We start from the raw sequence: 57,671 nt of genomic DNA, 5'->3' as shown, positions 1-57,671 counted from the left end.
CGACCACCTCATCGCCGTAGGACAGTTCACGTCTGGAACGCAGACCTACTACTCCTACGCGAAGATCCTGGTCTCGCCGGGCCGCGACATGAGCGTTGCCATCAGCCCGTCCGCATCGGTTGCGGGCGAGTCGACCGTCTACACGGTCAACACGACGAGGACCATCAGCGGGGTCGCTACTGCGACGGCCGCGGATGTGTACTTCCTCAACGCGACCGCGTACGCGAGCTTGACGAACAACAACACGTTGCCGTCTGCCGCCATTGTCTCGACGCCATCGTCGAGCAACATCGGCAACACGACGACGACCGCGACGCTCGCCTGGGGCACCTACAAGGTCTACACGCGCACGAGCGACGGTAAGCACGACAACCTCGGCAGCGAACCGACCGTGACCGTTGCCAACGCGACGATCTCGTGCTCCCCGAATGTGCTCGACAAGGGCGTAGATAGGAACGCGACGATCACTTGCACAGTGACGAACCCGAACGGCACCCTGCCGAACGGGACGATCGCAGTGGTGACCGGTAACACGACCGAATACTACGCGAGCTGGACGAACACCAGCCAGACCGGTGGATCCTTGAGCCCGACCACCTACACGACGGGCTTCTCGATTACGCCGACGACGGCGAACATCACCCTCCCGGTGGTGAACGGCGTCTTCAGGATGGATAGGATGAACGCAAGCGGTTCCCTCGGGACCATCTACTTCGCGTTCAAGTCCGGTGTGTCCGGTAGCTCCTACCACAACGTGACGGGTAACCTCCCGGTCAAAGCACCGACGGTGACGATCACGCCGACGAACATCTTCGTCGGTGAATCGAACATCATAACGGTGACCGTGACGAGGTCGGTCGCGGGAACGCCTATCGAGGGCGCGAACGTGACCCTCACGGGCGGGTTCGGTTCCGCGATCACGGACGCGGCTGGCCAGGCGACATTCACGGTGCTACCCACGGGTAGCACGAGGATCGACGTTCTGGTGAACGGCGACTCCGCCGGTTCGTTCACGCCCGTAGGTGGCTTGACGCTGTCCTTCGACAAAGCGACTTACAGCCCGGGCGACACGGTCAAGGTGACCGTCATCCAGAGGGGAACCACCGCTGGATTCGTGTCGGGCGCGACCGTGACGGTCGATGGCGTCGTAGCCGGAACAACCGGAAACGACGGCACGCTGACCTTCACGGCACTCGCGGCTGGGAACTACACGGTGAACGCGTCGAAGGCGACCTTCGTGGGCGCCTCGAAGACGCTCACGGTCGTGACCCCGGTCGGGCCCGCCGCCTTCACGGTGACGACACTCGAAGTGCCGGCCACCGCGAACCTCGGTGACACGGTCCTCGTATCGGCGATCGTGACCAACACTGGTGGCCAAGCCGGAACCTTCACGTGCGACCTCAAAGTCGACGGGACGACCGTCGACAGCAAGGACGTGACGGTGAACGCCGGTAGCTCCAAGCAGTGCACCTTCCAGTTCATCACGACCAAGGAAGGCGCACTCGTGGTGACCATCAGCACGGCGTCGGCGAAGACCATGACGGTCTCGAAGCCCACGGCGACCTTCACCTACAGCGGCTTGACGCTCTCGAAGACGGAAGTCGACGCGGGCGCCATTGTGGCAGTATCGGCCAAGGTCAAGAACACCGGCACGGCGAGCGGCACCTCAAGTGTCGCGCTCAAGGTGAACGGTGTCACCAAGCAGACCCAGTCGGTGACGCTCGGCGCAGGCGAAGAGACCACGGTCGGCTTCGACCTGCAGATCGCCGAGAAAGGAACCTACTCCGTGACCGTCGGCGACCAAGCGGCCACGACGCTCAAGGTGAATGAGGTCAAGAAACCCTCGACGCCTGGCTTCGAAGCGCTCGCCGCGATCGCAGCCATTGGGGCCGCGATGCTCGTCATCAGGCGCCGCAGGAACTAAAGCTAAAAACGCTCGGGAGTCGGGCGCGAGCAAGGGTTCGCGCCCCTCTTCCTCCATTTTTTCTTATACTTTGATGGGTTAGCGGAGCAAGTGCGAGGAGATCCTGACGTCGACCAATGACCCCGTGACCGTCGAGGCCCGCTCGCAAGGCGCCTTCGACTCACATTGGAAGGACGTGGAGAGGGCAGGCGCCGGCGATTGGACGCCGGATGCGGCGGACGGTGTCAGGAGGTTCTTCAAGGAGCACCTGCAGCCCGGAATGAGCGTCCTTGAGATCGGTTGCGGTAGCGGCACCGGCCTTGCGGACCTAGTCAAGGAACGTCGCGTCCGGGGCTTCGGTATCGATATCTCGGCCGCGGCATCACGGTTATCGGTGAGATCGGCCGGGGCGAAAGGCGTAGACGCCACGATCGCGACGATGTCCGCCCTTCAACTCGGATACAAGGACGGCACCTTTGACGCACTTTATTCGGTCGGTGTCTTGGAGCATTTTCGCGACCCGGCGCCATTCCTCGCGGAGACAGGGCGCGTCATCAAGGTCGGAGGCCTCATGATGGTCGACGTCCCGCAGCGGTGGAACCTCTACACATTGTACAAGAAAGGGCTGATGGCGTTGAACAGGTGGCCGCCGGGATGGGAGACGGAATTCTCCGGACCCGAACTTCGCGGTCTATTATCGGGCGCAGGATTTACCCATCTGGCGACCATGTACCACGGCCCGTTCCTCTATCCCCATCTTCGCCACCTCATCAGGAAGAGAGCGAGGCCGCTAATAAGCGCGTACGACGCCATCGGGAAGGCGGTATCTAGTCCTCGAAACCAGTTCGTGACGGTCGTAGGAAGGAAGCGAACCGGCTAGCCGACTCACTTTTTCCGCGCAGCGTCCAGCTTGGATTGCTCGCGCTCGGCTTGTTGGATCACGCGGATCTTTTCGGCAATCTGTTGTATGATTGCGCTCTTCGCGCCCACGGCCTTCACGAGGACCCGACCGGCCTGCCTTTCCCAGGTCGCGGGGTGGCCAGTCCCTTTCTCTATCGTGGGCGACAAGTGCATCTCGAGGGCGGCCTTAGCGATCAAGTCGGCGGTCGGGTTGTCGAGGGCGGCGGCCACGGCGACGCGCCTTACAGGCCGCTTCGCTCGTCTATCAAAGTATTCCGGGTACAACACGTAGACGCCGTCGTCTTTGGACACCATCTTGACCCCGGGAGGCCCGCTGTCCCAGATAAACCCTATTTCCCGAGAAGGACGGCGCTAATGACACCGCGCTGGCCCGGCCGGCTGGTCACTCGCGCCTTGCCAAGGCCTGTCACGATGATGGCGCCCTTCGTGAGGATGTTTCGCCTCACGTAGTTCGGGTTCGCCGCGTTCTCGGCCACCGTCTTTATCTCGCTTTTCTTGGTGGTCCCGGTCTTGGGATCCGTCACGTAAGCGACGTTCCCTTGGAGAAGGCGGGTCTTCGTCGAAGCCGCGCGCACGCGCACGGTCTTGCGCTTGGTCTCGCCGAGGCCAGTCGGGTGGGGCTCGCGCCCGATCTCGAAGCGGCGCTTCTTGTGGCTTCGTATCCTTCGTCCGCCGCTGTTCATCCGGACCGATTCGGCCTGCCAGATTGCCATGTGAGAGTCTCCTTATCTTTAGAAGGGAAGGTGCCATCAGAGTCTTTGTATTTAACGTTGATTAGGTGGCATGAGGCGATTTCGCGCGATTCCATGCTGAGACGCTGGAGGAAAAGCCATCATTCGCGAAATCCGATCGTCGCGCGGTAAGGCGGACCCCTAATTCGGGGGGCGTCGCGGTCGGCAATGGACCGTAGAAACTCCGATGGATTCGCCAATTCTTGTCGGTCCGCCAGCGAATCCGTCGCGGGTCGTCCCCGAGCCCGAAATCAACGCCGGTCCATGGATTCCCGTCCCTCATACAATCTCACGAAGTTTCCGGCGTAGGCGCCTTCTGGAGCGCGAATTTCGCAGCCTCATCTGTACAGCGCCAAAATAAGCTATAAATACGGGCAGTCACACACTATCGTCCGATGTCGAGGCAGGAGATTCGGGAGGCAGACACCGAGATCATTACAGTCGAGGACCTTTCCCAGGCCGTCCAGGACCGTATCGGCCTGGTACCTGAGGAAGCCGATCGCGACGCCGAGTTCGTGATGGACATATTCGGTTTCAACGACCGCATCATCGACAACGTGCTTGAACCCGAAGACCGTCAACTTTTCTACATACTCGAAGAGGAAGGCCTTTTGACGACCGAACGTGAGGAGACGACCCTCTACGACGGCCGCGAGTGGCGCACGCACTACTGGCTCTTTAGGAAGGACAAGATCCTCGGCGCGGCGGAGGAGCTCCGCAAGAAGATGCGCGACAAAGACACGGAATTCCAGATATACTCGGAACTTCCCGAGGACGTCTGGGCTGCGCGCATCCGCATGTGAGCGTCTGCGCTTTGCCTCGGCCGCTGAGGCGGCCTGCGGCTGCCCGGATTCGGATGTAGGCATCCTCATCCGCTAGCCTCGCCGCCTGCGCGCGGCTTCGGCCGCTCGGATCCGCATGTAAGGATTCGAAACGCAGACTTCGGACGTTTTGACGGCGAGGTCGTCTCGCCGCCTGTTCCTGTTTTCTTAGCGTCAGCCCTTCGACTTGTTGGGCCGTCCATCATCGAACGCGGCATGGCCCGTTGCGTCGATGGCTTTCCGACGCTTCCACGGCCCGTCGCTTCCTATAGGCGAAGCCTCCACTGGCCGTCGCTACTTTCGGCCCACTCTTCAAACCCCTTTTATGAGCCGCCACCTTCTCCGGCGTGTGCGTCTTTTCCCCTACGTGCCCCGGCCCGGGCAAGAAGAGATGATGACGCTCTTCCAACGAGCGGTCGAAAGCGAAGCCCACGTGGTCGTCGAGGCGGGCACCGGCATGGGAAAGACCGTCTGTGCGCTCACGGGCGTTTTCGAAGCGGCGCTTCCGAAGGCGAAGCGCATCCTCTACCTCACGCGGACGAACAGCCAAGCCGTACAGGTAATACGAGAATTCCGGGCGATCCGCGAGCGGGCAGGGCTCCCGATCCACGCAGTCGCACTGCAAGGACGCCGCAACCTCTGCCTTCTCGCCGACGAGGAGCGTGAGTTCGATGGCGCCGATGCGGAAGAGCTTGCGAAGATGTGCCGCGACCGGAAACGTGGCGTCGAGGAAGCACACCGCGTGGGCGACGTCACGTGGAACGCGGGGCCGGGAAGCGCAAGGCAGTCCCCGGGCAGTCGGGATCAGTGGAGGACGGCGCGATCGACAGGTGGCAACGATGCGAGGCGCCCCTTCCGAAGCGCTGGGTCTCGGCTGGGCGATTCGTCCAGTTCCGCCGCCCGCCTCACATGCCGCTTTTATGGCAACATGTGGGGCCGGTCATTGGACGGCCTTGAAGATTGGGCGCGCTCCGCGAATCCGACGGGCGAGGAGGTCGTTGCGGCGGCGCGTCGCGAAGGCGTCTGCCCCTACGAGTTCACGAAACTTCTTCTAAAGGACGCTAGCCTAGTCGTAGCGCCCTATGCCTACTTTTTCCACCCGGAGCTGCGACGCTCACTTCTCTCATGGACCGGCGGACAGATCACCGATTTCGTCGTGGTCGTCGACGAAGCCCACAACCTTCCTGATTACGCCCGCGACATCCTGACTTACAGGCTTTCACGCGGTTCGATCGATCACGCCATGTCCGAGACGCGTTCATTCGGAGACCTGGAGGTGCTGGAAGGTGTTCCTTTGACAAGGCTCCTTGCGGAACTGCGCTCCGCCATCGAGGAACTCGCCGACGGGTCGCTCGTCGAGGAGGATGCCCCAGTCGCTGACGGCGATTTCGAGGCGATGCTCCTGAGCCGACTGCGCACCACGACGGTGCGGCTACGGGAGGCCATCAAGCGGATGTTGGACTTCGGCGAGAGCATCCGGGAGAGAAAAAGGAAGCAGGGCAAGCTCCCGCGTAGCTACATCCACTCCGCTGGGAGCTTCCTTGAGAGTTGGCTATCGCTCGCCGATGAAGCGCACGTCAAACTCATCACCCGTTCGTCGGGCGGTCCGGAGCTTACCGCGGCGTGCCTGGACCCGAGCCTCGTCACGCGTTCGCTCCTGGAGGCGCACGCGAGCATCCACATGTCGGGGACATTGCGCCCTCTGGAAGAGTACCGGGACTCCATTGGGCTCCCGCCGAACACGCCCCTGCTTTCCATTCCGTCCCCTTTCCCGGCCGTTAACCGTTTGGCGATATTCGCAAGAGACGTCTCCACAAAGCACGAGGAGGTCGCTCGGGACCCCCAGGCCGCTTCGAAACTCGCGAACCGCATCAACGGCGCATTGCGGGCCGCGGGCCGAAGTTGTGCCGTCTTCTTCCCGAGCTACGACCTGCTCGAGCGCGTCGCCCCCAGTCTCGACCTCACGGTGAGTCTCGCCGAACGCAGGGCGATGACCCAAGGGGAGCTCATGGGGCTTGTGACGGAGTTCCGGTCGAAACGCGGCAGGGCGCTTCTCGGCGTCATCGGCGGGCGCCTCTCCGAAGGGATGGACTTTCCCGCCGACGAACTGGAAATGGTCGTCGTCGTGGGCCTTCCGTATCCAAAGCCGAGTTTTCGCCTAAAGGCATTGGAGAACTATTACGATGCAAAGTTCGGCAGAGGCTTCGAGTACGCTGTGGAAGCACCGATGAAGCGGCGGCTGCTGCAGGCTGCGGGGCGGCTCATAAGGAGCGAAACGGATCGTGGCGTCCTGCTCATACTCGATCGGCGCGCCGAGAGGCTTGCAGGCGATATCCAGGGACTCCACGCGTCGCTCGACCCAGACGCGGAGGTACGGGGCTTTTTCGAGTCAAGGCACGCCAATCGCTCCGCCTGACGCCGTGTTGGATGGGTTTCGAGGGATCCCGGCGTCGCGGCGGGCTTCCCGGCCCTTCCTAAGGAACGGCTTTATACCCTCGACCGCTTTCAAGGCGGGATTATCATGGCTATGCCCCTCGATGTCCTCGAGAAACACATGAACAAACGTCTGTCCCTCATGCTCAAGGACGGCCGGACTTTGGAGGGGAAATTGGTCGGGTACGACCAATACATGAACCTCGTCTTGGAAGAGACAGAGGAGCGGGCCAACGAGAATAATCGCCGCCTCGGCACCGTGGTGCTTCGCGGCAACAACGTGGTCACGATCAATCCGCAATAGTTTAATAAGAATTCATCGAATATTGGTCGCGCGATAAGTGGGCATGGAAGGCGGCGGGCTTGAAATGTAAGCGCCGTTGTTCACAAGTTCGGGAAATTCTACATTTATATATCCCGCTTGAATAATTTCGTAAGTTATTTATAGTTAGCAAGGGTAATAACACATGGAAGGGCCCGGCTGGTAGTTGTTAAGTGCATCCCATCCCCTCCTAGTGAGGCCAGCACCCCTTCCAACTTTTCTCCCCGAGCTTTCGCCCTATTACGTCGAATTGTTTTCGCGACGACGCCCGATGCACGTTCGCACGCATTCCCCGCCAGCTTCGGCAAGTCACTACGCCGTCGTCACGATCGCGCCATCGCCTGACACGATGATCGTATGCTCCGCTTGGCTCACCATGCCGTCGGCCTCCTCCCGCAAGACCGGGTAAGACAACACGGCGCGGGACCGGACGAGCGTCATGAGGTTGAATTCGAACCGATCGTCGCCGGGCCGTTTCATCCAGCGTGAGGCGAAAGGAAGCTTGGGCCGCGCCTTCTCAATGTCGGAGAGGAGGGCCTTGGCGCCGGGCACTCGTTGCGGCCGGGCATCGAGGAAGAGGCAGATGTTCCCGTCGTTCGACTCCTTGATTCGACCCACGCCATCCGTTGCGAACGGTTCGATCGCGATGACCATGCCCTCCTCTAAGACGCCCGCGCCCCGGCCGACGTTCGGGATGGAGACGCCCGCGTGGAGCAGGTAGGGCTCGATGGAATGGCCTGTAAGGTTCACGATGGGCTTGAAGCCGAATCCTCGGATGGTGGCCTCGATGCTGCCGCCGATCTCAGCGATCTTACGGCCTGGCTTGACCAACGCGATCGCGTTCTTCAGCGCCTCCTGGCTTGCCGAAATGAGTTTGGCGTGGTGGTCCGTTCCCACCTCGACGGTCACTGCCGTGTCGCCGATGTAGCCGTCCACATGGGCTCCAAGGTCCAACTTCACGACGTCCCCCTTCTTGAGGACGGTCTCGTCGCCGGGCTTTGGCGTGTAATGGGCCGCGTCGCGGTTCAAAGTCAGGCAGCATGGGAACGCCGGTTCCGCGCCCTCCTTTCGCATGAGGTTCTCGAGCTCTTCCGCGATCTCGATAAGTTTCGCGCCTTCCTTGAGAAGTTTGGCGCCGTGCCGCCGCGCGTTGGCGGAGATCGCCCCTGCCTTCTTGATCTTCTCGACCTCCTCAGCCGTGAGCGTCATTTTTCTTGGCCTCCTTTTCCAAGTTGGCGTTTGATGAGGTCGCCGAGCGTGATGTTCGGGTTCCCGCTGCCTTTGCCAGTAGGCAAGTTCGCCTCGACCTTCTCGAAGAGGGTTATCCCCAACGATTTCTCGAGCTTGCGGGCCAGGTCGTCGCTCGGCGGCTGTAACCCATGCTCCACCTTTGCGAGCACGCCCTTCTTCTCAAGGATCCTCAACGCCAGATCCTCCACCGACCAGCCCTTCGCCATGCGGGCCGTGCGTATCCGCTCACCGTAATCGGGCGCGAGCTCCATGACCATCTCCTTGTAGACGTCGCGGCTCGTCCCCCGCTGGGCGCGCTTGCGCAGAGCTTCTACGACCGCGCTTCTTCTGGTCACTTCCATCGCGGGCCCCACGTGCTCCACACCGAAGCGGGCGCAATCACCGCAGACGTTGAGGATGGTCCCCTCGATGGTGGCTTTTCTTACGTTTGGGACCGTTTTCCCACAGATCTCGCACTCCAGCATTCCACGCTCGCCCCACAATCTGGAGCGGGCCTTTAAAGGTCACGCGTGCGGCGGCCGAAAGGAGGCCGCCCGACGTCGCGCTTCGGAGCCCCCTTTTGGGGCGGGCCACGGGGCATGTCGGTGTCGATTCCGATGGTCCCCACGCCCGACCATCCGATGTAACACAATCAATATATACGGCCTAAGAGGACTTATGAGCCGGTCGGCTTTAGGCGGTATTTAGTCCATGGCAGAGGAGCGTGACGTGGGGGACGAGGCGGAGGGAAAGGAACAGGTCGAGTCGGACGACCCACTGAAATCCCTCGAGGATCGTAACGCGCAACTCCGGGAGCAGAAACGCCGTCTCGAAAGCCAATACCGTCTCGCAGAGATGGACCGCCAAAGGCTTCTTCGCGAGGTAAAAGCACTCCGCGCGGAGATCGAGAAACTCAAGACACCGCCGCTACTCGTCGGTTACGTCAAAGACACGCTCGAGAATGGACGCATCGTCTTGAAAAGCTCCACCGGACCCCACTTCGTGGTCCAAGCGGCGGAATTCATCGACCGCAAATCGCTTGTCCCGGGAACTCGCGTCGCTCTCAATCAACAATCACTCTCTGTGGTTGGTGTGCTCCCGCCATCGATGGATCCACTAGTCTACGGCGCGGAGGTCATCGACGCGCCGACGACCACCTACGACGAGATAGGTGGGATGACGACCCAGGTGCGAGAGATCCGCGAGACCGTCGAGCTTCCGATGAAACGCCCGGAACTCTTCGAACGCGTCGGGATAGACCCGCCGAAAGGGGTTCTCCTCTATGGCCCGCCCGGGACGGGAAAGACGCTTCTTGCAAAGGCCGTCGCCCACCACACGGAAGCGACGTTCATCAAACTCGCCGGTAGCGAACTCGTGCAGAAGTACATCGGGGAAGGCGCTCGCCTGGTGCGCGAACTCTTCCAGATGGCACGCGAAAAGGGTCCGACCATCCTCTTCATCGACGAACTCGACGCCATCGGGGCGTCGCGCTACGAAGCGTCGACGAGCGGGGATCGCGAAGTGCAAAGGACCCTTATGCAGCTTCTTTCCGAGATGGACGGCTTCAACGCCCGCGGCGACGTGAAGATCATCGCGGCGACGAACCGCCCGGACATGCTCGACCAGGCGCTTCTACGCCCAGGCCGCTTCGACCGAATGATCGAGGTGAAACTCCCCGACGAGACCGGTCGGTTGGAGATATTCAAGATCCACACGCGAAGGATGAGTGTCGCCGAAGGCGTCGACCTCGCTGGCCTCGCAAGCGAATGCCCGGTCACGGCAAGCGGCGCCGACATCAAGGCGGTCTGCACCGAGGCCGGCATGTTCGCCATACGCGAAGAGCGCGAGACGATCAGCATGAACGACTTCGAGCGCGCCATCGAAAAGATCCTCGGGCACAGGATGCGCGAGACCGACAAAGTGGTCAAGGACGCGGCGTTCGCCTAGGGAAGAATCGCTGCTCTGGGCCGGTTCCCGCCCGGCCGCCGACAGGTCAATCCTGCCCCATTCCCAATATTCTTAAGTAGGGTTCCGGCCTAGCAAAGGGCGTCGATGTCCCAGCGCATACTTCTTGTTATCCTCATTTTGATGCCATTCGCGGCCGTCGCGCTACCGGGCGTTCACGCACAGTCGATGACAAGTTGCAACGTGCGGCTAGGTGACCTCGGCGCAGGGCTCGTGCCAAATCGGGTGCAGGCGATGAAGGTGGCCGTCGACTACATCTTCAGCCCGGGATCAGCTCCTGGCGTCGACCAAGGCCGGCAGGCGCCGGCTCGAAGCATCGCGCGCCTTGAGGTCGTCTCCCAGCCCGAGTGGCTAAATTACACAATCCACAACGTCACGCTGGCCTTCGATGTCGAGGCACGAAACGTCTTCGGGAACTCAAAGACGAACGAGACGGATATGTTCCTGAATGCAAGTCTTCGTGCGCCGGCGTTGGTTCGAGGCGCGATCACGGTCAGGGCGTCCTTCGAAGCGAACGGGAACATGCCCACGACGCAATGCGAGGCCACCAAGGAAGACGTCATTCCTCTTTTCATCTCCAAACTCGCCTTCCAAGGCCCCCAAGGCCAATCCATCCCGTCTCGCGGCGGTCTGCCCATCATCGTCCCGTTCACGCTCATGAACCTTGGGAACTCGCCCGTCGAAGTCCGGTTCCGGCTCACCACGTCCCCCGAGTTCAGCATCATCACGCTGCCACCCCGACTGACCCTCGAAAGCCTCGCGGACGGCGCGACGAACACGCGCGACCTCCAGGTCGAGATCAGGACACCTTGGTCGACCGACGAAGGCGGGACGGTGGAGATCCAGGCCGAAAGCCTCCACCCTACGCGCCCCGACCTCATCGGGGACAAGCCCAAGTTCAGTTTCCAACTTGCGGGAAAGAACGTCGTGCCTGGGCTTGAGCCGTGGTTTCTCGCGGTCCTCGCGTGCGCGGCACTGGTCGCAAGACGTCGGACGCGTTGAAGCCCTTCGCGTGTTCTGGAACGAGGGCGGCGACGCGGCGAGCCACATGACCGCACGGGGGAGGGAAGCGTGCGTCATGCGACGGCTTGAAAACTGAGCCGTATCGCGTATCACGCGCGGCTTGCGGTCGACGGCGCAAGGGACGTGAAACGCCTTTTCCTCCTTAGCGCGCGTTAAAAAACAAAGACTTTATACGCGGGTCCGCTCCTTGGACGACCGGGATGGGAAAAGCCCCCGGAGGGACGTCTACGACTTCCATTACATCGGCGCCGATCGCCACGGAACTTGCGAAGAAACAGAAGGACATCAGCGTCGCGGAGTTCTTCGAACGCAACAAGCACGTCCTCGGCTTCGATTCGTCGACGCGCTCGCTCATCACGGCCGTCAAGGAAGCGGTCGACAATGCCCTTGACGCCTGTGAGGAAGCCTCCATCCTTCCCGAGGTCAACGTCGCGATATCGAAGGGCGGGACGGATGAGTTGATCCTCACAGTCGAGGACAATGGACCGGGTATCGTCAAGGCGCAGATCCCGAATGTCTTCGGGCGCCTCCTTTACGGGTCGCGCTTCCACCAGATACGGCAATCGCGGGGCCAACAGGGGATAGGGATCTCCGCGGTCGTGATGTATGCGAATCTCACCACGGGTAAACACGCGGTCGTGACGAGCAAGATCGGCCCCGATTACCCCGCGTACAGGCTCGAGATCCGCCTCGACACGCAAAAAAACCGTGCGGAGGTCCTCAAAGAGGACCAGGTCCGTTGGGACAAGCCCCACGGGACGAGTATCGCAGTACACCTCGAGGCCAAGTACCAACGCGGCGCGCAATCCGTCTACGAGTACCTACGCTCGACGGCGATCGTCAACCCGCATGCTAAGATCACTTTCAAGGAACCGGACGGCGAGACCGTGATATTCGAGCGCGCAACGGACCAGCTTCCCGCGCCGACGGCGGAGATCAAGCCGCATCCGGAGGGGATAGAGCTCGGGACACTCCTCAAGATGTTGAAGGCCACGGAGACCAACAAACTCACTTCTTTTCTCACGACGGAATTCAGCCGTGTCGGATACCGCACGGCCCGCGACATCATCGAGGCGGCGAAACTCGAGGAGAACGCGAAACCGAAGTCACTCGAACTCGACGACGCCAAGCGGCTCGTCGACGCTTTCAGGAAAGTCAAGGTGATGGCGCCGCCCACGGATTGCCTCTCGCCCATCGGGGAACTCCTGGTGAAGAAGGGGCTTAAGAAGGAGATCACGGAGGCCGAGTTCTTCGTGACGGCGACGAGGCCGGCGGCCGTCTACTCCGGGAATCCTTTCCAGGTGGAGGCCGGCATCGCCTACGGCGGCAAGCTCAACGGCGAGGAACAGGTCCGCATCTTCCGCTTCGCCAACCGCGTGCCGCTCATGTACAACAAGGGCGGTTGCGCCGTGACGCACGCCGTGGAGGAGATCGATTGGCGTAGGTATGACCTCGACCAGCGTGGCGGGAAGGGCATCCCGTTCGGCCCGGCCGTGATCTTGGTCCACGTCGCGTCCACCAACGTGCCGTTCACGTCGGAAGCGAAGGAGGCGGTCGCCGACATCGAGGTGATGAAGAACGAGGTGCAGTTGGCGCTACGCGAATGCGCCCGCCGCATGAAGAGCCACATCAGCAAACGCAAGAAGTACGATTACCTCAAGGCGAAGATGGAGTTGATACGGAAGATCCTCCCCATGATCGCTGCGAAATCGGCGAAGATCGTCGGCAAGCCCGTCCCGGACATCGAGGGGGTCGTCGCGAAGATCATGAACAACATGATGATCACCGATTCGATACTCCACGACAAGGCGAAGAGGACGACGCGTGTGAAGCTAACGCTCACCAACTACACGCACCACGGGAAGACGTTCTCGCTGATCTCCGTCGTGCCGCACGGGGCGAAACTGGCGGACGTCGAGCCGAAGGCGGCCGAGCTCCGTGACGGCCTGGTCCTCTGGGAAGTGAAGCGGATACCGACGGGCGAATCGCGCGATTTCGCGTTCGAGTTGCAGGAGGTCGATGCCGACGACTTCGACGAGACGGAGCTCTACGTGAAGGGCATCGATGAAGAATTGGTCATAGGGGCCGAAGCATACAAGGAGGTCGAGGCGTGAGCCGAGGCCGACGCGATATGCGAGGCCGGATGGACGAGCAAGGCGAGTCCATCGCGGCCGAGGGTCACAAGGAGACTGATGCCTGATGCCCCCCCGCAAGACCCGCAAGCCAAGCGAGCAGAAGGAGTCGATGGACAACGTCGCGGCGGGACGGCAGCAGGTCGCTCTCAAAGAACTCTACAAGATCGCCGAGAGCGTCTACAATCAGTTCGATGACCTGAAGGTCCCCGAGCTTACGATTCCTGTCCGCACGAAGTCCAACATAGTCCTGTCCGACGAACATGGCGTGTGGAAGTACGGTGAATCGGAAAGCGCCCGATCGGCGAAGACGACCGATGGCGCCTACATGCTCCTTCGCACGATGTACATGGTGGACTTCATCAAGGAGATGATCGACACCAGGAAGTCCTCGACCCTTAGAGAGATGTACTACATCTCGGAAGGGTGGGACCTCGCGAAGTTCGGAGAGCAGGCGGAAAGCGACAAGCTCGCCGAGGACCTTGAGATAATCTCGGGGGCGCTACGGGAGGACTTCAAGCTCAGGCCCGAAGAGGACGGAGCGAGGGTCATGGGGAACCTCACGATCGAGGAGACGGTGCGCTCTGGCGAACGCAGGCGCATCAATTGCCGCGACGATGTGGGCGACGCCGGGTACAACATACCCTACAACGTCGAGAAAGGAAAGCTCGATTTCAAGGAGATCGACGCGAAGCTCGTCGTCGCGATCGAGACCGGTGGTATGTTCGACAGGTTGGTAGAGAACCGTTTCGACGAGACGAACGATGCCATCCTCGTCCACCTCAAGGGCCAACCCGCGCGTTCGACGAGGCGTTTCATCAAGAGGCTCAACGAGGAGTCGGATCTTCCCGTGGTCGTCTTCACCGATGGCGACCCGTGGTCGTTCCGCATCTACGCGTCGGTGGCCTACGGGGCGATAAAGACGGCGCACATCAGCGAGTACTTGGCGACCCCCGCTGCGCAGTACCTCGGGATCACGCCGTCCGACATCGTGAACTATGAGTTGCCGACGGACAAGTTGACGGAGCAGGATGTGAAGGCGCTCGAGGCCGAACTCACGGACCCGCGCTTTGCGAACGAGGATTGGCGCGGTGAGATCAATCTCCAGTTGCAGCTTGGGAAGAAGTCCGAACAGCAGGCCCTCGCGAAGTACGGTCTTGATTACGTGACCGACACGTATCTTCCGGAGAAGTTGACCGCGATGGGCGTCCTTCGGTAAAGCTGGCTCATAGTACCGAAAAAAGCCTAATCTGTACGTTGTTTACCTTATTTCCGGACTAATTGGTATTCGTCCGTCATATTATCGTAATCCGCTCGTGCATATGTCATTTTGTTCGAAACGTTCGTACCATAATCGTTAAATAGACACCTGTGCATCTCATTTCTGGAAGCAGAACTCAACCTTTTGGTTGACTCCTGCGGACCCTTTCCGGGTGGAAAGAGAGGGGAAAAACCATGAACGCGCGACTGAAACAGAGACGGACGCTGTTGAACCTCAACTACGACGACCTCATCCCGAAGGCCACCCTCCTGGCCCTCGAGACGAAGGCGCGTGACTGCGGGCTCGACCTCGAGACCCTTGAGCTTCTCGGCCAAGACGAGAGCGTCGCCCTCGGCTTCATCCTTGAAGCGAACATCAGCCCCGCCAACGGCATGGAGTACATCAAACTCATGGACTTCGCGCACCTCGCGAGCCTACGCGCGCAAAGGGAAAAGCCCCTCGCGCAAGGAAGCCCGGTCTCCCGCGGGGAAGCCGCAGCCTGATCGAGACGATCGACATCTTCGCCTCCCGAAAAAGAGCCCCGGCGAGCTCAACTCGCCGGGCCACTCTACCTTCTTGGAAATCGACAAAACCCTAGAATCGGCCTTTGCAAGACGATGAGTTACGAACCCCTAGGTCGGCCTCGCGGCCTCTTCGGCTTTGGCTTGTAATGCTTCTCCCGCCAGTGCGCCTTCGCTTCGCCCCCGGCAGGGAACGTACGAAAGCAGGTGCAACAGATGTACGTCAAGACTTTTCGGATCTTTCGCATGGGCCGCCTACGCGTCGGAAAATCATGCGGATAGATATCGTTTTCGAAAACCCCGGGAAACCCGCCCCACCGCGGGAAACGTGCCGAACCGGGGAATTAAAAGCGCATGATTGGCCGGCCCCTCGGCGACGCCTTCAGGCCGGCGCCGGAGCGGTCGACGCGTCCTTCCTCGCGGGCCTTACGGCCGCGCGGCCCGGAAAGGTCGCTAGTATCACGATCATCCCCACGTCGATGAGGGCCACACCGGCCCAGACGCACCCTACGAGCGGCAATGTGCGTACCGAGAGCGCGATTGCCTCGACGTCGGCTTCCGTGAACTGGCGTGGCCCCGCCGCCGTAAGGCTCGAAGTGGACTGCCACCCGTCGGCCGCCGTCTTGAACACCGGGGGATTGAAGGGATCCGCGTTGAGATAGACGTCGAAAACGCCGTCCCGCGTGACGTACTCCCTCGAAAAATGACGTGCCTGGTCCTTTTCCCAGTAGAGCGTCATGGGAGAATCCTCGACGAATCGCCCGCTCTTGGTCTCGACGCGGATGACCGCCGTCACCTCCTCGTAGCGCCCATCACCGTCCGTGTCGATACCGTTCGAGTCCACGAAAGTGAGCGCGTAGTCTCCGATCTCTTTCGTGCTTCCCCGTTCCCACGACGAGATCGTGTTGAATCCCACGGTCTCCTGGTAGAAGGTGCTCGCCCCGTAGCCGATGATGATGAGAACGGCACCCACGTGCATCGCGTAGCGGCCGGTCTTCATGAACTGTGACCGCAGAGGGCGAATATCCCATGGTCGCAAAGTAGTGTCCTTGGCGACCGCCTTGGCCATGACGAAAAGTCCAAGGAGGAAAGACGCACCGTATCCGAACGCCACAAAGGCGGCGATGGCGCCAAAGACATGCGCTCTACGGCCGCGCCCCGAGAGGACCGGCACGGCAAGAAGAAGCGATGAAGCGGCCGCGGCAAGGCCGATAGGGACAAGGAACAGGGGCACGGCCACAGAGAGGCCGAGTATCCCGACGCGGGCCGGCGGCGACGCCCAGAAAACGAAACCCAACACCCCGGCAGCCACTAGCGCGTAGCCTGCGACGCGTGTTCCTGCGTGGGCGCCGTCCGATGGTTCGGCCGCTTTCATCGTCCGGTGGAGCGTGGAAGCGAATCCGAAGCCCAGGACGGGGACGCCGAGCGCAAGCCAACCCCAGTTCCCAAGCGCAAGATACCCGATCGCCCCGACGCCCAACGCGGCCAACGCCATCGCGACCGACCGCGACGCCCCGATGAACCTGCAAGAGAGGGTCACGCCCATGACGAGAACGAGGGGGATGACGACGTAGGCAAGGCGGGTATCGTAGATCTCCTTCGGCAGGAAATTCACGGCAAGAAGAAGGAGCAGAAGCGTCAAGGCGAACCCGACGGCAAACAGCGCGATGCCAGCGGCCATGAGCGTGTCGATGTTCACGAGTTCGAGCGGCGACTTGTACGCCTTCTCTTCACCTTCCGGCATGGACCAGATGAGCGCAACGAGCGGTACCCCGATCAAGACGAGGAAAAGAAGCGCCCACCCGAATAGTGTGTTCCCGGCGCCCACGAGATGCACCGCGGCCGCGCCTTGTTGCGCAAGGGTGCGCACATCGACGAGGGCGATGATGATTAGCGCGGCGTAGAGACCGATGTAGGTGACGGCCACTAAGGGCCTGCGCTCGCCCCCACCCTCCCTGTGGCGCACGTAGCGAAAGAGGAAGAGGATACCCGTCCCGAGGACGATGACGATGAGAAGGCGGGAAAGGTACGCGACCGACTCCGACACCGCCATGACGCTCATGAGGCGGACCAACGGGTCGGGGTCGTTGCTTCCACCGGGAAGGAACGCGTGGGCGCTCGCGGCCCAGAGGTTGCTCCTAGTGATGAACGTCGCGAGGATCGTCGCCGCGAAGGCCGTGATCGCCGCGAAGGGGGCGAAATGTTCGTACCCTTTCTTCTTCCGTTCCTGCGGGAGGGCGTGCTGGAGAAGGGTCAAAGCGATCCATGGGAGGAGGTTCCCCGTCTCGACGGGGTCCCAGGCCCAGTAGCCGCCGAACGAAAGGACGTAGTAGGCCCAGAGGGCGCCGAGGGCGACCCCGGTCGTGAGGAAGAGCCACGAAAGCCGCGTCCAGAGAAGGCAGGTCTCGTTCCAGATGCGGCTCCCTGTCGCCACGTAGGCCGCGCCGGCGGCACCCGCGAGTATGATGAGGCCGTACGACGTGAATTCGACGGGCGGGTGGATCACCATGAAAGGCGACATGAGCAGCGGGTTCAAGCCGTTGCCTTGCGGCCGCACGACAAGCGGGGTGAACGCGGAATTGCAGCCCGGGGCGTAGACGAAGTCGCCGGTGCCGGCGTTCGCGAGGAAACAATAGTCGGCCGTCAACGAGAAGAGGCCCAAGTCGACGACCATGTAGAGGAGGCTGATGGCCGCCCCTACGGCGAAGAGTTTCATCGCGTCGAAGAAGCGGGTGTCGTTCTCCTCGAGGCTCCGCGCGCGTTTTAGCGCGCCTTGGATGCGTAGTTCCATGACGAGCGCGGCAAGGGCGACGGTCGCCCACAGGAGGAGGGTGCCCGCCTGACCGCCCCAGACGCCGGCCAGCCGGTACGGCGCCTCGTAGTCGACCTTCGTGTAGTTCCAGACATAATAGTAGGAGAGGTCGCCGCGGAGGAAATAGGAGATGAGCGTCGCGAGGGCACCCGCCACCGACGCGGCGGTTACGAGAAGGAGGCGGTCGGCGACGCGTCGGAAGCGCTGTTCGTGGCGGGCGAGGCCGAAAGCGTATAGGAGGATGGCCCCGGTGCCGGCGGCCAACCCGGCGTAAAGAAGGACCTCGCCGACGTCCATCGTTGGCCTCCATGTGACGGCCCGCTAAAGATGTTTTGTGGCGACGATGGGGAAGCGAGGCGCGACCCGAGGCGTCGGATCGCGGGCGTGGAAAGAAAAAGCAAGGGCTTTATACGCCGACCAATCTAAGGCGGGTTGGGTGCACTATTGGAAGAGATAACGCGTTTCGTCAACCTCCCCGTCTACACGAAGAACGGCACGTTCGTCGGTAACGTGAAGAACCTCATCCTTGACCTTCCCGGGCGGAAACTCGACTCGATACTTGTCGGGAAGACGAACCCCATCCTCGTGGACGGAGGGCGAGACGTCTCCATCCCCTATCGTTGGGTCTCGTCCTTCGACGATGTCATGATCCTGCGCTTCTTCCCCGAGGAGTTGACGAAGAAGAAGGAGGCGACGACGGGCGAGAAGACCGGCGAGAACGGCGCCAAAGAGATTGGGGCCTGAGACAGGATCGTTTCTAGAAAGCGTTCCGGTCATTTTCTTGAGTTGGCCTTGCAGACCGCGCGGGATAGCTCTTTGAGGGTGGCGACGGTGCAGGCGTCATACGACCTGGGGCGGTTCAAGACTATCCATGCCGCCTGCCCCTTGTGTTCATATACGATTTCGCTTAGCGCCATTCCTTGGGCTCGGTGGGTTCGAACGGGCGCCTCACGCCGTCCGTCGCTGTTTCTCGAAGGTCATGCATCAACTGCGGCACCGACGAAAAACGGGCTGCCCCCTCGACGAAGATTTGACCGGACTGGTAAGGTGGCTGACCAGAGGGAGGGCCGCGTCCGCCCAACAGGTCGTGGACGCCGCATGGACAGCGCCCTTCGGACTTGGAATTCACGACCCGCACGAAAGCGCTGTGCGGGGCCGTCGATGCGCTCCAAGCGGACCCGACCAAGCTTGGCCACGCTATCGGAATCGATGAGTAATTCGACCTCTCCGGAGACCACAACAATTTCGCGCGGATCCGCGCGTTCCGCGACGCTCAATGCGCTGGAGTGACCGCGATCCCACATGCATCCCGACGGGACGACGGCGAGCACATCAACGTGACCGTCGCAGCCCACGCGACGGCAGCGACTATCAAGGTGCCGACGACAGCTGCTGCGAGCACGAGTGGGCCGAGTTTCTTTGGCAGGATGATTTAGATGTCATCTCTGAGTAGCTGAGGAAAAGGAGTCGGGCGGGGACGCAGCCCCGCCCGTCTGGCGCGGACGTCTTCCGCACGCTTCACGACGCGCCGCCAGGAGATCCCGATTCCATTGTCGTCTCCGGGATCAAATCTCGCGCGTCCTGCTTGCGCTCGATGTGCGGTCGCGATGGCCACGTGGTTCGCGCGCAGGCAAGGCACTCGTGTTTTGGACCTGGAGTTACCGGGGGAGGCGTGCCGGTCAAAGTCAACGAGCCGCCGCTCAAGACCTCCGTAAAGAACTTGAGGGACGCATGCTGGGTATCTCTTCGGTTAAGCGCCTTCGGGCCACCCCCCCGCGCGTAAGAAGCGCTGCGCCGAGGAGGAGCACGAGTCCCGCGACTCCCGCGAAAACCGCGGGGACCGTGAGGTTCGCGCCCGCAGGCCCTGGCGTTGTCTCGGAGGCATCCACGACTTCGGAGACTTTGCCCGCGCTCGCAGGCTCGTATCCGTCCTTCGTGGCGATCGCTTGCACATGGAGCGACCCTCCTGCGTGTGGCGTGAGGCTTGCACAAGCAGACCCCACGTCGTTCGTCAGGGCGTTCGTGGGCTCGATCGCGGCTTGTCCGTGGGCGACGAACGCGACGTGTGCGCCTTCTACGGGTGCGCCGTGCGCGTCGACGACCTCCGCACAGATGGAGGTCGACGTGCCCATGCGAACGTAGCCAAGCTCCGTCCCGAATTGGCGGATGACGAGCCTCGCGGCGCCGGATTCGTTCTCTTTGGTCGTCCATGCGGAATCGTCGTCGAGCGGGACCGCCGTGAAGGGCAGTGCCTGGGGTGTTGCGGTTGCTGCCGCCTGCGGCGTCTGAACAGATTCCCCCCAAACGTCGACAATTGCCAACACGGCGGCGAACGCGAGGAGCGAGATGCCCAACCCGGATCCTACAGCAACGACAAGGCCGCGAGGCGCCATGACCTATGCCTCCACGATGAGTTTTCCATCTTGGAGGTTCTTGTGGGGCCCGCAATCTCCGTTCGTGCAGAAGAAGGCGCAGGTGCCCGCCTTCTTCGCGACGAAAGCCATCGTGGCCGTCCCGCTTGTCGCGGTCACGGTCGCGGCACGGTCCGTGCATGTGAAGTAGATCGGGTGATCGTCGCCGAAGGGTTCCGCGTGGTGGAACACGATACTGACGTTGTCGCCCTGCTTGACTCGAAGCTCTTTCCCATCGTGCACCCTGAATCCCTTTTCGGTGATGTTAACGTCAAACCGTTTTACGCCATCGGTGGACGAGGACGATGCCATGCCCGATGATGGTACCACGCTCTGGCTTTCCGCCGGGTCGTTATTGACGCACCCCGCGAGCGCCAAGGCTGCGGCGCCAAGAGCGATGACGAACCCGAAGTTCCGGAAGCTCGCTGTCTTGGTCATGGCGATCGCACCTTCACCGGAAGACCGTCACCGGGGTCGTCGTCGCCCCGTAGACGATCTCCTTCACGCCGAGCATGTCTTCCTTCAGCACGCGTGCGGAGCCGTGGAGTCCGGACTGGTCGGAGAGGACTTCGCCGGTCCACGAGCCGTCCAGGACGACTGCGTACTTGACGAATGCGCCGTTGTGCGAGCTTCCTGTGTGGTTGATCGTCGTCTTGATCTCGAGTTTTTCCATGTCGAAGACGACATCTCGGAAGTTGCTGTTGTAACTGATCCACAGCTCGTTCCTCGCAGGGTCTGGGTGGATGAGGCCGTGATCGCCGCGGAGGCAGTGCATCTCGTGGTTGTCCACCGGCTTCATGCCCACGACGTCCACTTCACCCAGCGTCTTGCCACGGTTGTGGGAGGCTTCGCCCTTCTCGACGGTGAAGAGCTTCGTCTCGTCCCAGTTGAGGTGGCCGCCGTAGGCGCCGTGGACGGAGGAACGGCTCGTGCCGACCTCCCTCTGCTCCACATTGTCGATCTTGAAGATCTCGTCGGAGCCGCCGTCCGTGACGTAGGCGAACTGCCCATCGGCAGTAAATGCCGTCCAGATGGGGTCGAAGCCCGCCATGTAGAAGTCAACGGGCTTCCAGGTCGTCATGTCAATCACGGCCACCCATCCCTCGGCGTGGTGTTTGATGTCAGGGTCGCCGATCGGGCCCGGAGGCAGACCCACAAAGAGGTGGCGGCCATCTGGGTGGGGGAACGCGAGATACGGGTTAGCTTGGACGTCTTCGCTGCGGAACCCGCCGGCGACGCGGTTGTCGTCCATCGGGTCCAGAACGAAGATGCCGGAACCCGGCCCGCCGCCCGGGTTGTTCCAGTTGAATATCTCGACGAGGACGAGGTTCTTGACCGCCTTCCCGTCGTAGTAATCGACTGTCTTGATGTGGTGGGGGTTCCCGGCGGGCTGGATCACCTTGTCGACCTTCAGCGTCTTCGCGTCGATGATGAGGAGACGCCCGCGTTCCGAGACGGTCTTGTTCATGTCGGCCGTTGGGAGGTAGATCCACTTGCCGTCGGGCGAGACGCCCACGCCGTGGTCCTCGAAGTGCTTCTTGGGTTCCACGCCGTCAAGCTTGAACTGCTTCTCGAGGATTACCTCGTACGTGTCTGCGTCGATGATGGCGATGCCGGGGAGGTCGAGGCCAGAGAAGAACCCGGCGTAGCCCGCGCCGTTCGTCGTGACGTACACGAGCGGGTGCTTGGCCGCGTCCCACGCGGCGGGACCGCGGGAGTCATATTGGCCAAGCAGCTTGACGTCGAGACGGACGGCGAAGGACGTGTCCCATCCAGTGGGGGGCGTCGCCAGACGACTCTGCACGTTCCCCGCAGGGACCGTTTCGGTCGGGAGCTTGGAAACGCTCATCGTGCGAAAGGTGGTCCCGCTTCCCGACGATGCTCCCGTTGCCGCGGACGGGGCGGCCACTATCTCGTCCTCTGTAGTCACTCTGACATAGCCGTAGGCCGCGACGGCGCCCAAGAGGATGCCGGCGACGGCGATTGCGAAGTGCGTCTTCTGGAGGCTAAACATGGGATCTCCGAAGGGAACAGGCGGGTGTCACCTATTTCGGTCGTCCGTGCGACGGATTTGACTCAGCACCCGCACTATAGCGACTAGTCGCTACCCGCCCCCACTTTCGCTCTCTCATGCAAGCAAAACGACTACTGGTTTTAAGGCATTGTGGGGCGAGTGAAGGGGGTATGGACGTCCGTCGGGTGCACAAAGTGGGCACGAATAGTCTCGCCGTCACCCTCCCCCGCAGGTGGGCCAAGCGCATCGGTCTCAACGCGGGCGACGCGGTGAACTTCCGCGACGAGGAGGACGCCTCCCTAATCCTCTTTCGCGCGGACGGCTGTAGTGTCGCTCCCGTTCGCGCCACGTTCACCACAGAACCAGGGACCTCGCCACGCGAGCTGGAGCGCGTGCTGATCGGCTACTACGTGTCCGCCTACGATACGGTCGACGTCTTCGCGCAGAGCACCTTCACGCGCGAGCAACTCGACGCACTTCGCTTGACGGCCCAACGGCTCACCGGCTTCGCGGTGGTCGAGAGCGGGCCAGCCGTTTTCCGGGTCCAGAGCTACCTCGACCCTTCATGGAGCGGGCTCAGTGAGCACGTCCATCGTCTCCTCAAAGTCACAGATGACATGGTGGCGCTCGCGATACCCATCCTCGCCGACCGGGATGCGCACGCGGCCCGCGAGATCCTCGCCTTGGGCGACCAGACGGACCGGCTCTACTATCTCACGGTGCGCTTCCTGACGCTGGCGACGAACGACCGTGCCGTCGCGCATCACATGGGGCTCGACTCTGTGCAGGAGGCCATGGGATGCAGAGTCCTGGCCAAGGCGCTCGAAGAGATCGGCGACAGCATGGAGACAGTCGCCGATGTCGTGCTCCGCTTCCAGGATCAAGACATCAAGATCGCGGACGATATCCGCGTCGGACTTGACCAGTTCGTCAACCGCATCTGCAGCCACATGGCCGTAGGAGTCGACGCCTTCTTTTCGGGCTCCGCGGAGCGCGCCAGCGCCCTCCTCGAGAGCATCTACGAGATGGAGCACGAGAAGGTCCATTTCACCGAAAGTGTGCTTGCTCGCGTCTGCGACCCCGCCGGCGCCACGATGCTCACGGCGTGCGCCATGGCGCTGCGCGACGTTTGTCGCTTCACCCGGGTCATCGGGGAGACCGCGATGAACAACGCGCTGCGCCGACGCGTGGAGGCTGCGGGCGAGGACCCGCCGGGGGATCATCCGGTGTTCGACCCGAACAGCATGAACGAGAACGGCTCGCGCGTCGCGGCCTCTTCCAGGCGATGAAGCACACCCACTGCCTGCGCGCCTTTGGGTGTAAGCCGGTAGTCCGCCCCCGCTTGGCCCAACAAGCCGACGTCGACGAGGCGACGGATATGGAACGACAGCTTGGGCGATTCAGTGATACCGCTCGCCTCGAGAAGCTGTGTGAAGGATGCTTGCCCCGCTTCGAGACGACGGAGTACGCGTCGGCGGATGGGCGAGCCGATGGCTTCGACAAGGCCGTGAAGTTCGGGGGCGGCGAGTGCCGCGCGTAGCGCCGCGATGGCGTCGCGTCGCAAGGCCGCCGGGTTGAATCCGATCGCGATGGGGCCCCGGCCGTGCGCCTCGTCGCGGAGCCTTCGAAGGATTTCCACGCAGTCGCTCACAGGGTGGACGGCCAGCACGCGATCCATGTTCCCGACGACGAGCCCTGCCCGCGGCTTTCCCTCGGCGAAGCGGACGAAGGCTTCCTTGATCTTGTACGGCTGCATGGGTTCAAGAGGTGTGTGCTGGACGCGCGGCGGAAGCGGCGTGGGCAGCTCCGGCGAGACAAGAAGCACGTCGATGTCTTCGCGGCGGGCGATCTCCGCCGCAAGGGCCACGGGGTCATGGTCGACGAGCGAAAGCTGCTCGAACGCGATCTCCTGTTCGACGAGCGCGAGTGACTTGCGGACGGCGTCGATGCGGAACGGCTTCTGGACGTAGTCGAACGCTCCCAGCCGCATCGCTTCTACGGCTGTGTCGATGGCGGCGAAGCCCGTGACGACCATGATGAGGACTGACGGCCAGCGCCGTTTGACTTGGCGAATGAGATCGAGCCCGCCCTTGCGCGGCATGCGGAGGTCCGTGAACACGACGTCGAAGGGCCGCTTTTGGAGGGCGGCGACCCCGTCGGCGACATCGGGTGCCGCGGAAACGTCGTGACCCTCCGCCTTGAGTGCGTCGGAGAACTCGGCACGGAAGACCGCGTCGTCATCGACGATAAGTATCCGCAGTTTCACGCGGACACCTCCGCGCGGGGGAGCCTGATTGTGAACGTCGCGCCCGATCCAGGAAGCGACGTCGCTTCTATCACGCCGCCGTGCGATTGGACGATGCCATAGCAGATTGCAAGACCGAGGCCGGTCCCTTTTCCCTCGGGTTTGGTGGTGAAGAACGGCTCGAAGATGCGCGGCAGCACGTCGGGCGGGATGCCAGGCCCCGTGTCAGCGATGGCGAGGATCGCATGGTTCTCGTCGCCGCCCACGCGAACAGTGACGACGCCATTGCCACCGATCGCGTAAATCGCGTTATGGACGATATTGACGACGATCTGAGTGAGTTGGTCGCGATCCCCGAGGACAAGGAACGTCCCCTCTTCACGCACCTCGCGGATGACGACGCCGGGCGGGCTCTTCCCGCGCACGAACGCCAGCGCGTCGCGCACGAGCGGCACGAGGTCGAGCTCGCGGAATTGTATCTCGTGTTGGCGTGAGAAGTCGAGGAGGCTCCCCACGATCCGCGAGGCCGCCTCGGTTTGGGCCATGAGCGTCTCGAGTCGGACGTGCGCCTCGGGGTCGGTCGTACGCCGGCGCAGGTTCTCGGCCAGGAGTAGGATGTTCGCGAGCGGCGTGTTGAGTTCGTGCGCGACGCCGGCCGCGAGGCTTCCCAGCGCGGCGAGCTTCTCTGCGTGCGCCGCACGCCGCTCCAAGGCGCGACGCGTGCTCACGTCGGTCGCGACGCCCATGAAGTGCGTGATGGTGCCAGTCTCGTCCCGGACCGCGTCGATGTTCAACAGAACACGGTGTTCATTTCCGGCCTTGTCGACATTCGTCAGCTCCCCCGACCATCGACCGATGGCCGGGTCGAGGATGTCGCGCCACATGCGAATGTAAATGGCGCGAGGCGTCGTGGGACTCTTGACGATGCGGGGCGTCTTGCCCACGCAATCCTCCCGCGCGAATTCGTAGATCCGTTCGAACGCGGGGTTGACATCGACGATGACGCCGGCTCGATTCGTGATCAGGATTGCATCCGTGCTGTGGATGAATGCCTGATACGAGAGCTCCCCTCGGGCAGGCGACTCCGCGAGCGTGATCACGACCTCAATGACGCGGTTTGTCTTCGGATCGGTGCGCGCGACGATCTCCCAATCGAGTAGGCCGCGCGCGGGGGCGCGGACGGCGCGCAGCGAGGCGTCGCGGCCGCGAAGAACGGCGTCGTCGATGGCACTCCGGACTTGCGCCGGGAGATGCGAAGCCGCTTGAGTCAGCGGCATTCCGGGGTTGAGTATCGCGAGGCCAAGAAGGCTTGGGACCTCGTTGCTCGCGAGCAAGACGCATCCCTCTGCGTCGAGGACGACGATGCCAACACCGACGGATGCGCCCACGGAACGCCGCAACGCGCGGTGCGTGCTATCTATGTTTGGATGATTAGTCACATGAACTACAGGGCACGGAGGTGTAACGTTTCAGCATGAGTGAGACAATCGGGTCTCCTCGTTTCTTTGCGATTCCGGTTCCCGCGTGAATGTCATTCCCTGTTCGAGATATAAGCGTGACTGGCGCCGACGAAGGTTGAGTTCCCTTCGCCTGTGACGCGCGGCGGCGAGTTTGACTCGCCGCCGTTCGAGGACCTCTTGGGGATTACCACGGTACATAACCCACGGTGGGAGAAAGTCGATTGACGAGTGTAGTCGTTCGTGGTTGTACCAGCGGATGATCCCTTCGATGATGAGTCGGGCAGCGTCGGGTGTTTCCGGCTCATGATTTTGGAGCTCGGCCTTGATTGTCTTCTCGACGCGTTCGACGATTGCGTTGTCCGTCGGCGTATGCGGCCTGATCCGGTGATGCGTGATGCCTCTCCGATTGAGGACGATCTTGAAGTCTCGACTGATGTACCCGCTCCCATTGTCGGTCTGGATGATCGGCATCTTCCCGCCAGCGAGGCGGCCAAGGGCCGCCTCCGCGGCCAGGCTCACCGAGTCGCCGTCCATCCTGGTCAAGAGGTCCCAGTACGTGATGTACCGCGAGTACGCATCGATGAACGTGATGAGGTAATAATTCCGTCCACCGAGTTTGATGTACGTGATGTCCGACTGCCACTTCACATCGGGCGCCTCCGCCCGGATGAATAACCTCTTCTCTCGCCGGTACTGTTGCCACTCCGCGATGAGGCCTTCCTCGTTCAAGATCCGGTAGACGATGCTTTTCGAGACGTACGCGACGTCCTCGTCCACCATCCGCCACGCGAGTTCGCGGTGGCGGATTTTCGGGTGCTCTCGGCCGTAGCAGAGGACCGCCTCGCGTTCCTCGGGGAGGATCTCGAACGGTTGAGGCGGTCGCTCCTCTCGTACCAACGGGCTCGTCTTTCGCCACCTGTAGTACGACGCCTTCGGGACTCCGAGTCGGGCGAGGATGAGCCGCGTGGGCCATCGGACGCGCCGTCTCGTGTCCCGGATCGTTTCCTCGATTAGGGGCATGAGTCGCTCTATCTCACGCGGCCCGTCTTCCAGCGCCCAGGAGTTTTTTTAAACTCCAGGTTCTCGCTCGTGATCTCCGCGATGACGTTCTTCGGCCGTTGGAGTTCGGCTTGGAGTTCTTCGACCTCATGGTCCGGCTTGTCCCGACTGGCGTGTTCGAAGACCTTGCCAGCGTTCTTGAACAACCGGTCCCGCCAAAGATGGTACGTGGTCGTACTGACCCCGTGCTTGCGGCAGACGTCGGCGATGCCGGTCTCGTTCTTCATGCCTTCGAGGACGATCTCGAGTTTTGCCCGAGGCGTCCATTTCTTCCTGTTTCCGTTCTCCATTATTGATTCCCCTTCCTCCATCATGCGGGAGGGGGAATCGTTCAGAAATGGAAGACCTGACCTGTCTCACTTTGGCTGAAACATCTCATAAGGCTTGAGCGTTTTCCCTCCGAGCGTTCCCGTGATTCTGGCATGATGGCGCAAGATACGCGTTCATCGAAACGAGTCAGGAAACCGCGAACGATTCCCGAGCAGGCTCCTTGGCTTACGTTATCCGCTTCTGCGTTGGCAAGTCCAGAGTAGTCGTTTCAAGCGTTTGTTAGTTTTCGGACCTTCAACGGTCACCGATCGCCCCAAACGCCGACGCGCCCCGAGCCGATGAGTTCCTCGACGGCCTTGTCAAAGCTCCGAGTCCAGTAGATCGTCCACAACGCCTTGCCAGCCAAGGCGCCCACGAGTAGACCATCGATGCCCGCGAACGCCGTCGCCAGGCCGCCTAGCTCGACGCCGAGCCACATGGCGATGAAGAAGGCCGCGTTTCCTACGATGAAGATGGAGGCCGCTACGGCCCGCCTCCAGGCGGAGGGCGGTTCACGGTCGTTGACCTTGGCCGCGAGCTCTCCCAAGGTTGCCGACCCGACGGAATCGCGCATCCAATGGTCCCACTTCGCCCTGAGGCTTTTCGCGTAAGCGTCGAACGTCCTGTACGCGTAGAGGGCGCCGAGGGCCGCCCCGAGCCCCAGCGCGGCGGCGAACGTCTTGACGTTCGCTCCGTACGCGTCGGGGTCGGAGAGTTCAGCGAGAAAGTAGGTCGCCGCCCCCAACCCTGCGAAGGCGACCAGTCCCCGGCTCGCGGAGCGTCCCTCGCCGTCCATTATCTTCACGAAATGTTCGGAGACACCTTTCGCCATGACGGACACCTAGTTCGTGGAGCTACGACCGGTCGGGTAGAAACGGGCCGGTCGGACCAGTAGGTGGCAGCGCTTCCCCACGTACATCCGGCTTTCCAGTATCCCGTCTATGGCCTTGAGTGTGCTGGCGGCCTGTTCGAGACTCACGCCCGCGAAGTCGACCCTCGCGGCGATCTGCTCCCCGAAAAGGATCTCGTGGTCTTTGACGCCAGGCACCCCATCCAGCCTGCGAAGGACTTCGCCGACGCGGCCTGGTTTCGCGCAAACGAGCATGTATGCTGTCGACATCGTGCATCCCGCATTTTAATCCACGACTTTCGTATAATAATGCGTCGGTTTCTTCGCCCGGTGGCGGGCTTTGCGCCTCCGCTGTAAGGGCCTCGCCTCCTGTGGGGCGCCCTGCGGGGCGGCGTTTCGCATCCGTTTACAGCATCGGCTGTGCGACGTGTTGACGACCCTTTCGCCCCAGCGGGCCCCGACCCTTTCGCCCAAGCGGGCCCATCAAAGCCTTTAAGGGCGACGAGTCGTTCTGCCGCCCGATTATGTTGGCAAAGGTCGGACGGCGGGTCAAATCTGGCGGCGCAGGCCTAGGAGCCGGGGGGAACCGGACGCAGTCGCTCATCCTCGCGCTCGTCGCCATCCTCATCGTGGTCGGCATCGGCTACGCCTTGACGTCGGGCATCCTGAAAGCGCCACGCTCCGCGGACCGTGATTATGAGATTCGGGTCTCCCAGGGGCTCGGACTCGTCGGAAGCGCCCACGTGCACACAGACTTCGCCGTCTTCGTAGACCGTCTCGAACCTGTGAACTTCGGTGCGTCCCAGTACCAGGTCAGGGACTCGCACGTCCACGTCGAAGGCGGGGTCGGCGACGTGACCCACCTCCATGCGACCAACGTCTCCATCGGTTTCTTCCTGCATACGATGGGAATGAGGCTCACGACCGATACCTTGGTCATCGACCAGTCCAGGTCATACAAGAACGGCGGCGGCAAGGAGGTCCAGATGTGGGTCCAACATTTCGACTTCTCAGAGGGCGGATCGTGCTCGGCGCGACCCAGATCCGATTCACCGCTTGTAAACCTCCTGGGGAACGCGACCTGGGAAAGGATCACGGTCGACCCCGATCTCTACCGACCCAGCTCGCGCGACCGCTTGCTCATCACGTACATCGACACCACTGATCCCCAAGAGTACGAGAAGGAACTCTGGCGCGAGATGTCCCAAGTCACCTACGAAGCCTGCAGGCCCTCGGCCCAGAACTTCGACGGCGACACCGGCCCGCCCGGCACGGCGTGACGGCGTCATCCGGCTTTCCAAGACCACGAGTCGTACGTGAGCCCCGTCGCGCGCTCTAGTCGTAATTTTTAAAGGCCGCTGACTTAGGGCCATAGCGTGGGTGTCAACGCAAGGGCCTTCGCGGCCGCGGTGAAGGGCAAGGCGACCTTCGCCGACATCCGTTACGAGAAGGACGAACGCTTTGTTCTCGATGTGAAGGACGGGGAGATCCGGCGCTGCGTGTCGGGAAGCGAGAGTGGGGTGGGCGTACGCGTCCTCTATGGTGGGCTCTGGGGCCTATCGTCGACGACCGATGTGACAAGGACCGGCGTGGCCAAGGCCGTGGAGAAGGCGTTACGCGTCGCTCGTTCGGCCGCGCCGCATGCAAAGGAGAAGATCACGCTCGCGCCCGTGTCCACCGCACCCGCCCGACGGTTTTGGAAGCCAAAGAAGGACCCGTTCGACAAGACCCCGCAGGAATGGATCCAATTCCTCATGGACGTCGGGAAGACCGCCAAGGGCGAAGCGGAGGTGAATTCCGTCTCCACGGGCGTCGAAATGACCCGGACGGAGACCGTTTACGAGACCAGCGAAGGGTTGCGGCGCGAACACGGCCTCACGCGGCTCCTCTTCCAATCGGACATCGGGGCGCGTCGCGGCGACCGGATGACGTCCCATCGCGTCAGGATCGGCGGGACAAAAGGCATGGAGCTCTTTTCCAAGCAAGATCCGGAGGAAGCGGTCGCGCATTCCGCGAAAGCGGCGGTACGTATGCTGTCGGCAAGACGCCCGCCTCTTGGCAAGGTCCCCGTGATAACGGATCCCGACCTCACGGGTGTCTTCGCCCACGAGGCGCTCGGACACGCATGCGAGGCGGACCTCGTCATCGCGGGGGAAAGTCTACTTGCCGGCCGCATCGGGGAGAAGTTCGGAAGCGACGAGGTCACGATAGTCGACGATTCCTCGGTGAGAGGCGCTTTCGGAAGCATCCCGTTCGATGCCGAAGGGTTGCCGTCAAAACGCAAGGTGCTCTTCGAGCGCGGCCAGCTCGCCGGTTACATCCACTCCCGGGAGACCGCGGGAAGACTCGGCATGAAGCCAAACGGCGGGGCGCGGGCGGAGGATTACTCAGTACGCCCTTTGGTGCGCATGAGCAACACGATGATCGATGCCGGCGACTGGGGCTTCGAGGAGATGATAAAGGACACGAAACGGGGGATACTCGCCATGGGCACCCGCGGTGGGCAAGTGGACGTCGCGCGGGGGACTTTCCAGTTCAGCGCGCAGGAATCGTTCCTCATCGAGCGTGGGGAGATCACCACACCGCTTCTTGACGTCTCGATCAACGGTCTCATCCTGGAGACCCTCGCCAGGATCGACGCGGTCGGGAAGAAAGTGGAACTCGCCTCCCCGGGTTTTTGCGGCAAGGGACAACTCGTGCCGGTCGGAGACGGCGGCCCTTACGTGAGGATGAGCGAAGCGTTGGTGGGGGGCGGTTGATGGGGGTCCCGCAAGGCGTGAGGCTCGCGCGCGTTCTTGACGGCTTGGATCGGGCCCACCCGATGCCTCGCGATGGAGGCCGCTGAAGTGCTTGGCGACCTGGAAAAGGCCGTCCGGCTCGCGGTTCGCGCCGGGGCAGACTCCGCGGAGGCCTTCGGGATGTGGTCGACGGGCACCAGTTTTTCCGTCGAAAAGGATTCGGTGAGCAACGCCCACGCGGCCTCCCATGAGGCAAGTGCCATAAGGGTCATCAAGGGCGGCCGGTTGGGCTTCGCCTACTACACCGGCATCGACGAGGCGCGCTCGGCGGTAGGCCGGGCACTCAAGATCTCCCGGTTGTCGGCGCGCACCGAATACCGTTTCCCGGGCGAGAAGAAGGCGGCGGCTGTCCTGAAGCCGGACCCGCGTATCTTAGCGTTCACGGCCGAGATGGGGGTCGAGGGACTCGTCACGCTGACTCGCGCGGCGCTCGACGTTGACCCTCATCTTGTGGTCGCGGGCGCGGGCGTAGGCTGGGGCACCGACGGGTGCGCGCTCGTGAACAGCGAAGGCGCCCGCTTCCGGGAGGTCGCAACGTCCATCCATGCAAGCGCATACACGGTCTACAAGAACGGCGGCTCGGCCACGGGCTTCGATTTTGATTCCAAGATGCGCGGTCGTATCGATTGGGCCAAGGTCGGCCGGAATGCGGGTGGATTGGCCGTTCGAGCCGCGCGCCCTAGACGCCTTGGCAAGGCCCCGAAGGAAGTGATATTCACGCCGTTCGCGTCCGAGACGCTTTTCGAGTTCCTCCTCGTCAAGGCGTTGCATGCGGACGTGGTCGACAAGGGCCAATCAGTGTACTCCGGGCGGATCGGCGACACGGTCGCCAGTAGCGCCTTGACGCTCGTCGACGACCCGCTCGACCCGGCGATGCCGAACAGCGCAAGCCACGACGACGAAGGCGTGCGGTCGAAGCGCAACGTGCTCATCGAGAAGGGACGCCTGACGGGGGTCCTCGCCGACCTGGAAAGCGCTTCGCGCCGCGAAACGCCCGCCTTGGGTTCTAGCCTCCGCTACGAGCGGCGCGACGCGGAGCGCAGCGTGAAAGCGCCCCCGACCACCTGCGGTAGGAACATAGTGCTACGCGCCCGCAACGTCAAGTTCGGGGCCCTCGTGTCGTCGACGAAGGACGGCGTCCTCGTCTATGATTTGCTGGGAGCCCACACGGCAAACCCGCAGAGCGGGGATTTCTCCGTGACCGCCGCGACGCTTTTCAGGATCAAGGACGGGGAGATCCTGCACGCCGTCAAACCCGTCGTGATATCCGGAAACCTCCCCGATTTAATGAAGCGCGTGACGGGCGTCGCCGACGACTACCGGGACATGTCGGGCTCGTTCAGCCCCGTCAACCTCCACGTGCCTTCGGTCCGGTTCGAGGGCGTCAATGTCGCGGGGCGGTGAGACGACCGCGTCCTCGTCCCTTGCCCGCCGGAAAAGGGCGCCGCTGCAGCCGATGAGTCGAACGGCCGACGAAAACGCGTTTCGGGACACGTTGGTGGAGGGGAGGAGCCTGCGCCGGGTCGAAAAAGGCCCCAAGCGCCCCAAGCGGGGAGGGGTCTCATGGAGGCCACGGGTTCGCGTCACCGACCCCGGTTGTGACAAAGGTTTAAGACCCGTGGGGTCGAGGCGTTTTCGCCGCCAAGCGTTGCCCTTGGAGGTTTGAAGCCATTGAAGTTGCCGCATGGGTCAGCCGAGCTCGTCCTACCGCTTGTCCTAGTCGGGGCGTTGCTCCTTCTCTCGGGGGAGGCCGTCGGCATCGGGGAGGATGTGGCTTTGCGCTCGGACTCGATATTCCTTGAAGGGTCGGAAGTGAATTTCAGGGTATGGTGGGGTCCGGTGACGGACGCGACCGAGACCGTTTCCGTGAGCTGCTCGCGCTGCGCCGCGATCTACTCCTTGAACCTCACCGAGGCCGCCGGGACCGACAGCTCGCCGGCCGGCGGCGGAAGACGTTACAATGACGTCCGCTTCCCGACCGATTTTCCATCGGCGCTATCTTCCTCCGAGCCGAAATGGAACGCGACGTACACGATACGCGTGGAGTCGGACGGCACCCCGTCGCAGACCGACAACCCGGCGACCACCTTCGACGTCTGGGCCGCGGACGTCTACCGGTTCCCGGGGGGGACGCTTCGCACGATGGACACGTTGAGGATCCGGGCAGCGGGCTTTCCCTCCCTTGAAGACGTCACCGTCAAGTTGGAGCGCGTCACCGATTCGGGCCTGCGGACGCAGGTCGATCTTCGTATCGTTAAGGCCGGTCCCACAGGCCTCATGACGCATAACTGGACTTTCCCACGGTCGTACGCGGCGAACCTCCAGTGCGCTGGCGCCTCCGAGGCATGTTTGAGGCATTACGTGACCATCTCGCATGGTTCGAAGGGTTCCGAGGAGTTGACGTTCCGTGTCCGCCCGTCGAACATCACGGTCACTATGCTTGCCGCCCCGGGGATCGGCGCTGAACCCGCCTTCGTGAACCGCACCGTGGAATTCCAGGCGAATTTCAGGCTCGCCTATGTCAATGGGGACCTGTTCGGGCCGGGCGACAACACGTCGGAAGGACTCAAGGTGCGCCTTCTCCAAGTCGACGCCTTGGGCCGCGTCGGGGTCGTCGGAAACGACACGGCGAGGTTCGCAACGGGCGCCAATTTCTGGGTCGTGACCCCGCGCTTTCCCAAGGATCTCGCCCTCACCGACGCCACCGGGTTCCCGAAGTACCGGGTCAACGTGCCCTCCCAGACGGATCGCTACGGGAACCCCGTGGATCCAGCGAGTTCACCCGATTTTTCACTGACGCCCGCCACCCTCGGGGCCGCGTTCCTGGGAACGCCCCGCTCCATGGAGAGGCTCCACTTCATCGGCCTGAACCTGAGCATCGCCTACCCGGACGATACCCCCCTCGTCCTCGGTCAGAACGCGAGCGAACTCCGCGTCGACCTCGTCCGGGAGTCCGACGGCAAGGTGGCCGCAAGCCTGGTCGCGAACTACACGGGCGCGGTGGGTGTCTGGAACGTCACCTACCGACCGGCCATCGACTTCCCGGACCTTGGCGAGCACCGGCTTCGCCTCAGGCCGGGCCTCGACAAACATGGGAACGGTTATAACGAGGCGGTGACCGGTGCGTTCACGATATCGGTCGCGCGGCCCCAGGTGAAGCTCTTGACGCTCGTGAACGGCGATGAGGCCGGCTCCCCTGAGAACCCGGTGAGGCGCTTGAACCAGGTGGACGTGCTCGTCTTCGCGACCTACCATGACGGAACCGCACTCAACAATTCGCGCCTTCCGACCTCGTCGCGTGACGCCTTGACCCTCAACGTCACCAAGGCCGGGGAATTCGGCGAGGTCCGGGGCTTCTTCGACCTGAAGCTCACGCTCGTCGACGCGGATCGCGGCAAGTTCGTGGGCACTTTCACGATTCCCTCCATCAAGGACGACCCATTGGGTGAGTGGCTCTTCCGCGTCGATGAACGCGACCGCATCGCGCCCGAACCGAACGTCGTCTTCCTGAACGTCAAAAGGACTGTCGCGGGGGCGCTCATCTCAAAGGTCGTGGTCCGTGAACCGAACAGCCTCATGCTCGCGGGCTCCGCCCCCGCCTTCTACTCGTTTGCCCTACATTACGCGGACACGCCGAGTGTCCCCGTGGATCCCAGGGATGCGAGCGGACGCGTCATAGGGACCGTCGAGGCGTTGCTTGGGACGGGCCAGCGACGCGAGGTCGCGGGGCCTTTTCTCCTCGAATTCAACTCCAATTCCGGGACCTATGGTTTTTCGTGGGAGCACAACCGCAGCTCCCCCGTGACGTCCTACCAGTTGCGAGTGTCCGGCGGCGACCGCTTCGGCAACGAGATAGAGGACACGGTCTCGGCGACTTTCAGGCTCTTCATCGACCAGGAGCCGCGCTCCGTCATCACGAACCCTTTGAAGACCGTGAGGCGCGGAGAGGAGGCCTTGGCCGTATTCGAGGGCGCGGAGGGCGACACGGGGGAGGAGGGTAGCGCCATCGCGCGAATAGAGGTCCAAAGGTTCGAGGCATCGACGTCGTCGTGGGGGCTTCGCCTACGGGACGCGAAAGGCGGTTCGGGCCTTCCCGAGGAGGGTTTCAACCACGTGGGGGTCTTCCGCACGAACCTCTCGACGGCGGAGGGCGTCTACCGGTTCGCCCTCATCGGGCGTAACCGGACGTTCGCGACGATCGTCTCCTTCTCGGAGAACTTCACCGTCGTCCCCGTCCCCGTCGAACGGCAGGTCCTCCAGTTGCCGCCGCCCGAGGCCCGCAAAGGCCGCCCGGTGACGGCGGAGGTCCTTCGCCAGTCGGGCGACGCCGGGTTCGCGATGGAGATCTCGCGCGACGGTCGACGCGAGGCCGGAATCGTCCCGCAGACGGAGCCTACGAAGTTCGTCCTCAAATGGGACCCGGGCGAGAAGACGCAGACGGGCGCCTATGTCATCGGGTTCAATGGCCGCGACGCTTACGGTAACCCGATAAACATCACTTTGGGGAACGTTACGCTCTTGCCGCTCGAACTCGAGGTGATCCCCGTGAAGGCTCCGGGAGCCACCGCGCAGCGTAACAGCGAGGCGAACATCACGTTCCAGGTGCGCTACCCGTCGCGGGCGATCCTTTCCCTCGTCGACGGGGCCCCGGGCGTCAACGTCTATGGCCCCTCGGGGCTCGTCGGGTCCGCCCTGGTCTCACCGGCGGCTGGAAACCTCTGGAGGGCCGGTTGGTCGCCTAACACGACCATGGAGATAGGCGATTACGAGATGAGGATCGAGGGGAACGATTCCTACGGGAACGTGCTCGTGAACAACGGCACGCTAGGCTTTCGGCTCACGGAAGGGTTCGCGCCCCGCGCCCTCACGACCTCCTCCACGTTCATCAACCGGACAGAGGACATCGCGATCTTCGCGCCCGCGGAACCCGGCGACGTCTTCGTCCGCTTCAGCCTGTACGAAGCGAATTCGGGGAAGAAGGTCGCGGACCTCGAGCAGGTCCCCGACCTTGCGAACCACAGGTACATCGCGCGGTGGCGTAGCGCCCCCGGGACGCCGCTCATCGCTTACAAGGCGCTGATCACGGGGACGGATGGTTTCGGCAACGAGATCCGGGGCAGTTCCACGCAGTTCGGGGTCGCATCGGCCACCATCGTCTCATTCATCTTCGAAGGGGCGATCGAGATCCGGACGGGCGACCCCGTCACTTACAGTTTCACCCTGACCTACCCTGACGGTTCTTCGATGACGCCGCAGCTGGGGACGCCGCTTGCGACGATCGGGCGTGGCGTCACTCCGGACCCCGTGAAGCCGGTCCTGAAGTATGAGAGCGGCCGGTGGAAGGCCACTTGGCAGGCCGCACAGGACCAGAAGCCTACGCTGTACCGACTCGTTTTGGGCGGTAGTGACAACTTCGGGAACCAGATCGCGTTGAGCTTCTCGCCCCCACTTGCGGTTAGGGCTGGTCTTATCAAGGAGCTTGTCGGGGTTCCCGACGTGTCACCGGTTTTTCTCTTGGTGGGAGTCGCGGCATTGTCCCTCGTGGTGAAGAGGCGTCTTTCCTAGGCTTGGGGTGACTCGTGCCGCAAGCTTTAAGGACACAGAGTAGCACGTCACGGTGTAGCATGGTGTTGCCGAACCGAGTGCTGGCAGGGTAAGACGCCAAGAATCCGGGTTGCCGCCCGGAAGTGGCGCACTTCCTTCCCGCTGGTTCAACTGTGCAATAGCCTGGCCCACGCCGGGCGTTTGCAGAGGCGGGACAATACGTCCCTTGGCCCTCGCGGAAACGCGGTTTCCGCCGGGCCTCGCGGGACTCACGTCCCACATCGGACCAGCGGCAGCCAGATTCGGTTCCACTGCTGGAGGAATCGAAAGTGACGATAAACGCCGACCGCTTGAACAGGATGCAGGAATTCGGGCTGACCGAGTACGAGGCCAGAGCCTACCTCGCCCTCCTCGACCTCGACATCGCCCACGCCGGCAAGGTCGCCGACCTGTCGCGAGTGCCCCGCACGAAGATCTACCAAGCGCTCGACGGCCTCGAAGCCAAGCACCTCATCAAGGTCATCCCCGAACGCCCGAAGAAGTACGCCGTCTGCCCGTTCTCCGACTACCTCGACGGATTGGAATCCTCCTTCCGCACGAAGGCCGAGGAGATAGAGACCAACAAGGCCGCGATCGCTTTGGAGTTCGCGCCCCGAAACGCCGACCGGGAAGAAGAGGACGGTTCGTTCGTCGTCGTGAAAGGCCGCGGGAACGTCGCCTCGAAGCTGATGACGATGTGCGCTGCGGCCCAGGAGTCCTTCACCGTCTTCGCCTCCGCGAACGCAGCGAGGCGCATGGCCTACTTCGCGCCCATACTCAAGGAACGCTCGGAGGCCGGCGTGCGCGTGACGATCGTGACCGACGAGATCCACGAGGACGTGGAGCGCGAGTTCGCAGGCTTCGCGGAAGTCAGGCGCGGCTCGTCGGCGGGAAGCGCACTCATTGTCATCCGGGACAGCCGGGAGCTCCTGACCGCCCATTCGACGCCCGACGACACCCACTACTTCCAAGGTGGGGACACCGGGGTGGTGACCGATGACGCGGCGATTGTCGCCGCCGTATTGAACCTCATCGAAGCGAACGGAACGAGGACCGTCCCGACCGCTATCGGAGAACTCCAGGCGCAGAGCGCCTGAACGCAAAACGAAGGTGGATGTCATGCGGAAGACCCTGGACCCGGCCGACAAGAAGCGAGGGATGGTACGAGTCCCTCCCTTCACGGTCGTACTCACCGCGGGTGAATACGGCTGTCTTGACGGCGGGTTCTCAAAACCGGTTATTCCGCGAGTAGAGAACACGACGAGCACGTTCGATGGCCTCGGGGTTGCCGCCCTGTGGTCAGATCGTGCAAGACAGTAGAGGTGTTGCCGAAATGAAGACGAAACCTGAACAACCATACGCGGGCCCCTTGCGGGCCGCACTAGGACTACCGGACCACTCGGTCGCATCCGTCGAGAACCGCGCCTCATACCACATGGCGACGGGAACGACGGAAGCGTCCAACGTGAGCTTCGGGATCGGGGTCGCGATCATGCTCGACATGATGCGCGACACGGTCAACGTGGAAGAAGAGTAGTCGAACGCCAAGAGAACCGGGCCCCGTTGCCCAATCGGGCCCTCGATGCTGGAGAGTGAAAAGTTGCCAAACGAACGCCGAAAGATACTGTTGATGCTCGGAGCGATAGCGCTCCTAAGCGTCCCACAGGCGCTCGGGCACGGTGTCCACTGGTCAGATGTAGCGATGACCGGGCACACGCTCTTCACCGACGTCGAGGGCTTCGACCAATGTAGAGGCGCGATAGCGGGGATCGTGCGGACCAAGATCATGTGGTTCAACGACCAGGTGCTCCTCGAGTTCGATGCAGCCGGCGGAACGCTCTACGCGACGCAGAAGAACGCGAGCGACCCGAGGGATGCAGTCCTCGAAGCGACCGGTGTATTCTACAACTTCACGGACCCGAACGGCAGGAACTGGAACGTGACGGAGTACACGTACGAGGGAACCTCGAATTCGATCACGCCACCGTCACCGAGTAGCGAAACCTGGGACGAGGAGCTCGTCGATACCGATCCCGGGGTCACAACGCCAGGAATCGCCGGCGCAAAGGCCCGAAGTCAGACGGCGATTTTCCACACTTGGGTCGTCGAGATCAAGGGAGCCGACGTCGACAATTTCCCCGGTTCCGACCCCCACGTGTACTACAATTTCGTAACGATTGTGGACACATGCAAGTTCACTAAGCAGGACCTCGCCGCCCCGGGCGGCTGGACACACCCGGGCCCTGATGCCACGGTGAACCACAACCGCACGGGGCCGAACTCTACCTACCCGGTGGATCCACCCTACTACACGAACGAAGGCCACGAGGCCTCCGATGGGGACCACTCGCACGAAGTCTACGAGGTGGACCTCTGGGTCGGCGGGACCCCCAAGACGAAGGACTGCCCGCAATGCGGCGGGTAAGAAGTTACCATTCAAACTTTGCCAAAAAAGTCGTAGTAAGAATCAAAAAAGGTGTTGCCGAAAATGACGAATCCGACCGCGAAAGACAGACTTGACAAGATGCTGGAGTATGGCCTCAGCGAGTACGAGGCCAGGACCTACCTGGCGCTACTTGACCTCGGGGTGGCGACCGCCAGGGACATCGCGAACCTCAGCCGGGTGCCCCGCACCAAGATATACAGTATACTCGACGACCTCCATCAGAAGCAGCTCACGGAGATTATCCCGGAGAGGCCGAAGAAGTACGAGGTCGTCCCCTTCGACGAGTACCTCCGATCCTTCGAGCGCCAGTACAAGGCGAAACTGCGCCAGATAGAGGAAGACAAGAAACTCATCTCGGCCCAGTTGAGCCACCAAGCACCCGTGAGCCTCGACCGGGCCGGGAGCTTCAACGTCCTCAAGGGTAGGAAGAACGTCGTCAACCGCAAGTACGAGATGATCGCCCGCGCCAAGGCGGAGATCCTCGAACTCGGAAGCGAGTACACGGCCTTGCGGATGAGCTACTACATGCCGATCCTCCGGGAGAAGGCCGAAGGGAGTGTCGACGTGCGCTTCCTGTGCCCTGTGTCGAACGTCAACGTCGACACCCTCACCGAGTTTTCGCACTTCGGAAGCGTGCGCCACTACGCGGAGAAGACACCGGGTAGCGCGACCCTCATAGTCGACGATGCGGAGGTCCTCATCTGTCACTACGTGCCCGACGATGAGCATCTCTTCAAGGGTGAGGACGTCGCGATCTGGTCGGACGACAGGGCGATCGTCGCCGACATGAAGGCCACGGTCAAGGCAAACTGGGACGCGTCGCAGGAGCTCGCCCGTCGCATCGACGACATCTTGGCCCCCGCGTCGGACAAGGAGGTGGCGCAGTGATTGTTTCACTCACCCCGGTTACAGAGAACCCTTCAATGTCTCTCAGGGAATCTTCTGGGCCAAGCGTGGAGGTAAGGGGCATGACATTCAACGCGTCGAGAGGAGGCCGAGAACCGGCTTTGCATATTAACACCAACCACCCCTTGGCGGGGAAACCCGCCAAGGGCCTCCCATTCTTGGTTCATTCTCGGGCCCGAGTGCCCGTCAGCCGGTCTCCGACCATCAGGTCGGCGATTTTTCCAGCTCTCTTCGATCACAACATGATCGTAGAGGAGGTGAAGAAGTAATGAAGGCAAAAACGATTGTAGCAATATTGGCGATTGCTGCGATGCTCGTGGTACCCGCGACAGCCTTCGCGTCGGAGTTCAGGACTTCCCCGCGAACGGTCATCGAGGGCCACACGACATACGCGGTCGTCGTTAGGGAAAGAGAAGCGAACAACACCGTCACGGAGAGCCACAACTTCTCCGCGGTCGCGGGATTTGCCCGTCACCTGGACAGGACTGTGACGTGTACCCAGACGCAGAACAACGGCGTTCTCTGGTTCAACGACCAGTTCTTCATTGACGCCGCGAACAGCATCGCCTGTGTCGTGGTCGTCAACGAGGACTGCACCATCGGTTGCTTCGTCAAGGCGGCCGAGACCGGGAACATCGACCCCGACCTCATGACCCTTTGCGGCGTGACGTTCACCTACGGTTACACGGACCCCAACGTGGTCGCGTGGACCACCCGTGAATTCTCATGCGCGGAAGGCTATTACTGGGAAGTCGCCATCGGCGCGACGACGCAGGACGCAGCGGCCAACAACGCCGCCAACCCGCCCGCGACGTCGAACGTCGGCACGGCCCCGGCGCCCGTCCCGAACCTCGGGGACAGCGACGGCAGCTCCGTGAACGGTTGCTCGGCCGGCGATGGCCTTTGCGCCTCCGACCCCGACGCTGACGGCGGCGGCACTGACCACAACCCGGTCGGCGCTGGCCCGAACGTGCGAGCGTACAACTTCGTGGTCCTCATCGACATCCACGGCAGTGTTGCCGGTCCCGGCAGCGCTGTTGAGGACAAGATCACGAACGCGAGCACCCCGCTCGGTTGCATAGTCCCGGCCTCGGACGATGGGAACTCCCACGCGAGCCAGGGCGCTCACCCGAACGGCTGCAGCCACAGCCACCGCACCGGAGCCGTCGACTTGTGGTTTTCCCACACGGCGGGACCCGCGGGCGCTGGATTGGTCCGCAACTACGCCAGCACGGGCGCCTACCACGTGTAAGCGACCCTAAGCTAGTGTAAGCGAATCGAACAACCCTGGAGGGGGGGTGACCCCCTCCATTCTATCCTTTACAGTCACGAGTAGAACGGTGAGAAACGATGAGTCCGAACGTGTCCGGGACAGGCACTTACGCCCTCGAGAGGGTGCGCCTACGTGTCCTACGACGCCGGCGGTTCATGATCTACGCCGTCCTGTTCCTCTTCTTCGGCTTCGTCGTCTACAATCTCGCGACGTCGTCGCGTACGGACAATAGCATCTCGACTCTGGGTGGAGGAAGCTCAAGCGTCTCGCTGCCCGCCCCCGACGGTGGCGCCGCGCCTCAAAAGAGGGGCCCCGACGCGACGGTCGCTCTCACCCCGGGCCGGATCCAACGGCTTGACAAGAGCATCGGACCGGGAAGCGAGGACGATGGATCGACGGCGGGACGCGGTTCCCCCGGCCAGTCAGGCCCCAGGCAGGCGATCACGGAAGACGCCGAGTTGGTGCACGTCGATTGGTCGAGCGTCGGCCGGTTCCTCATGATCATGTACATCGTTTACCGCTTGGGCCGCTGGGCATTGAAGAGTGTCCGCGACGCCTATGGTGAGGTCAACTTCGGTGTCTACAAGGGTGCAAGCCCGGTGGAGCTCCATCTCACTCATAAGAACTTGAGAAGGACCATCGTCAAGGACTCGACACTAGTCGCGATACGGCGCACCCCGGCGACACCCACAGGATTCAGCGTCGTCGGGAGGCGCTGATTTGCAGTCCCTGGACGCGCTCGGCGGGACAACCCGGTTGAGGATCTACCGGCTCGTCCAGGAAAGGCCGGGCCTCTCGATACGGGAAGTGGCAGGGGCCCTCGAGATCAGCCATTCGACCGCGAGCTATCATCTCGCGAAGCTCGCCGAACAGGCGCTCATCAACGGGATGGTGGACGGGAACAAGGTCCGCTACTACAAGTCCCGCTCCGACCTCTCCGACGAGGACAAACGCTTCCTCGCCATCATGAAAAGCGACGAGACCGTCCGCGTGCTTCGGGCCATCAAGGCGCACAAGGACTGCATGCGAGTCGAGTTGAAGCGCGAGTTGGGCGTCACGTCGCCCACGATCGCGTGGCACTTGAGGAAACTCTTCGATACGCGCTTGGTTCGCGAACGCGGCGCCGGTAAGGGCCGCTTCCTACAGGCGGACGAGGACAAATTGACCGATTCCTTGAACCGACTGCGCACCTACCTTCCTGAGAACGTGACCAAGCTCAAAGAGCCGTAGGCGGCGCCACCATGGGGCGAACGGAGGCTGAGGAGGCGAAAGGGTGAGCCGCACTTCAGCCTTGCTTGTCGCATTGCTCTTCATCCCGGTCGGGGCCGTCTCGGCGTCCGAGTTCTTCACGCGCGAGCGGCCGGTGAACTTCTTCACCGAGACGCAATGCCCGATCCTCTACGATCCGCAGCTTTGCGGTGGGAACGTCATCGAGGATCACACCACATACCGCGTCATCGTGAAGGAGAGCGACTTCAACGCTACCTTCGTCGACGAACATAATTTCTCGGCCGTCGCGGGTTACGCGCGGGAGATACTGCATCATTGCCCGGACACGTTTGACGGGCACAACAACGTCTCGTGGTTCAACGACCAGTTCTTCATCGATGCGGCGCTCCTGGCCTTCAGCACCGGGCCTTGCATCGAGGAGGAGCCCTGCGCGTCGCAGGACTGTTACATGGTGGCGATTGAGGAAGGAGGCCCGGATCCGGGCGACCTCTTCCCATCCTCGTTCAACACCTTCAAGTACCATTTCACGGACCCCAATGGCGTCGCATGGGAGACGCGCGAATATTGGGGGCGCGGCTGGTACTTCTGGGTAACGACCATCGGCTCGACCGTGACCGATTCGGTGGGAAACCTCGCCGGCGGGACGACCAACCGCGGGACCACGACGGCGTCCACGCTGAACGTCGCAAAGGGCATGCCGAACGGCAGCGACAACACGTACGTGAACGGGTGCGCGCCGGGCGACGTCCCGAGCATCCCCTCGTGCCCGACGGGTGGCACCGATCACAATCCGGCCGGGGAAGGGGGCAATACGAGGACATACAATTTCGCGATGCTCATCGACATACGCGGCAGCCCGGGATTCGGTTCCCCGCCGGTAAACAAGATCTCCAACATGCCGTCGCTACTTGCCTGCACCTCGACGGCGTCGGACGACGGGAACTCGCATGACAGCCAAGGATCCCATTTGGGCGGTTGCCCTCACGCGCACCGGGCCGGGAAAGTGGACCTCTGGTTCAGTCGCACGCAGCCGTCGTCGGCCTTTGGGACGACGTTGACGTTCGGGAGCACGTACGCTTACCACGCTTGATGTGTCGCCGATGCCTCGCGCGGCGGATGTCGCTTCGGCGGGTAGCTTTGACGGTGGCGCCTTGCGGGGAGCGAGCGGGAACGCTCCCTGGGAAGGAGGATTGGAGCGGGCTTGGGACCCGCTCTAGGGGGGTGATTCAGGGAGCGGAGTACGAAAAGCCGACTCCCTGACTTTCGACTAGGGAAACGATATTTAGCGTCTTCTAAAGCATCCGCTGGTATCATCTTGGATGTAGATGGGTGTCGCCTAGGGCCGGCCTTCCGATGCGTCAGACCATCTCGATATCCGCGTGTGAAGGCCGTTTCAATTGTTCGTCTATGACCTTGCCCGAAACGCCGTTGATGCGCACCTCGCCGTTGTCGCCTTTGACGAGGAACACGGGCACATAGAAAGTCGCCTTCAAGTCGATCTTGACTTCGTCTTCCTTGGGCTTCACGCGACGGTGCTCCACCATGAGCACGTCGCCTTTTTGGCTCCTTACGCGACTGTCCTTCGAATTGACGGCGATGATATGGCGCCGCGCTATCGCCTCCGCCTCTTGGGGCGTGACCTTCGCGTCGAGGGTCCGCGCTTCCGCCGGGCCCGACGGTTCCATGGCACCCTCCGCCAATTCCTCCAAGCGCCCGGTCGAGAGGTTCACGTGGATGGTGCCGGAGACGCGTTCCGTCTTTAGGCTCCCTTCGACGAGCCTGTCCCAATAGAAAGAATAGCTCCGGAACGGAACGAGCTCGGCTTCGATATGGTCCACTCGAAGAAGAAGTCCGAGCGCGGTCTCCGCCGCCTGAAGGCGCGAGAAACGTGGTTTGAGGAACGTGGCGGCGGCGGGTAACGGCGCCGGTGGATGGGAATCCGGCAGGACATCCGCGCTACGCGCGATGGAACGTTCCACGATGGCCTTTCCAAGAAGCGTCTCGAACTGGGGCGCGTCCATCACCTCGAAACCGGTGAGTTTTGGGGCGCTGCGTACCGGATCGTCGATGCCGGCAAGACCGATGAGCAGGCCTCCTTGCGCGCCGCGTTCGGCGCTCAACTCCTCCGTGTGGGTGAGATCCTCGATGGTGGCCGAACGGGCCACGACCACGGTCACGACCGCTTTCGCCGAGGGACCCGTGGCCATGAATTGAGTCGCGTCGGCAGGTCGGGCGGGCGTCAATCTTTCGAGTCGGTCGAGGCCGCGCCCTTGAAGGGCCACACGTAGGAGGTCAGCAATATCGCTCATGATGCATCCCGCCTGTGATTATTATATTGTGCGCTTTATAAGTTGCGAAACGCATCAGCTCGTCGGCAGCGGCCCAGTCACTTCGCGTGAAGGCCCAACTGTTCCCCGACCGCCGCGTCCATCGCGTCCAAGAAGCGCTCCTCGGCACCCGCGGGAATCGTGGCGCCCGCCGCCACATCGTGACCGCCGCCGGCCCCATCCACGGTCGCCGCCGCCTTCCCGATGGCGGCCGAGAGGTTCACGCCGCGTTCTGTGAGCGCCCTCGTCGCACGGGCCGACACCTTCACCTTCCCCTCCTCGTCGTTGGCAAACGCGATCATCGGGATGTCCCGGCGCACGCCCTCGCTATTGAACATCATGCCGGCGACGATACCTACGACGGTGTCGCGGATCGCCGAGCCCGCGTGGAAGTACTGGATGTTCTTTCGCTCGAAGATGCCGGCCTTTCGCACATGCTCCAGCCCCGAGACGAGATGCCCCCGATGGCCGCGTAGGAGCGACAACGCCTCCCGGTACGCCTCGCCCCGGTCGCCAAGGCCCACTGCGAGGCCGATCTCCGCCCTGGCGTAGCGCGCAGTCGAATTGAGAAGGGTCGCGAACTCCTTTGCGTCATGCAAGTGGCTTCCCAGGGTCTCTCGAGGCAAGGAGTAGGCTTCCCCGATGAGGCGCTCGACGGATCCAGGCGGGGCGCCCTTTGACAACAACTCGTCCGCGAGCTTCGTGACGATGAGCCGTTTCTCGACTTGCGAGAGGTCTATCCACCGTCTCATCCGCACACCCTCGCGAAGCCGTATCCCGAGACCTTCCAGGAGCCGAAACGCCGCATCTTCCCGCCCGGAGACGCCGGGAATCGCGGGGTTGTCGGCGAATTGAAGGAACTTTCCGAGGGGCCGCGATTCGCGTCCGAAGAAGCGCACGTCGAGCGAGACGTCGAGCACCCCGCGGGCCCGCCCCTCCTCGAGGATGAAGCGGTTCACGCCGACGAGGCGGCCGTCGTCGCTGTCTTGGAGGTCGCCCACCGCGCCGACGATCGCGAGGGCCGCGAGATCCGTGTTATCCGGATCGAGGGCACGCGCGATGAGGTACGTCGCGCCCGACCCGCTCAAGGTCCGGTTCCCGTCGAGCCCGAATATGCGGGGGTTGAGGTGCAACGGGAAATCCACGCCGAAATGATGGTGGTCGGCGACGGCCGCTTGGAGCGGGGAGAGCCTCTCCGAAGCGCCGCTCCCGAGGTCGACGAATAGGACGAATTCGGGCGCCTCTGCCTTCAGCCGTGCGAGTTCGGTATCCGTGAGTGATTTCACGAATTCGATCTCGTTCGTGACGCCGGCCCGGTCCAGCATGGCCTTCGCGATTGCCGCGGAGGTGAGGCCGTCCGCGTCGATGTGGGCGACGACTCGAACGGAGCGCTCTTTGCGCAGGCGTTCCGCGATCAACGAGGCCCGGTCGAGGAGAGGTCGGAACGAGGCATCCACGCCGCTCAATGAGCGTCCCCAAGTTAAGGCTTCGCCGCCGGGGGGCGCCGAACGTTCTCCGCCGGCGTGGGGTGGCCAAGGGCCCACTTGCTACCTTAGGAAGATATTATCCCCCGCCGATACGTCGAGCGAGTGGGGAGGACATGGAACAAAAACGGATCGCCGTCATCGGCGCCGGGAACATGGGGACGGCGCTACTTCGCGGGATGCTCAAAGCGCATTGGTGCAAGCCAGGGAACCTCGTCGCCTCTGGCCGCGACGCCGAACGCATGAAGCGTGTACAAGAAGAGTTGAGGATCAAGGTCACGACCGACAACGGCGAGGCGGCGCGCTTCGCCGACGTCGTGGTGTTCGCCGTCAAGCCGCAGATCCTTTCGCAAGTCCTTCACGAATGCCGCGCCGAGATCGCCCACCCACAGCTCGTCGTGTCGATCGCCGCGGGTGTGCCGACCAGTTTCATCGAGTCGCACCTTCCCGAGCGCGTGGCCGTGATGAGGGCGATCCCGAACATCGCCGCCACCGTTGAACTCGGGGCGACGGCCCTTTGCCGGGGAAAGGCCGCGACCGACGCGGAGGCGGGTGTGGCCGAATCGATTTTCAAAGCCGTCGGTGTCGTCGTCGCCGTGGACGAATCGTTGATGGACGCGGTCACGGGCCGATCCGGTACGGGCCCGATGTACATCTTCCAGATAATCGAAGGACTCTCCGACGCCGGAGTCAAGATGGGCCTTTCCCGGTCCACGAGCAACATCCTCTCTGTACAGACCGTTCTCGGGTCGGCGAAGATGGTGGCGGACACCGGTCAACACCCGGGGCTGCTCAAGGACCTTGTGACGTCTCCTGGCGGAACGGCGATCGCGGCGTTGCACTCGATGGAGCGTAACGGCCTACGTGCGCTACTCATCGACGCGGTCGAAGTCGCAACGCGTAGGAGCGCCGAGCTCGGGACCCGCGCGGAGAACGAGAGCTCAAAGAAGAAATGAGGTGACTGGGAGAACGGGAGGCGCCTCGACTTTTCTCCTTGGGAAAGCATAAATATGGTCGGTCGTTTGTGAGGCTGACCCCTGGTCCGGGAAAAGACCATGTGGTCATCACCCGCCTTAGCTCAGTCTGGTTAGAGCGCCTGACTGTAGAGTCACATACGGTCTTTCGACATCAGCACGTCGCAGGCGCGCAGTCATCAGGAGGTGCCCGGTTCAAATCCGGGAGGCGGGACTGCATCTTTGCCAAAGCTGCACCAAAGGCGGGCGACCTCGAAGACTCCGTCTTCTCGGTCCCCCTTGGCGGTTATCCGGATTCCAAGGGGACGAGCGAAGCGAATTGTCGAGAATCCGGGAGGCGGGACTGCATCTTTGCCAAAGCTGCACCAAAGGCGGGCGTATCGTGGAAGCCTTCGGCTTCCACTCCATCCTCGCCGGGTTCGGCCGCCTGCGGCGACCTCGAAGACACCGTCTTGTCGGTCCCCGTTGGCGGTTGCGTGGCTTCGAGCCGGATCACCAAGACGCGTCTACGTAGAATCTCGCGGGCGCGGCGCAGCTTCCCCGTGTGTTGAGGTTCGGGCGCTGGGTCATTCTCCGCCGGAAACGGTGCCGCTCCCCGCTTCCACTGGAACGGCATTTCATTCCGATGCACAGATAGAATCGAACGGCGATGGTGTTATCGATGACGTGGTCGGAATGGCGGTTCCTGTTTCGCTCTCTTAGAAAGATAATATCATCTCGCGAGGATATTTTTTCGGCGGGAGCGCTTCGCGGCCCGGCGTCGTTTGATAAACTATTTATATTCCCATGTGCAATTGATGTCTGACAAAGTCCGACAATAGGCGCACAGTGTGCGTCGCTCGGACTACTCGACGACTTCGGTCGGCACAACCGATGTCCCAGAGCGTCAAGAACAGAGGAATGCACGATGGATCAAGGCGAGAGGGTCACAATCCGGCTCCCCATTCAGGAGCTCGCGGATCTTGACAGTCTCATCTCCGGCGGCCAATTCGCGACACGCAGCGAAGCGTTGCGCGAGGCGGCCCGGATGCTCTATCGCGCCAAAGCCAAGGACGCCTTGGAAACGATGGAACTTCGCAAGCGCCTATCGCAAGCGCGCAGCGAGACCATCGACCTCGACGACGTTGTCAAGAAATGAAACTCAGGCCTTACTGATAGGATGGGATGCCTAAAAAGCCGGGCCGGGCGCAACGGGGTTGCGAACCTCAACGGAGGCTCACGCTTCCGATGGGGCAATGGGATGCACACAGACCGAGGGAGAGATCCCTCAAAGGCTACTGATATGCCGCGCTTCGCGAGGAGAGACGGGGTCAAACCCGTCTCCACCTCACAAGCGGTGTGTGCGCGATAGACCGCCTCGAACTGGGGCGGGCTCTCGGGACGAGCAACGTCCCTAAATGGAGGATAGATGGGATGCAGTCGTTGATCACAAACGCGATAAAGAACGCACCGGACACACAAGGCGAAGAAGCGCAAACGACCGAGACCGACTTCGAGTTCGAAGGAGTCGGTGAGCCCAAGATCGTCATCGTGGGCTGCGGAGGAGCGGGCAACAACACGATAAACCGCCTGCACTCGGTGGGTGTCCGGGGCGCTGAGACCATCGCCATCAATACGGACAAACAGCACCTCGATCGCATACAAGCGGACAAGAAACTCCTTATCGGCAAGTCGATAACGCGCGGCCTCGGAGCCGGCGGCTACCCGGAGGTCGCGGAGCGCTGCGCAGAGATGGCCCAGCCGTACATCGAGGAACTCCTCGAAGGCGCAGACCTCGTCTTCGTCACCGCCGGAATGGGCGGCGGCACCGGGACCGGAACGGCCCCCGTGGTGGCGCGTATCGCCAAAAAGAAGGGCGCAATCGTGATCGGAATGGTCTCCACACCGTTCAACGTCGAGCGCGCGAGGCTCCTCAAGGGTGAGGACGGCCTCAACAAGCTCAGGAAGGAAGCGGACACTGTCATCGTGCTCGACAACAACAGGTTGCTCCAGTACGTGCCGAACCTCCCGATCGACCAGGCGTTCTCCGTCATGGACCAGCTCGTGGCCGAGACCGTCAAGGGCATCAGCGAGACGATCACGCAACCGAGTCTCATCAACCTCGACTACGCGGATGTCCGCACGATCATGGGTTGCGGCGGCATCGCTGTCATGCTCTACGGGGAAGCGAAGTCGAACGACCCCAACAAGGTCGTGTCCGAGGCTTTGAACCACCCGCTGCTGGACGTGGATTACAAGGGCGCCTCCGGGTGCCTCCTCCACATCACGGGCGGGCCCGACTTGAGCCTCAAGGCGGCCGAGCAGGTCGCCCAGGCCTTGACCTTCGACATGGACACGCGGGCGAACGTGATCTGGGGTGCGCGAGTGAACGAGGACTTCGAGGGCAGGATGCGCGTCATGGCCATCATGACCGGTGTCCAAAGCCCGCAGATCCTCGGCCCCGGAGCGACGGCGACAAAGGCGCTACGCGAATCGCTCGGGAACAAGAAGGACGGGCCGAACCTCGAGATACCCTGGATCAACTAAGATCAAGAAGTTCTCTGCCTTCGCACGCGGCGGGACCGGATGGTTCCGCCAGCGTGCACGGAAAAAGCCGCCGCGGGGGCTGAGGGGCCCCCGCGACTTCTTCAAATCATCAACAGCCTCCGACCCGCACCCTTTTGCGGCCTTGCGGCCGCAAAAGCCTGCACGGAAAACGCCTCGGCGGCGCCAATTCAGTGGCGATCCCGAAGTACTCCAGCTGATAAACAGCCTCCCCCCGACGGGGACTCTGACCGGTCCCCGTCACTTTCCTTTCATTTTTTCCCGGCCTGACCGCCGCAGGCCGCGAAGCGGCCGAGGACGTGGTGGACGAGCGGAAGCGAGTCCACGGGCGCCGCCCGTCACTTTTCCTTCATGCTTTCGAGGTCAAGCCGCCATAGTGGACGCGCCGACGGGCGAGTCCACGCATGGGACTCCGACTGGGGCCCGGCACTTTCCTTTAATGCCTCCTTATCGAGATGCATCCTCGCGTTGAATGGTGTGACAGCCGTTCCCGTAACCCAAAAATCTAAACTAAAATACCAACCCCCCCAAACCGGAGGGGCCTACTGTCCGCCTAGCTCTTTAGAATCGAGCCGGGCGGCGCTTTGCGAAACAGTCGCGGCAGTACACGGGCCGACCTTCGGTCGGCTTGAATGGTACCTGCGTCTTCTGTCCACAATCTGCGCATACTGCGTCGTGCATTTCCCGAGGGCCGCTAAAGCCGCCACGGAAGCCACCGCCACCGCCGCCGCCACCGCGCCTGTCTCCATACTGTCCCATTGTTTTCTTACCTTCTTTTGAGCAAAGGCGATGCGTGAGCATCACCCGTGCACGCTCTTGTCAGAACCGCCTAATATATAGTCTTATTCCTTGAAGGCTGGTCCGATTGGCGTGTTTTGGGATCTTGCGCTGATCCGAAGACCCTCCCGGGCCGCCCCGCCGCCCTCGCCGATTATCCTCGTTTCTCCAAATGTTCCAAGCGTCGGACCCGAAACCGCGCGCTGCCGCGCTTCCCCCGCGCGGGAATCCTGAAATATGGTCACCGCTCTCATTCACGCGTCCCGATGAACGCGTCAACAGATGGACAGCGGACGGTAGCGATCCTCGTAGGCGGCGGCCCGGCCCCAGGCCTCAACGGCGTCATCAACGCGGTGGTCTTGGCCGGCGAGTCGCGTGGCTGGCGAGTCCTCGGCGTCCCGGAGGGCTTCCGGTACTTGATGAAAGGGGATGTGTCGCACGTGCGCGTCCTCGACCGCCGCGCGGTCGAGGGGATCGAGACGCGCGGCGGCTCAATCCTCTACACGTCAAGGGCCAACCCCCAAAAGGATCCGGAGGCGCTGAAACGCGTCGTCGCATGCCTCCAGGAACTGGGCGTCACGGACCTGGTGACGCTTGGCGGCGACGATACGGCAACGAGCGCGATCAAGGTGGCCGAGGCATCGAAAGGGCAGCTACGCGTCGCGCACGTGCCGAAGACGATAGACAATGACCTGCCCCTTCCGGGCGGCGCCCCGACGTTCGGGTTCGAAACGGCGAAAGCGCTCGGTTCGCGCCTTTGTGTGAACCTGCGTGAGGATGCCCGCACGACGAGGCGCTGGGTGATTGTTACCGCAATGGGCCGCACGGCCGGGCATCTTGCGCTCGGGATGGGCGTGTCAAGCGGCGCAGACCTCACCGTCATCCCCGAGGAGTTCGATGGCAACGTCGACCTCGGCACCATCTCCGACCTCTGCGAAGCAGCGATCGTGAAGCGTATTTCCCACGGCGAACCGTGGGGCCTCGTCATCCTCGCGGAAGGCCTACTCGACCTCCTCGGCGAGGGCGACTTCGCTCACGTCGGGAACCTTGAGCGGGACGAGCATGGCCACCCGCGTCTTTCCGAGGTGTCTCTTGGCCGGATAGTGAAGGACGTCCTAGCGCCCCGGTTCAAGGAACGCGGTCTCGACGTCGCTATCATCGCGAAGGAGATCGGTTACGAGCTTCGCTGCGCGGACCCCGTTGCCTTCGATGTGCAGTACACGCGAACGTTAGGCGTCGGTGCGGTTGATTTCCTTGAGACCGGAAAAGGGAACGCGATGATCGCGCTCCAGGACGGAAAACTCGCGCCTCTCGGGTTCGAAGACCTTCGCGACGCGAAGACAGGGCGCGTGCGCGTGCGCGGCGTCGATGTCAGGGGCGCGACGTTCACGCACGCCCGCCACATCCAGGCGCGTCTCACCGGGCGTGACTTCTCGGACGAAGGACGCCTTGGACTCCTCTCGGCCGCGGCCCATCTCGAACCCTCTGGCTTCAAGCGTCGTTTTGAAAGGCTTTCACGGTTCGGAGAGTGACCGATATGGCGAAGATCCATGAGACCACGGCGGAGCTCGAAGCGGGCCTCGCCTCCGGGATCAATGTGACGAACGACCGCGTCAGGATACTGGATGAAGAGTTGTTGGAGGCCGAACTCGTCGACGACCTCGTCCACACGGCGGTCTTCGGTCCGGGCCCGGTGAAAGACCGCGCACGCTGGATCATACGTGCCGCGGCCCACGCTCTCGGGGTCAAGACGGCGAGCACCCACGCGTTTTACGTGGCGCGGGGAACCGGGGAGTCGTCGCGCGACTTGACGGTGCCCGCTTTCAACATCCGTGGCCCCACATACGATGTATCCCGCGCGGCGATCCGGGCGGCAAAGAGGGCGAAAGTCGGTGCCTTCATATTCGAGATCGCAAGAAGCGAGATCGGGTACACGGACCAGCGGCCGGGCGAGTACGCAGCGGTCGTCGCGGCGGCGGCCATCCGGGAAGGTTTCCGCGGCCCCCTCTTTCTCCAAGGGGACCACTACCAGTTCTCGGCGAGCAAATACCCGAAGGACCCTGCGCGGGAGAAGAAGGCGATACTGGACCTCATCGACGAGTCGGTGGCAGCCGGTTTCAGGAACATCGACATCGACGCGTCGACGCTCGTCGACCTCTCAAAGCCTGGCGAGCGCGAACAGCAGCGCCTGAACGCGACTCTTTCGGCCGAGATGTGCGCCCACATCAGGCGGCTCCAACCGCCGGGTGTCGTCATCAGCGTCGGCGGCGAGATAGGCGAGGTGGGCGCGCACGTCACGACCCCCCTTGAACTCGAGGCCTACATGGAGACTTACCGCGAGGAGCTTTCACGTTCGGGCCGCTCCCCGGGCCCCTCGAAGATCTCGATCAACACAGGCACGTCCCACGGCGGCAAGGTGGATGCGGCGGGGAAGGTCACGAAGATGGAGGTACGCTTCGACATCCATGACGCGATGAGCCGCCTCTGCCGGGAGAAGTACGGCCTCGGGGGCACCGTCCAGCACGGCGCCTCAACGTTGGCGGAGACGGAGTTCGACAAGTTCCCGCCGGTGGGCACCATCGAGATACACCTCGCAACGGGGTTCCAGAACCTCCTCTTCGACCACCCCGCTTTCCCGAAGGCTCTCACGGATCGCATCCGCGCGTGGGTGACGAGCGACCTCGCGGCGGAGAAGAAGGAAAAGGACTCGCAGGAGCAATTCATCTACAAGACGAGGAAGAAGGCGTTCGGTCGGTTCAAGAAGGAGCTCTGGGGCCTTGAGGACCCGTCGCGCTCGGCGATCATGGACGACATGGAGGCCCGCTTCACGCTTCTTTTCAAGAAGCTCGGGGTCGAGGACACGCAGGGACTGGCCAACCGATACGCAATGATGGACGGCGCGCCGCCCGTATGGTCGGCTCCTGCACGTGGCGCGTTCCACTCCGAGATGGCGGCGGGCGAAGGCGAATAGGGTGCCGCATGGACGCTTTGGCGCCGCACCCGAGCCGCGTCACGGGCCTCACATGAAGTCCCGCCCCGATTGATGCCCTGTTCTCACGTGCGCCGAGATCACGGCGTCGCCGGCGGCTGCAGCCAACGCCTCACCACGAACCAGGTGAGAACCGTCGCCCCGGCCGTAGAACCGACGATGACCGTAGTGTACCACGCCGCGTCGGCCGGGCCAAGGCCGTACGCGGGGTTAGACAGGATCGTTGCGAGCGTGTTCGGGACGAGGACCGCGGTGCCGAGGATCGTGAGCCACGTGACGACGAAGGTGAGCCGGTTGTTGAGAAGCTGCAATTGGTTGTTGTAGATGGATTGCAACACCTCAAGGCCAGAGGCCAAGACCTCGCTCATGTGCTCCGAAAGGCTGATCTGGCGGGTCACGTCGTCGGCCAGGACGCCAACGCGTCCGAGGATCGTCTCGTCGTCGCTGATGAGTTCTGCGTCCCCGTAACGAAGGTTCTGGATGACGTCGAGCGTCGCCCAGAGGGCATCAAGGTAGGCGATGAGTGCGTGCTTCATCGAGTAGATCTGGGGGCCCAGCGTCGTCGACGGCTGCGTCGGATTGATGAGGTATTTTCCGAGGTCTTCGCCGCGTTCCTGGATGGATCTCAACCCATCGAAGTTCCTGTCGTTGTTCTCGTTGATGAGGCGGATGAGGACTATCGTGAGCTTGTCGTTCCAGGGGGTCTCCGGTTTGATCTTTCGCATGAACGTGTCGGCGTAGCGGGCGAACTTGGCCATCCGCGTGACGTTCTTGTCGTGAAGCGTGAGGATGAGGCCCCGCCGGATCAAGACCACGAGCGGGAAAGTGTCGACGTCCATCGCGTGCACGCGCACGACCGGGAGCTTGATCCCCAGTTCCGTCTCGCGGTCGTCATAGGCGCTTTGCCGGTGCTCCGTGAGGAACGTGACGAGGCTTCCGGAAAAACCAAGGAGGCTCGCAACGGCCACCCCGTCCTTGTCGAGGTCTTGCACCGAGAAGTTGACCCAGGCGATCTCCGCGTCCTTGATGCAGGAGATGAACTCCGAGGGGCTGTCCGCAAAGAGCCTTACGGGTTTCCCGGCCCGGCTTATCGCGATGCATACGCCTCGCTTCTCGAGTCCCGGGTCGGGTTTGGCCTCTGGCGGTTGCATCGCCATGCGGCTGGATTGGAGGTCATTGCATTTATTAGTCACGTAAGATGCGCGGCGGAACCGGGGTCGGACCGGCGGCCGCCCGCATGTTCCCACGGTTCAGGAGTCGGCACCTTCGCGGGCCGCGGCGTCCGAGCGACGTAGTTCCTTGATGCGCTCGGCCCCGTCCACGGTCTTGATGATGCTTGCGACCGCGCTCGGCACGAGAGCCTCCCAGGCCGTGCCAATGCGGATAGCGTCGCGCACTGATGTGCCGCTGTACTTCTCGCGTTCGACGAACGGGGCCGGACGCACCTCGTGGCCGCTTTCCGAGAATAGGCGCGTTGCGAGCGGATTGTTGCTGAAGAAGACCTGGAAAGGCGGGACGAATGAGCGGACCTGGGCCACCCACATGCTGTTCCGGTTCACGTCAGGTATCGGGACGATGTGATAGTTGTGGACACCCGCCGCATCGAGCGCCGCTGCGATCATGTGGAAACGCTCGCCCGCCGTGAAGGGGTTCTTGAAGGTGTGGCTTTCCTGGGCGCTTCCGATGCCTATCACGACCTCGTCGAAGTCCTTCGCGATGTCGGCGATGACCTTCAGGTGCCCGTTGTGGAACGGTTGGAAACGGCCGATGAAAAGGGCGCGCCTCACGGGTTCCGTCTTCCCCTTGTCCTTCGCAGGGCCCTTCGACACGCCCGTTGAACGGTCGCAAGGCTATTCAAGCCGTCGCCCCAGCGCCCCGGGCCGGGGAAGCGAAGCGGTCGAGATGGTCGAACGGTCGTCTGGCGATGCGGCGCGACTCCTCCAAAGGGCGGCAAAAAACCTAATCCATGTTGCGCCCTAGAAGCGTGTGGACCTACGGTCAAAAGCGAAGACGCTTCCTCGCACACCCGGCGTCTACCTCTTCAAGGACGCCGCCGGCGAAGTGCTCTACGTCGGAAAATCGGGTTCGCTCCGGGATCGGGTCTCCTCATACTTCTCCACGGACCTCGACTTGAGAAAGGCCGAGATGGTGTCGCGCTCGGTCGACATCGAGGTCGTCCTCGCTCCCACGGAGAAGGAAGCTTTGATCCTGGAATCGAACTTCATCAAGCGGTTCCAACCACCGTTCAACATCCGTTTGGCAGATGACACGCGTTACCCGTTCATCAGATTGTCCGCGGACGACTTTCCCCGCATCGACATGGTGCGCGAGGTCGCGGCGAAGGGGAGTTTCTACGGGCCCTATCCGAGCGCCGGCGCCGCGCGCGAGACGTTGAAAGTCGCCCGCGAGGTGTTCGGCATACGCGATTGTCGCGAGTTCGTCAAAGGCGGTTGCCTCAACCACCAGATCGGCACCTGCCTCGGGCCATGCATCGACGCCGTCGACCGGGCACAGTACATGGACGCCGTCGACGCGGCGAAGCGCTTCCTTGCCGGCCACGACGACGAAGTGAAGGCGCGCCTCAAGGCGGAGATGCAGGCCGCCTCGGACAAGCAGGAATTCGAGCGCGCAGCGCGCCTAAGAGACCGCCTCGCCTCGATGCACAAGACGATGGAGCGGCAGGCGATGCTCGTTGCAAAGGCCGATGACGCGGACGGGGTCGCCCTCGCGGCCCAAGGCGGTCTGGGTGTAGCCGTGATCGTGATGTCACGCGCCGGACGCGTGGCATCGCAAGCGGAGTTTCACCTACGGTCCACGGGCACGAACGAGGAGGCCCTCGGCGAGTTCATGACCCGCTACTACGGCGAGATGCCGAACCTTCCGAAGGCGATCTACGCGCCGCCGGGCGTCGAAGGCCTCGAAGCGATCTCGGAGCTCTTGAGCGAGAAGCGCGCCTCCCGCGTGGTGGTCTCGAGCCCCGTTCGCGGCCGGGGGATGCGGCTCGTCAAGCTCGCGCGACTCAACGCGGAATTCAAGCTCGGGCAGTACGTGGCGCGTAGAGGCGAAGCGGGCTTCGATGAGGAGTCGCAGGAACTAGGGGCCTTGCTTGGCCTGGCTGATGCGCCCACTCGGATCGAATGCTTCGACATCTCGCACCTTGGCGGGACGGGCGTCGTCGCCAGCATGGTCGCATTTGAGAAGGGGAGACCCGACAAGAAGAACTACCGCCGGTTCAAGCTCTCGCGGGAGGCAAACGACGACTACGCCGCTATGCGGGAGGTCGTCTACCGTCGCTACCGGCGGCTTCGGGAAAGTGCGTCGGAGCTTCCGCACCTCATCATTGTCGACGGCGGCCGCGGCCAACTTGCGAAGGCGATCGAGGCGGTGCACGAAGCCGGCGTTTTCGACGTGCCGTTGATCGCGCTCGCCAAGGGGGAGGAGAGCGTTTTCAAGGAGGATGTATCGCTGCCGCTCGACACCACGAGGTCGCCGCATGCGCTCCTTCTCCTTCGCCGTATACGCGACGAGGCGCACCGGTTCGCGATCACCTACCAAAGGGTGAAACGGCGATCCATATCGGGGGAGTCGCTTCTCGCCGGGATACCGGGTCTCGGGCCTGCGAGGAGACGCGCGCTCTTGATGCATTATGCCAGCCTGGACGAAATCCGGGAGTCCTCCGTCGAGGAACTGTCCAACGTACCGGGGATATCGCCCGCCATCGCAAGGCGCGTCTTGGAAGAGCTTTCGAGGCCAAGATAGGATCTGGCCCGTCCCGTGGAAAGCGCGCCTTGACGTGACCTGTCATTACTCTTGCTTCCGCAGACATAAATACGCGTAACTTGGTAGTACAGATGGTCAGTACCTTGCCGACGGAAAAAGGCGGACTCGAGGGCATCGTTGTCGGGAAGACATCCCTG

51 protein-coding genes and 1 tRNA gene (2 of these 52 running past the window's edge) are annotated in these 57,671 nt (G+C 62.5%); 33 read left to right on the top strand and 19 right to left on the bottom strand.

The window, feature by feature from the left end:
* Both HY556_11485 and HY556_11480 read left to right on the top strand, forming a co-directional pair.
* Positions 1-1,924 carry the 3' portion of a PGF-CTERM sorting domain-containing protein gene (locus HY556_11485; protein MBI4394396.1) on the top strand. Its footprint begins 1,856 nt before the window's first position, so 1,924 of the gene's 3,780 nt are visible here — the last part of the coding sequence; its start codon lies off the left edge, out of view; its stop codon occupies positions 1,922-1,924.
* Positions 1,925-2,048: 124 nt separating this feature from the next.
* Positions 2,049-2,783, top strand: coding sequence for a class I SAM-dependent methyltransferase (locus HY556_11480; GenBank protein MBI4394395.1), 735 nt, complete (start codon positions 2,049-2,051; stop codon positions 2,781-2,783).
* Between the two features lie 5 nt (positions 2,784-2,788).
* Here HY556_11480 and HY556_11475 read toward each other — a convergent pair whose 3' ends face one another.
* Both HY556_11475 and HY556_11470 read right to left on the bottom strand, forming a co-directional pair.
* Complete coding sequence (locus tag HY556_11475; protein ID MBI4394394.1) at positions 2,789-3,118, bottom strand: hypothetical protein; 330 nt, start codon at positions 3,116-3,118, stop codon at positions 2,789-2,791.
* A 35-nt stretch (positions 3,119-3,153) separates the two neighbouring features.
* Complete coding sequence (locus tag HY556_11470; protein MBI4394393.1) at positions 3,154-3,537, bottom strand: 30S ribosomal protein S8e; 384 nt, start codon at positions 3,535-3,537, stop codon at positions 3,154-3,156.
* Positions 3,538-3,986: 449 nt separating this feature from the next.
* On the opposite strand from HY556_11470, the gene HY556_11465 reads away from it, so the two are divergent.
* From HY556_11465 to HY556_11455, 3 genes are all read left to right on the top strand, one after another.
* The gene (locus HY556_11465; GenBank protein ID MBI4394392.1) at positions 3,987-4,358 is read left to right on the top strand and encodes a hypothetical protein; all 372 of its coding nucleotides are present in this window, start codon (positions 3,987-3,989) and stop codon (positions 4,356-4,358) included.
* A 367-nt stretch (positions 4,359-4,725) separates the two neighbouring features.
* The gene (locus tag HY556_11460) at positions 4,726-6,792 is read left to right on the top strand and encodes an ATP-dependent DNA helicase (GenBank protein MBI4394391.1); all 2,067 of its coding nucleotides are present in this window, start codon (positions 4,726-4,728) and stop codon (positions 6,790-6,792) included.
* A 105-nt stretch (positions 6,793-6,897) separates the two neighbouring features.
* Positions 6,898-7,113, top strand: a complete 216-nt coding sequence (locus HY556_11455; protein ID MBI4394390.1) for an RNA-binding protein — start codon at positions 6,898-6,900, stop codon at positions 7,111-7,113.
* A 330-nt stretch (positions 7,114-7,443) separates the two neighbouring features.
* Here the strand turns inward: HY556_11455 and HY556_11450 are convergent, their stop codons facing one another.
* Positions 7,444-8,340, bottom strand: a complete 897-nt coding sequence (locus tag HY556_11450; protein ID MBI4394389.1) for a type II methionyl aminopeptidase — start codon at positions 8,338-8,340, stop codon at positions 7,444-7,446.
* The gene (locus HY556_11445; protein MBI4394388.1) at positions 8,337-8,846 is read right to left on the bottom strand and encodes a TIGR00270 family protein; all 510 of its coding nucleotides are present in this window, start codon (positions 8,844-8,846) and stop codon (positions 8,337-8,339) included. The genes HY556_11450 and HY556_11445 overlap by 4 nt, the downstream gene beginning before the upstream one ends.
* A gap of 226 nt (positions 8,847-9,072) precedes the next feature.
* Here HY556_11445 and HY556_11440 point away from each other — a divergent pair, with 226 nt between their 5' ends.
* The 5 genes from HY556_11440 to HY556_11420 all read left to right on the top strand — a co-directional run bounded on the left by HY556_11440 (position 9,073) and on the right by HY556_11420 (position 15,245).
* Positions 9,073-10,308 (top strand): proteasome-activating nucleotidase, encoded by a 1,236-nt coding sequence (locus tag HY556_11440; protein ID MBI4394387.1) that lies wholly within the window; start codon positions 9,073-9,075, stop codon positions 10,306-10,308.
* 105 nt (positions 10,309-10,413) lie between these two features.
* Positions 10,414-11,328 carry a hypothetical protein gene (locus tag HY556_11435; GenBank protein ID MBI4394386.1) on the top strand — a complete coding sequence of 305 codons (915 nt, stop codon included), beginning with the start codon at positions 10,414-10,416 and terminating at the stop codon, positions 11,326-11,328.
* 221 nt (positions 11,329-11,549) lie between these two features.
* Positions 11,550-13,463 carry a DNA topoisomerase VI subunit B gene (locus HY556_11430; GenBank protein ID MBI4394385.1) on the top strand — a complete coding sequence of 638 codons (1,914 nt, stop codon included), beginning with the start codon at positions 11,550-11,552 and terminating at the stop codon, positions 13,461-13,463.
* Between the two features lie 130 nt (positions 13,464-13,593).
* The gene (locus tag HY556_11425; protein MBI4394384.1) at positions 13,594-14,700 is read left to right on the top strand and encodes a DNA topoisomerase IV subunit A; all 1,107 of its coding nucleotides are present in this window, start codon (positions 13,594-13,596) and stop codon (positions 14,698-14,700) included.
* 236 nt (positions 14,701-14,936) lie between these two features.
* Positions 14,937-15,245, top strand: coding sequence for a hypothetical protein (locus tag HY556_11420; protein MBI4394383.1), 309 nt, complete (start codon positions 14,937-14,939; stop codon positions 15,243-15,245).
* Between the two features lie 400 nt (positions 15,246-15,645).
* Here the strand turns inward: HY556_11420 and ccsA are convergent, their stop codons facing one another.
* Positions 15,646-18,372: a cytochrome c biogenesis protein CcsA gene (ccsA, locus tag HY556_11415; protein ID MBI4394382.1), complete on the bottom strand. Its 2,727-nt coding sequence runs from the start codon at positions 18,370-18,372 to the stop codon at positions 15,646-15,648.
* 135 nt (positions 18,373-18,507) lie between these two features.
* Here ccsA and HY556_11410 point away from each other — a divergent pair, with 135 nt between their 5' ends.
* Entirely contained in the window at positions 18,508-18,819 is a 312-nt protein-coding gene (locus HY556_11410) for a PRC-barrel domain-containing protein (GenBank protein ID MBI4394381.1), read from the top strand.
* A 956-nt stretch (positions 18,820-19,775) separates the two neighbouring features.
* Here HY556_11410 and HY556_11405 read toward each other — a convergent pair.
* The 3 genes from HY556_11405 to HY556_11395 are packed head-to-tail and all read right to left on the bottom strand — an operon-like array spanning position 19,776 to position 22,500.
* Entirely contained in the window at positions 19,776-20,468 is a 693-nt protein-coding gene (locus HY556_11405) for a hypothetical protein (protein ID MBI4394380.1), read from the bottom strand.
* Positions 20,469-20,471: 3 nt separating this feature from the next.
* Positions 20,472-20,924, bottom strand: a complete 453-nt coding sequence (locus HY556_11400) for a hypothetical protein (GenBank protein ID MBI4394379.1) — start codon at positions 20,922-20,924, stop codon at positions 20,472-20,474.
* Positions 20,925-20,937: 13 nt separating this feature from the next.
* The gene (locus tag HY556_11395; protein MBI4394378.1) at positions 20,938-22,500 is read right to left on the bottom strand and encodes a hypothetical protein; all 1,563 of its coding nucleotides are present in this window, start codon (positions 22,498-22,500) and stop codon (positions 20,938-20,940) included.
* 170 nt (positions 22,501-22,670) lie between these two features.
* On the opposite strand from HY556_11395, the gene HY556_11390 reads away from it, so the two are divergent.
* A complete protein-coding gene (locus HY556_11390; GenBank protein MBI4394377.1) occupies positions 22,671-23,789 on the top strand; it encodes a phosphate uptake regulator PhoU in 1,119 nt (372 codons plus the stop codon).
* Here the strand turns inward: HY556_11390 and HY556_11385 are convergent.
* The 6 genes from HY556_11385 to HY556_11360 form a co-directional block, all read right to left on the bottom strand.
* Positions 23,720-24,766, bottom strand: a complete 1,047-nt coding sequence (locus HY556_11385) for a response regulator (protein MBI4394376.1) — start codon at positions 24,764-24,766, stop codon at positions 23,720-23,722. The two genes, HY556_11390 and HY556_11385, sit on opposite strands and share 70 nt — an antisense overlap.
* Positions 24,763-26,133 carry a PAS domain S-box protein gene (locus HY556_11380; protein MBI4394375.1) on the bottom strand — a complete coding sequence of 457 codons (1,371 nt, stop codon included), beginning with the start codon at positions 26,131-26,133 and terminating at the stop codon, positions 24,763-24,765. Before HY556_11380 ends, HY556_11385 begins: the two co-directional genes overlap by 4 nt.
* An 81-nt stretch (positions 26,134-26,214) precedes the next feature.
* Complete coding sequence (locus HY556_11375; GenBank protein MBI4394374.1) at positions 26,215-27,225, bottom strand: IS3 family transposase; 1,011 nt, start codon at positions 27,223-27,225, stop codon at positions 26,215-26,217.
* Between the two features lie 8 nt (positions 27,226-27,233).
* Entirely contained in the window at positions 27,234-27,578 is a 345-nt protein-coding gene (locus HY556_11370) for a transposase (protein MBI4394373.1), read from the bottom strand.
* Positions 27,579-27,835: 257 nt separating this feature from the next.
* The gene (locus HY556_11365) at positions 27,836-28,405 is read right to left on the bottom strand and encodes a hypothetical protein (GenBank protein ID MBI4394372.1); all 570 of its coding nucleotides are present in this window, start codon (positions 28,403-28,405) and stop codon (positions 27,836-27,838) included.
* A 9-nt stretch (positions 28,406-28,414) separates the two neighbouring features.
* On the bottom strand, positions 28,415-28,693 hold the full coding sequence (locus tag HY556_11360) for a hypothetical protein (GenBank protein ID MBI4394371.1): 279 nt from the start codon (positions 28,691-28,693) through the stop codon (positions 28,415-28,417).
* Positions 28,694-28,947: 254 nt separating this feature from the next.
* On the opposite strand from HY556_11360, the gene HY556_11355 reads away from it, so the two are divergent.
* The 13 genes from HY556_11355 to HY556_11295 all read left to right on the top strand — a co-directional run bounded on the left by HY556_11355 (position 28,948) and on the right by HY556_11295 (position 43,749).
* Positions 28,948-29,703, top strand: coding sequence for a hypothetical protein (locus HY556_11355; protein MBI4394370.1), 756 nt, complete (start codon positions 28,948-28,950; stop codon positions 29,701-29,703).
* 96 nt (positions 29,704-29,799) lie between these two features.
* Positions 29,800-31,182 carry a TldD/PmbA family protein gene (locus tag HY556_11350; GenBank protein MBI4394369.1) on the top strand — a complete coding sequence of 461 codons (1,383 nt, stop codon included), beginning with the start codon at positions 29,800-29,802 and terminating at the stop codon, positions 31,180-31,182.
* Between the two features lie 87 nt (positions 31,183-31,269).
* Positions 31,270-32,625: a TldD/PmbA family protein gene (locus tag HY556_11345; GenBank protein ID MBI4394368.1), complete on the top strand. Its 1,356-nt coding sequence runs from the start codon at positions 31,270-31,272 to the stop codon at positions 32,623-32,625.
* 267 nt (positions 32,626-32,892) lie between these two features.
* Positions 32,893-36,786, top strand: a complete 3,894-nt coding sequence (locus HY556_11340) for a hypothetical protein (GenBank protein ID MBI4394367.1) — start codon at positions 32,893-32,895, stop codon at positions 36,784-36,786.
* 308 nt (positions 36,787-37,094) lie between these two features.
* Positions 37,095-37,901: a TrmB family transcriptional regulator gene (locus tag HY556_11335; protein MBI4394366.1), complete on the top strand. Its 807-nt coding sequence runs from the start codon at positions 37,095-37,097 to the stop codon at positions 37,899-37,901.
* Positions 37,902-37,923: 22 nt separating this feature from the next.
* Positions 37,924-38,124: a hypothetical protein gene (locus tag HY556_11330; GenBank protein MBI4394365.1), complete on the top strand. Its 201-nt coding sequence runs from the start codon at positions 37,924-37,926 to the stop codon at positions 38,122-38,124.
* A gap of 13 nt (positions 38,125-38,137) precedes the next feature.
* A complete protein-coding gene (locus HY556_11325; GenBank protein ID MBI4394364.1) occupies positions 38,138-38,341 on the top strand; it encodes a hypothetical protein in 204 nt (67 codons plus the stop codon).
* Between the two features lie 63 nt (positions 38,342-38,404).
* A complete protein-coding gene (locus HY556_11320; protein ID MBI4394363.1) occupies positions 38,405-39,229 on the top strand; it encodes a hypothetical protein in 825 nt (274 codons plus the stop codon).
* Between the two features lie 63 nt (positions 39,230-39,292).
* Positions 39,293-40,138, top strand: a complete 846-nt coding sequence (locus tag HY556_11315; protein ID MBI4394362.1) for a hypothetical protein — start codon at positions 39,293-39,295, stop codon at positions 40,136-40,138.
* Positions 40,139-40,424: 286 nt separating this feature from the next.
* Positions 40,425-41,408 (top strand): hypothetical protein, encoded by a 984-nt coding sequence (locus HY556_11310; GenBank protein MBI4394361.1) that lies wholly within the window; start codon positions 40,425-40,427, stop codon positions 41,406-41,408.
* Between the two features lie 98 nt (positions 41,409-41,506).
* A complete protein-coding gene (locus tag HY556_11305) occupies positions 41,507-42,148 on the top strand; it encodes a hypothetical protein (protein ID MBI4394360.1) in 642 nt (213 codons plus the stop codon).
* A 1-nt stretch (position 42,149) separates the two neighbouring features.
* Positions 42,150-42,659: a helix-turn-helix domain-containing protein gene (locus HY556_11300; protein ID MBI4394359.1), complete on the top strand. Its 510-nt coding sequence runs from the start codon at positions 42,150-42,152 to the stop codon at positions 42,657-42,659.
* 43 nt (positions 42,660-42,702) lie between these two features.
* Positions 42,703-43,749: a hypothetical protein gene (locus tag HY556_11295; protein MBI4394358.1), complete on the top strand. Its 1,047-nt coding sequence runs from the start codon at positions 42,703-42,705 to the stop codon at positions 43,747-43,749.
* A 268-nt stretch (positions 43,750-44,017) separates the two neighbouring features.
* Here the strand turns inward: HY556_11295 and HY556_11290 are convergent, their stop codons facing one another.
* Positions 44,018-44,968: a hypothetical protein gene (locus tag HY556_11290; GenBank protein ID MBI4394357.1), complete on the bottom strand. Its 951-nt coding sequence runs from the start codon at positions 44,966-44,968 to the stop codon at positions 44,018-44,020.
* A 77-nt stretch (positions 44,969-45,045) separates the two neighbouring features.
* Positions 45,046-46,311, bottom strand: a complete 1,266-nt coding sequence (locus HY556_11285) for a DHH family phosphoesterase (GenBank protein ID MBI4394356.1) — start codon at positions 46,309-46,311, stop codon at positions 45,046-45,048.
* 275 nt (positions 46,312-46,586) lie between these two features.
* Here HY556_11285 and proC point away from each other — a divergent pair, with 275 nt between their 5' ends.
* The 4 genes from proC (at position 46,587) to ftsZ (ending at position 49,970) form a co-directional block, all read left to right on the top strand.
* On the top strand, positions 46,587-47,426 hold the full coding sequence (gene proC, locus HY556_11280) for a pyrroline-5-carboxylate reductase (protein ID MBI4394355.1): 840 nt from the start codon (positions 46,587-46,589) through the stop codon (positions 47,424-47,426).
* A 111-nt stretch (positions 47,427-47,537) separates the two neighbouring features.
* Positions 47,538-47,658 (top strand) — tRNA-Tyr (locus HY556_11275).
* Positions 47,659-48,351: 693 nt separating this feature from the next.
* A complete protein-coding gene (locus HY556_11270; GenBank protein ID MBI4394354.1) occupies positions 48,352-48,582 on the top strand; it encodes a ribbon-helix-helix protein, CopG family in 231 nt (76 codons plus the stop codon).
* A 275-nt stretch (positions 48,583-48,857) separates the two neighbouring features.
* A complete protein-coding gene (gene ftsZ, locus HY556_11265; protein MBI4394353.1) occupies positions 48,858-49,970 on the top strand; it encodes a cell division protein FtsZ in 1,113 nt (370 codons plus the stop codon).
* A 579-nt stretch (positions 49,971-50,549) separates the two neighbouring features.
* Here the strand turns inward: ftsZ and HY556_11260 are convergent.
* Positions 50,550-50,747, bottom strand: coding sequence for a DNA-directed RNA polymerase (locus HY556_11260; protein MBI4394352.1), 198 nt, complete (start codon positions 50,745-50,747; stop codon positions 50,550-50,552).
* A gap of 284 nt (positions 50,748-51,031) precedes the next feature.
* Between HY556_11260 and HY556_11255 the strand changes: the two genes are divergently transcribed.
* Together HY556_11255 and HY556_11250 are read left to right on the top strand one after the other, a co-directional pair.
* The gene (locus HY556_11255) at positions 51,032-52,297 is read left to right on the top strand and encodes a 6-phosphofructokinase (protein MBI4394351.1); all 1,266 of its coding nucleotides are present in this window, start codon (positions 51,032-51,034) and stop codon (positions 52,295-52,297) included.
* A 5-nt stretch (positions 52,298-52,302) separates the two neighbouring features.
* A complete protein-coding gene (locus HY556_11250; protein ID MBI4394350.1) occupies positions 52,303-53,736 on the top strand; it encodes a class II fructose-bisphosphate aldolase in 1,434 nt (477 codons plus the stop codon).
* A 98-nt stretch (positions 53,737-53,834) separates the two neighbouring features.
* Here HY556_11250 and HY556_11245 read toward each other — a convergent pair whose 3' ends face one another.
* The gene (locus HY556_11245) at positions 53,835-54,911 is read right to left on the bottom strand and encodes a magnesium transporter CorA (protein MBI4394349.1); all 1,077 of its coding nucleotides are present in this window, start codon (positions 54,909-54,911) and stop codon (positions 53,835-53,837) included.
* Positions 54,912-55,004: 93 nt separating this feature from the next.
* Positions 55,005-55,541, bottom strand: coding sequence for a nicotinamide-nucleotide adenylyltransferase (locus tag HY556_11240; GenBank protein ID MBI4394348.1), 537 nt, complete (start codon positions 55,539-55,541; stop codon positions 55,005-55,007).
* Positions 55,542-55,740: 199 nt separating this feature from the next.
* Between HY556_11240 and uvrC the strand changes: the two genes are divergently transcribed.
* Both uvrC and HY556_11230 read left to right on the top strand, forming a co-directional pair.
* Complete coding sequence (gene uvrC, locus HY556_11235) at positions 55,741-57,513, top strand: excinuclease ABC subunit UvrC (GenBank protein MBI4394347.1); 1,773 nt, start codon at positions 55,741-55,743, stop codon at positions 57,511-57,513.
* A 92-nt stretch (positions 57,514-57,605) separates the two neighbouring features.
* Positions 57,606-57,671, top strand: partial view of a citrate synthase gene (locus HY556_11230; protein ID MBI4394346.1) — the 5' portion only. The gene runs 1,068 nt beyond the window's last position; 66 of the gene's 1,134 nt are visible here — the first part of the coding sequence; it begins with the start codon at positions 57,606-57,608; its stop codon lies beyond the right edge, outside the window.

Source organism: Euryarchaeota archaeon, assembly GCA_016207515.1.
In the GTDB taxonomy this organism is placed as follows: domain Archaea; phylum Thermoplasmatota; class SW-10-69-26; order JACQPN01; family JACQPN01; genus JACQPN01.
This window is presented reverse-complemented; position numbering and strand designations above follow the sequence as displayed.

Coding starts and splice junctions, on each gene's coding strand:
- HY556_11440 (MBI4394387.1), top strand. CDS start 9,073: ATGGCAGAGGAGCGTGACGTGGGGGACGAGGCGGAGGGAAAGGAACAG.
- HY556_11475 (MBI4394394.1), bottom strand. CDS start 3,118: ATGGTGTCCAAAGACGACGGCGTCTACGTGTTGTACCCGGAATACTTT.
- HY556_11315 (MBI4394362.1), top strand. CDS start 39,293: ATGACGAATCCGACCGCGAAAGACAGACTTGACAAGATGCTGGAGTAT.
- HY556_11355 (MBI4394370.1), top strand. CDS start 28,948: ATGTTGGCAAAGGTCGGACGGCGGGTCAAATCTGGCGGCGCAGGCCTA.
- HY556_11285 (MBI4394356.1), bottom strand. CDS start 46,311: ATGCTGGACCGGGCCGGCGTCACGAACGAGATCGAATTCGTGAAATCA.
- ccsA (MBI4394382.1), bottom strand. CDS start 18,372: ATGGACGTCGGCGAGGTCCTTCTTTACGCCGGGTTGGCCGCCGGCACC.
- HY556_11420 (MBI4394383.1), top strand. CDS start 14,937: ATGAACGCGCGACTGAAACAGAGACGGACGCTGTTGAACCTCAACTAC.
- HY556_11365 (MBI4394372.1), bottom strand. CDS start 28,405: ATGGCGAAAGGTGTCTCCGAACATTTCGTGAAGATAATGGACGGCGAG.
- HY556_11370 (MBI4394373.1), bottom strand. CDS start 27,578: ATGATGGAGGAAGGGGAATCAATAATGGAGAACGGAAACAGGAAGAAA.
- HY556_11310 (MBI4394361.1), top strand. CDS start 40,425: ATGAAGGCAAAAACGATTGTAGCAATATTGGCGATTGCTGCGATGCTC.
- HY556_11400 (MBI4394379.1), bottom strand. CDS start 20,924: ATGACCAAGACAGCGAGCTTCCGGAACTTCGGGTTCGTCATCGCTCTT.
- HY556_11325 (MBI4394364.1), top strand. CDS start 38,138: ATGAAGACGAAACCTGAACAACCATACGCGGGCCCCTTGCGGGCCGCA.
- HY556_11405 (MBI4394380.1), bottom strand. CDS start 20,468: ATGGCGCCTCGCGGCCTTGTCGTTGCTGTAGGATCCGGGTTGGGCATC.
- HY556_11435 (MBI4394386.1), top strand. CDS start 10,414: ATGTCCCAGCGCATACTTCTTGTTATCCTCATTTTGATGCCATTCGCG.
- HY556_11425 (MBI4394384.1), top strand. CDS start 13,594: ATGGACAACGTCGCGGCGGGACGGCAGCAGGTCGCTCTCAAAGAACTC.
- HY556_11260 (MBI4394352.1), bottom strand. CDS start 50,747: ATGGGACAGTATGGAGACAGGCGCGGTGGCGGCGGCGGTGGCGGTGGC.
- HY556_11445 (MBI4394388.1), bottom strand. CDS start 8,846: ATGCTGGAGTGCGAGATCTGTGGGAAAACGGTCCCAAACGTAAGAAAA.
- ftsZ (MBI4394353.1), top strand. CDS start 48,858: ATGCAGTCGTTGATCACAAACGCGATAAAGAACGCACCGGACACACAA.
- HY556_11450 (MBI4394389.1), bottom strand. CDS start 8,340: ATGACGCTCACGGCTGAGGAGGTCGAGAAGATCAAGAAGGCAGGGGCG.
- HY556_11305 (MBI4394360.1), top strand. CDS start 41,507: ATGAGTCCGAACGTGTCCGGGACAGGCACTTACGCCCTCGAGAGGGTG.
- HY556_11395 (MBI4394378.1), bottom strand. CDS start 22,500: ATGTTTAGCCTCCAGAAGACGCACTTCGCAATCGCCGTCGCCGGCATC.
- HY556_11245 (MBI4394349.1), bottom strand. CDS start 54,911: ATGGCGATGCAACCGCCAGAGGCCAAACCCGACCCGGGACTCGAGAAG.
- HY556_11290 (MBI4394357.1), bottom strand. CDS start 44,968: ATGAGCGATATTGCTGACCTCCTACGTGTGGCCCTTCAAGGGCGCGGC.
- HY556_11455 (MBI4394390.1), top strand. CDS start 6,898: ATGGCTATGCCCCTCGATGTCCTCGAGAAACACATGAACAAACGTCTG.
- HY556_11375 (MBI4394374.1), bottom strand. CDS start 27,225: ATGCCCCTAATCGAGGAAACGATCCGGGACACGAGACGGCGCGTCCGA.
- proC (MBI4394355.1), top strand. CDS start 46,587: ATGGAACAAAAACGGATCGCCGTCATCGGCGCCGGGAACATGGGGACG.
- HY556_11330 (MBI4394365.1), top strand. CDS start 37,924: ATGCGGAAGACCCTGGACCCGGCCGACAAGAAGCGAGGGATGGTACGA.
- HY556_11470 (MBI4394393.1), bottom strand. CDS start 3,537: ATGGCAATCTGGCAGGCCGAATCGGTCCGGATGAACAGCGGCGGACGA.
- HY556_11360 (MBI4394371.1), bottom strand. CDS start 28,693: ATGTCGACAGCATACATGCTCGTTTGCGCGAAACCAGGCCGCGTCGGC.
- HY556_11255 (MBI4394351.1), top strand. CDS start 51,032: ATGAACGCGTCAACAGATGGACAGCGGACGGTAGCGATCCTCGTAGGC.
- HY556_11270 (MBI4394354.1), top strand. CDS start 48,352: ATGGATCAAGGCGAGAGGGTCACAATCCGGCTCCCCATTCAGGAGCTC.
- HY556_11390 (MBI4394377.1), top strand. CDS start 22,671: ATGGACGTCCGTCGGGTGCACAAAGTGGGCACGAATAGTCTCGCCGTC.
- HY556_11430 (MBI4394385.1), top strand. CDS start 11,550: ATGGGAAAAGCCCCCGGAGGGACGTCTACGACTTCCATTACATCGGCG.
- HY556_11250 (MBI4394350.1), top strand. CDS start 52,303: ATGGCGAAGATCCATGAGACCACGGCGGAGCTCGAAGCGGGCCTCGCC.